The sequence below is a fragment of the Fibrobacter sp. UWH1 genome, assembly GCF_002210365.1.
GTDB lineage: Bacteria > Fibrobacterota > Fibrobacteria > Fibrobacterales > Fibrobacteraceae > Fibrobacter.
The window spans coordinates 1-57,671 of sequence record NZ_MWQG01000021.1; the positions used below are offsets into that span (position 1 = coordinate 1).

Here is a 57,671-nt window from a genome sequence, read left to right on the forward strand (position 1 = left end):
GATCCTCGATCGGGGTCGAGGATGACATGTGAGAGGAACCGTTTTCACCAGATGCGCTGGTGGAGTTGGAGTCGTCGCCGCAGGCGTTAAAGGCGAACAGCGCAAAAGCGACTGCGCTCACCAAACCAATTTTCTTAATCGTTTTCATAAAAAACTCCGAATATATTCCCCATAAATTTAGTTTTTCTAAAACATCGTTCCCCTGAAAATAAATTTTATTAATCAGAATTGCCTAGTTTCCCATACGCCTCACCCTGAGACATATAGAACATCTTGCATCCTGCGTTCGCGTTAGGGATGGTTACCCCGTGAGCCAAAAGCAACTTGTATTAACAAGTTGTGTTGGCGAAAGTGAGGCGAAAGCCGAACGGTCTTTATGGGGCCGAGACTCGCGTAGCGCGGCTCGGTGAGCGAAGCGAATACAGCCCGACCCCGGCGGCGGTTCTGTTGCGCGTGTCCCGGAAGCCGGGGGAACGCCCGAAAACAAGTTTTTAGTTTTGAAAACTGGTGATTCTATTGTTGTTTATTCCAGTTGCTGCTTCAGCATTTCCAGGAAGAGCGCTGCCGGCTTACTGAAGGCGGCGTTCTTTTTATAGACGGCCACCAGGCCCACTTCTCGGGAGGGACGCAGGGGAATAAACTTCAACTCGCTATCTTCTGAAGTGTTGATGATTTTGTCCAAGCACAGGGCGTAGCCCACGCCTTCCTTTACCATGAGGGATGCGTTAAAGAGCAAGTTGTAAGTGGCGATAACATTCAGGGGAATGCGACCCAGCCAGCCGGAAAATTCGTTGCTCCTGAAGGATTGCCTAGAAACAATCAGCGGAATTTTTGTTAGGTCTGCGGGCTTTATAAATTTGCGTTCTGCAAGTTCCGAATCTCTGCGAACGAGGAGCCCCCAGGTGTCCTTGCTTTGCAGGGCCAAGTAATCGTACTTCTGTTTATTTACAGGCTCGATGAGAATGCCGAAATCCAGTAAGCCCTGGTCCAGTTTTTCGGTAACATCTGCGGCGTTTCCGCTGAAAAGATTCAGGCGGACTTGAGGATGTTTTTCGTTAAATTTCTTGAAGACTTTGGCGATGACTCGCATGCCGTCGGTTTCGCCACCGCCTACGAAAATGTCGCCGGTAAGTTCCTGCTGGCTTGCGTCCTTAAATTCGTTGGCGGTGCGTTCTGCAAGGGCTACGATTTCTTCGGCTCTCTTGCGGAAGTGAATGCCGTCTTCGGTAAGGATGGTCTTCTTGTTGGAACGCTCAAATAGCCTTACGCCCAGCTCTTCTTCCAGTTCCTGCATTTGGCGGGAAAGGGTAGGCTGGGTTACGAACAGCACATCGCTTGCCGCCTTGGAAATGCTTTCTTCCTGGGCGACGGCTAAGAAGTATTTGAGGGTTCGAAGTTCCATGGAGTGAAATATAATTTTACTATCCAAATACACAACCCATCAGCAGCACAGAACATACCACAAAAACAAGTACTGTTGCGATACCAAGAATTTTCCACTTGAGGGAAAATTCTTTTTGGTATATGCCCAATCCAACATAGGGAACAAAGCTCAACAACGCAGGCATGATGTAGCGGAAATCGTTGCTGCAGGCGTAGGGATATTTGTAACGCAGGAAACTCAATGCTGCAAAGAACAGGATTCCCTGAATAAAAAGAATCCAATGGTAAACATCTAGTTTTGTATTCCACCAGCCGCGAATCGCAAATACGCTCAAGCCTAGGAATGACACGCTAATGAAGGATGCCAAGGTCTTACCCAATGCGGTTTCTACAAGTTTGAATTCGCCAAACAGGGAAGATTTGAAGGCATAATTGAGAAAGTATTCTCTGCCCAGACCGTTGGCCCATGCGCTGGTATAAGGTTCCGTTAGGAAAGACTTCAGATCGAAATAAAGATAGTTTCCGGCTTCGTTCCCGACTTTCAAACCCGAGTGCAGACTGTTTGCGTTGGAAACTAAGCCTCCTTCGCCCATTGTTTTTTCGAAGGCCAAACCTACAAAAACAAGCAACAGCAAAACCCAGCTTATAATTTCAGTCTTGGATGGAGCAAACTTTTCGGGCAATCGATTTTTGAGATAGCCTGCAACAGCCATCAGTATTACAAGTGCCAAAGAGATAAAGCCTGTGGATTTTGTCCAGATTGCAAGAGCCGCACAAACCACGGCGAAAACAAGGGACGAACCTTTCCTATACCTAATGTAATTGAAGCCCGAAAGCAGACAAAGAACATGCAGTGCAATGAACATCTGGTCGTTCCCGATTCTTGGAGCGACTAAAAGCAAGGTTGGCCACACCGTCCAAAGGGCTGCGGCAACAATCAGGCTTTTGCCATCCACAAGTTTTTTTAATAGGGTAAGACCACAAATCAATACGAGAATTGAAAGCGCCAAACTAAATAGCTGAACGCCAGCACTTGATGCAAATCCTAGCAGGCCACTCACGACAAGCGACGGTGCTGCCACCGTGTAATAAACTGGTGGATGGTAACAGGTCCAACATTCGTCCGCTGCAGGAATCGCAAGGTTATCCGCAATATACTGAATGTACGCCAAATGACCTTCTACATCATTTGCAAATTGAGTGTAGGGCAGGGCGCTGAACATGGCAAATCGCAGGAATACTCCGAACACGATACAGAACAGTAAAAATGAATGCCACTTGCGGCGTTTGCATAAGGATGCAAGAGCTAATCCCACAAGGATTGCAATCACGATTTCCAGGGCGTCCGTAAAGCCTGTCCCCTTAGGAAAAACATTGATTCCTCCGGGTCCGCCGCCATTTTTCAGGGTAAGTTCATAAGTCGTTCTAGGGCCAACGCGGTGGGGCGCGGTAACAGAATCTGCCAGTACAAATCCCTTGCTGTAATTGCATCTGCCAGAATAATCCGACAGGGGAATGTCTGCGCCATTAATCGTTAGCGATTCTGCGCAATCATCGGGGATGATGTTCAGGTCATAGCGAAGATTCAGCGGATTTGAGATGATAAAGCTAACGCGAAAAATTTCGCCCTGCATCATTTTTCTGGAAATCGGCAGCGAAGTTTTTTCAGCGGTTTCACCTTGGTGAAGAATCACATTCTCCACACGGATTTGCCCGTATTGCAAAAATGCGAAACACGCAAGAACGCCGACGATGCAACGAAATTCAAAATTTCCAAGAATTTTCTTAAGCACTTTTTTCATTTCTTTTTGCCTTCGTGGTATTCTTCTTCAGTATTGACATTCCAAAGATCCGATTTGTCAACGGAGCCTTCGCGAATACACTTTACGGTTTCCATGGCGGTAAGCATACTGTGATCCATGTTGTTGTATTTGTGCATGCCGTTACGGCCCATCAGGAACAGGTTTTCGATGTTGTCCAGATATTCGCGAATCTTATGGAATTCGCCATAGGTTCCGAAGTAGGCCGGATAAGCCTTCTTGACGCGGAATACAACGGAATCGCGAACAGACTCCGGCTTTGCCACATGAATCCTGTCCAGTTCTGCAATGGCAAATTGGATGAAATCGGCATCGGACATAGTCCACATTTCGTCGCCTTCGTTAACGAAGTATTCCAGGCCAATCCAGACCTTGGATGGATCGCTAACCAGATATGGACTCCAGTTGTTGAACACCTGAATGCGACCCAGCTTTACATCGCTTTCCTGAACATAAATCCAGTTGTCTTTTACGTTTCCTATTTCAAGTTTATCCAGCAGCAAGCCCACTGTCATAAAATCGCGATAGACGAGTCCTTCCGCAACCCGCTTTACTTCGGCGGGAACAGAAGTCTTGGGCTGATCCATGGCGGTCACCAGTTCCTTCACGGGCATGGAGCTTAGGAAATAGTCGCATGGAATTGTCTTGACGCCTTGACCGTTGTCAACGGCGACACTCACCACGCGGTTCTCGACCCGACTTACGCCAATGACCTTTGCGTTCATCACAATTTCACCGCCCATGTCAAGGATTTTCTGGGCGACGGTTTCCCAAAGCTGGCCAGGCCCAAGTTTTGGATATAGGAACTGGCCGATTAAACTTGTTTCGGTATTTTTCTGACGGAATTCATCGGCGCTATCCCTATCAATGGCGTGTCTATTATTTTTGAAAATTTGCTTTACCGCATGAACCACAGTCTTTGTAATGGAAAGCCCTTTAATGCGCTGGCCGCCCCATTCTGGGCTGATTTTATTGCAGGGAACACCCCAGAGCTTTTCGGTGTAGTCCCTGAAAAAGGTTCTGTAAAGTTCAACGCCGAAACGGTTGATCATAAAATCTTCAAGACTCTTTTCGGAACGGGCAGGAAGCAACTGCACCTTAAGATAGCTCAGGCCAATTTTCATCATTCGCCAAAATCCAAGTCCGCGAATGGTATTTCCGTTCAAGGTTACGGGGTAGTCGAAGAGTTTCCGCAGGAACAAGATGCGACTTAGCCGGCTACGGCAAAGCATGACCAAATCATCTTTTTCTGGATGGGGCCCGTCCTTGGATTCCAGGGGAAGAATGTTCAGCCACCAGTCCATAACAGCATCGCTCTTGCTGAAGAATCGATGGCCTCCAATATCCATCCTGTTGCCTTTGTAGCAAGCCGTCCGGGAGATTCCGCCAATTGCATTTTCTGCTTCGAAGATTACAGGCTTTACATTTGTGGTGCGAAGTAATTCCAATGCGGCCGTCAAGCCTGCTGGCCCGGCACCTGCGATGATAGCAATTTTTTGGGATTCATTTTCAGTGGTCATGTCAATCCTTTTTTTCTCGGAACAAGGTCAGCTTTCTCGCTCCAAAGTTCCACATCAAAACAACTGCCGCGGCAATCATCTTGGAAATCATTTCCTGCCCATGGAGCGAGTCCACCAGGAAAACCATCAACAGTTCGTTAAACGCAACACCTGCAAAACCAATCACGGCGAATACGGCAAACTCTGCAGACTTACGCATTTCAAGTCTGCGTTTGCAATCTGAGAAAACCCACCTGACGCTAAGGGTATAGTTGAGTACTAAACCCGCAACCAACCCGATGAAATTCGCAAGCAGATAATGCCATCCTAGAACATACAGGCAAAAAGCGAATAGCCCAAAATCCACTAGAAAGGCAAATCCACCCACTAGTAAGTAACGTGCTAGTTGCGCTAGCACTCCTTTTATTTCAACCATAATGTTATCGTTTAGTTTTTACAGCAGAGAAGACTTGAACCATTCTCCGTAGGCAAAAGCGTCAGGATTTGCAATTTTCTTTAAGCTTTGGTACAAAATAATCTACAGAAGTCTCAGGAACATTTGCCGCACAATGCATCTCAAGAACTGCATCTTCCTCGCAACCGAGACCAATGTACGCAACGCTATGTTCTATAAAGCCTTCGGCCTGTTTGCAAAAGTTAAGGAACGCTTCACGATCTTCTGCACATTTTCCCTTATTGCCGCCATAAACTCCACTAATCGAATAAACGGGTTGAGTTTGTCCCTCGACAAAGCTCCTTAAACTTACTGTTAAATAGCTATCGCCATTTTCAAAGGTCTTGACCTGTTGCAGGGAGGACTCTTCTCGATAGACGTTTACGACACAACCTTTTTGATTTTGGTCCAGTTTTTCATATACCGTTTCTTTGGGCGTTTTAAAAACACGATATGTAGAATTTGTACCCCTGTTCATTTCGACAATAGCAGATGTGTCTATTTTAAATCCTTCAGGAATCAGTCTTTCATTAAACCATTCCCCATAGGAAGCTGCTTTTGCGGAAGGAGAATAACTGCCTTCCTCACATTTCCAGATTTCGCTCTTGAATATCTGATTTTTTCTTGTGGGTTTCATTGAAGTGATTTCGCCATCGCAATCTTCAAACAAGAAATAAACGGGAAAATAGTTCATGCTCTTCATGCACGATCCACCCGGGCTAATGCTAGTAAATTCTATCTCGTTGTCTGCAACGCTACTTAATACATGGCCCGTAGGTTGTGCGCCATCATTTACGAAAGTCGCGTAATACTTGCATTTTTCCCTGCTTTCGTAAGCAACATCCCTCATTAATTTCGACGTCATTGGAAAGCACTTTGCCATATCTGTTTGGGCTATTTCCTTCAAGATAGGTTTGTCTGTTAAATCAAAGGAACTGTTCATGAAATCTATACATTCCATAGATGCAGAACCGTTATAGGCAATCACATGGTTGTCAAAAGTAAGTTCATCAACACTGGAAACATATTGCAAGACATAGCGCTCAAGGGTCTGGTGATAGTTTACCGCAACTGAAGTATCGGTAGGCGTAATTATCGGAGAATCAATACTACTAGACGATGAAGAAGTCGGCTCCTGATACGACGACAAAGATTCAAATCGTCCCGTTGAAGATTGAGCTTTTTTAGATAATTCTGCGCATCGATTAACGGTTGCATTTTCAAAACGAGTGAACAGGATATTTATTGAATCTGCATGTACATTGGAAAGTCGACAAGCGCCATCGAAAGATCCATTCTTGCAGCCATTACTTAAAGTAAAGAATTCATTGCCGGCTTGGCTTTCACATTCACTCTTGAAGACATTGTAGGCGGAATCGCACTTTACTCCCATGTGGCCGCCATTAAGCGTGGATACGACAAACCCTTCCTGAATTAGGAATGTCATTGCTAGACTTGTGCTATCTGCGGTACATTCAGCTCGCGCACCAGAGCCATCTTCTGCTAATGCTAGTTTTCCACCATCAATTCTAGCATAGGCTGATTCTTGCAGACTTGTTCCATAGCTATACCATTCGTTAAGCCGTTCCTCAGAAACGGCATTCTGGTCCTCAATAGAACCGCCAGCAACCTTGTCTGATTCGGAACATGCAAACAAGAATAAAATCAGCAAACAGAATAAGGCAACTTTATCGAATTTCATCTTTTTTTACATCCTTTATTTGCGGAACCAGATTCGCCTTTTAAAATTTTTTCGGTTAGAGGGAACAACTGCAGATTCACTCGATAGACTCGATTGCCACCCTTCTTTGCTGTCGCTATGGAAATAATCCTTTTTCGACAGGCGTCAAGTTCCTCTACGATCTTGGCGTAATCTTCTTCATCGATTCCGATGGTGGCTCCAGAAAAATTTCTTTCGCTTACGGGATATTTTTCAATGGCGTCTTTCGCAAAGTTTGCCATTTCCTTGTGCATGGCGCGAACCTGCGTGGGCATGGCCGCCACAGAGGCCTGAAGCGAACGATCCTCTTGCTCATAGACATCGCTTGCTGTTTTCCTAAGAAATCTTGCGCGGGTCAGAAATGCCAGTGCGTTGCGGACTTCTTCTGCAGAGAACGCACCTCTGCAAGCCTTGGATAAATCCGAAGGTTTTGCCCCGGGCATCATGGGCGCCAACTCACGAAGCACCGGATATTTCCAGGACTCATAAAACGAAATGGACTCGCCTTTCAGTACACGGACTTGGTGAGAACTTACAATGTTGATCATTTCAGCATAGGCGTCATCTTTTTCTGCATCTTTCTTGGCTTGGCCAAATCTGACCAGTTGTTGAAAGTAATCGTATTCTGCCCCGACAAGCCCCATTGCCTTTGCAACGCGTTTTGTCCCTGGGTTGGAAAGTCCGCTTTTACCATCGCAAACGACTTTCAGATAATTTGGTGATGAAAAACCGCTGACTTTTGCAAATTCACGCCAGGAAAAAGCGGAAGTCCTTTTTTTCCACTGGTAATAATCGCTCATGAAAGAACGGTAGTCGTCGTATTCAAATACAGATTTTATCACATCTAAAATATAAACCTCCACGGAATGGTCGTGGAGAAGATTACTACATGAAAATTTTGTTTTTTTGCTGGTTTGTATTATAAAGTGTATAGTATAGCGACTTGCGGCTGAATTTTTGCTGCTATGCTAGAATAAATCCAGCGTGCTGTCCAGGTAAATTTCTTCGCGGACGTTCAGCTGGTATTCTGGCTTGATCATGTAGTAAAGCAAAAATTCCAGGATGAGGGCGCTGCCGAGGCTGCGACCTTCAATTTTGAACTGCGAAAAACCTGCAGGCGCATAAATGTTTTGAATGTCGTCAATGCCGATGAAGCCTGGATTTTTCATGGCGTCGGAAAAACGGTAGCCCTTCTTTGCGCCTGGCGATTTGCAGATGTGATCCTTGCAATCTTCGCCCAAGTTTTTACGGCTCACGTTCTCGTAACAAATTTTGCGGTCTTGGCAACCGAACCAGCAACATTCATTGCACAGAAATTCCACTTTTTGCTTTTGGGCGACGGTGAGCGTGGCGAACTTATCCAATTCCTTGTTTAGTCTAAAATCTGGGACCACATAACGAAATTCGTTGCGATTCAGTTCTTGCTGGAATAACGAAAAATCCGTAATGACCTTTGTTGTGGAAGAGACGAAATAGAATCCCGGATATTTTGACTTTAAATAATTCAATAGTAAGTCGGAATGAACGATGATGCCGTTGCTGTTATTCTCAAACATCCTGCACAGTTCGTTGCAGCGCCTATCCGAAAGATGTTCTTCTCGCAGTAAGGAATTGCTGAAAGTAAGCCTTGCAGAAATCCCATATTCCTTTAAAAGTTTCGCCACCCGTTCCGCAGGCTCGTCGCCAAAGCCAACGCGGCCTCCGCCCCAGATGCAGTCGGCGGGAGCCCCATAAATGGATCCGATTTCACACCAGTCGTAAAACCATTCCCGATGCTTACGGAACAGCGGCAGAAACGCCTTGTACAGATCGTAGAATTCGAATAGCCCGGGAAGGTGGTAAAAAACTTTCATTTGAAATCCTTAATGCACAAAATAGAATATTTGAAATTTATATTTATCAAGGTATGAAAAAGCGCATTTTAAAAGATCATTTTGTTGTTGCCTACGTTGCGGTGATTGCTGTCTGTTGCGTGATCTGTCTTGTTACGACTTTGAAAATTCATTCCTTGCCAGAACTTGGGTATGTAATCAATAATGACTTTTTGAAGTTGCTTGTTCAGTACAAAAATTATGAGATCATCCAGGACGCATCCGCTGTACTTGCCGTCACTTTTGGAATAGCCATTTGCATTTACATCGCCCTCAAATACAAGTTTCCAAGGTTTGAAGAAAATCACAAAAAATGGAATCTGGGTTGTGCGCTCATTGTGTTTCCTGTTATAGGCTTTTTTGCCTCGATTGGCCCTAACCTGGATTTTCCCACAAGGTTAAAGGCGGAGCCTAAACTCCATAAGGAATTCGTCGTCGATAAGTATAAGTCTCATGGATCAAAAAGCGGAACCTCTTACCACTTGCTGTTTAGTAGCGGTTCCTCATTTATGGTGGGTTCAAAAAAATATAACGCCGCTTTTGTCAGGCAGGAATATTATACGGTTTATCAGGGTGATATCTTGATTCAGATTTTTTCGCCTGATACATACCGTTTAGCTGAATAAAACAAGGAAATATGATGAACGGTTTTAAGGATAAAGTTGTTGTTGTGACAGGCGGTGCCCACGGCATCGGAAAGACCATCGTTAGCGAATTTGAAAAGGAAGGAGCCAAGGTGGCCCTCATCGACATTCGCGAAAATGATTCCTTTGTAGGAGACCTTTCCAAGAAGGATGTGCTGGAAAAGTTTGCGGCCTTTGTCATTGAAAAGTATGGTCACGTCGATATTCTGGTGAACAACGCCCTGCCTTTGATGAAAGGCATCGATGAATGTTCCTATGAGGAATTCAGCTACGCCTTGGCTGTGGGTGTGACCGCACCATTTTATCTGGCGAAACTTTTTGCTCCCCACTTTGCGCCGGGCGCTTCCATCATCAACATTTCTTCATCCCGCGATCGCATGAGCCAGCCGCAAACAGAAAGCTATACGGCGGCCAAGGGCGGAATTGCTGCATTGACCCACGCGCTGGCAGTGAGCCTCGTCGGGCGAGGTGTGAGAGTGAATTCCATTTCTCCGGGCTGGATCGATACGGACTTTACTGTTTACGAAGGTCCCGACGCTACGCAACAGCCTGCAGGTCGTGTGGGCAACCCGCTGGACATTTCAAACATGGTGCTTTTCCTGGCCTCCGATAAGGCTGGGTTTATTACAGGTGAGAATATCTGTATCGACGGGGGGATGACCCGCCAAATGGTATATCATAACGACTGCGGTTGGAGATTAGAACAGTAGTTTGTAAAATACTTTTGTTATCTTTTCAAGAGTAAAACTATATTGATATTGGATGAAACAGCTTCAGTTTGCATACGTTAACCCGGAACACCTGGGTGATGTACTTCAGAATATAGCCCGTTTCCGCGGAAACAGGCAGCTGAAGTTGTTGTTTCATATATACTCGGAACAGCCTGGTTTTAGACAGTTGAAGATTGTCTGCAGCGCCATTGTCAAGTTTTTCCCTGATGCCCTTTGTGTGGGTTGTTCGGGTAATGGCAATATTGTGGATGGCGCGTTCTCGGGCGAGTCTGTGACTGTAACTTGCTCTGTGTTTGAAGATCCCGCTACTCGGATCGAGGTTCTTCAGTATGTGCTGAAGGAGGAGTCTGCCGAACCTATTGCGGAAGATCTGGCCCGAGAAGTTGGAAAGCGCCCTTGGGTGTCGGCTGTAGAAATGCTTGCGGCTACTCCCGGATTTTCCTTTACCGGTTTTTGCAATGGCTTGAGTACCATGCGGCCCGAAGTCCAGGTTTTTGGCGGGCTGGCAGGTCAAACTTGTGAAGAAACTCCGGCTTATGTATTTTCCAACGTCTGTGACTTCTCTAACGAGTCCGTCGTCTGCGTTCTGTATGGCGGTGAAAATTTCCATGTGGAGACGGTCAAGGTTTCTGGATGGAAACCCCTGGGTAGACCGTTTACGGTGACTAAGGCTCAGGGGAACGTTCTTCATGAGCTGGATGGCAAGCCTGCCTTTGAAGCTTTCTCCAAATATCTGAATATCCAGAACGACTATTACTTCTTCCAGAACACTCTGGAATTTCCCCTGTTCTATAACGAGGATGGTGAGAACCTGTTGCGTTGCCCTATGGCCTGTTCTGAAAATGGGGCCCTGCTTTTGGCATCGGACATGGGTGTCGGGATCATTACGAAGCTTGCCTATGGCGATCCTCAATCCATTATGGATAGCGTGCGCCTGGGTACGACGAAACTGTCAAAGTTCTGCCCGGATGCCATCTACATGTATTCAGGCATGGGCCGCCGAATGTTCTGGGGTGAAACAGATGTGAACAACGAAACTGTTCCCTTCGATACCATTGCTCCGGCTTCTGGTTTTTATGCGACGGCACAGTTCCTGCGCACAAGAAATTTTGTAAAGCTGCATAACCTGTCCATTGTGGTGGTAGGTATGCGCGAAGGCGAAGCGAATACGTCCAAGATGAAGACTGCCGTGGTGAATGACGATTCACGGGCGGGCAGGGTTTCTGTGATTACCCGCTTGGCGAACTTTACCAACGTGTCTTCTGCCGAACTGGTGGAAATGTACAACATGATGACCAAGAACTCCATTACGGATGCCTTGACCGGTTTGTACAATCGTGGTGAAATCCAGCGCCGCATTGCAGAACGCCATGCAGAAAATCCCGATGCTCCTATGTCGCTGGTGATGATCGATATCGACAACTTCAAGTCGGTGAACGATACCTATGGCCACAAGATTGGTGACATTGTGATTCAGGGCCTTTCTAAGCAGATCCAGATTGCTACCTACGAAAAGGCTCCCGATGCAGATGCCGGCCGTTGGGGCGGTGAGGAATTTATGATCATGCTTCCTGATATGGGTATTAAGGAAGCGGTTGAGTTTGCGGAAACGGTTCGTACTGGATTCGCCCAGGTGATGTTCCCCGAAGTGGGACGCAAGACCATCAGTCTTGGTGCTACAGAAATGAGATGGGGTGATTCCATTGACGCCATTTGTGTGCGTGTGGACGAAGCCCTTTACAAGGCCAAGAATTCAGGTAAGAATAGGGTGGTTACCCTTTAAAGAATTTACTTCGTTGGCGTTGTAAAATTAACAATGGTTTGTTTGAATTGCCCATACCAAGGGCAATTTTTTTTGTATAAAATGAAAACCCCCAGCTATGATGAACGCCGGGCGGTTTAATTTTTTATCCTTCGACTTTGCGCTTATGCGCTTCGCTCAGGATGACGCGGAGAACCTTATTCCTTGACGCTCCAGGTGGTGCCTTCCTTGCTGTCCTTGATCACGATATTCATGGCGGCAAGTTCGTCGCGGATGCGGTCGCTTTCGGCCCAGTTCTTGTTTGCACGGGCTTCCTTGCGGAGGGCGAGAAGTTCTTCCACCTTGGCAACGTCAACGCCGGAGTTTTCGTCCTGCTTCTTCTTGTAGTCCTGACGGGGTTCGTCCAGCTTCAGGCCGAATACCTTGTCCATATCCAGGACAAGAGCTGCCTTTTCGCCGTCGTCGATGTCGGACTTCAGCATGGTATTCATGATACCCAGGGCGCGGGGCATGTTCAAGTCGTCGCCGATAGCGTTCTTGAATTCTTCCTGGAATGCCTTGGCGGCTTCGCTCTTGATTTCGGTTGCCTTACCGATGAGGGCGTCGGTCTTCTTGTGGAGACTCTTGAGGCCTTCCTTAGCGCCTTCCAGAGCTTCCCAGGTGAAGTTCAGATAGTTGCGGTAGTGGCTGCCCACTGCGAAGAAGCGGTAATCCAGCGGATTGAAGCCGCGGTCTACCAAGAGGTCCACGGTAAGGAATTCGCCGCTAGACTTACTCATCTTGCCGAAGGTAGTGGCGGTGGTGCCGTCTTCCAGCTTTTCTTCGCTGGCGGTACGGAGGAATTCACCGTGCATCCAGAAACGGCTGAAAGTTACGCCGTTGGCGCATTCGCTCTGGGCGATTTCGTTGGTGTGGTGCACTCGGATGTGGTCGGTGCCGCCGCAGTGAATGTCCAAGGTGGGGCCGTTGTACTTCATGGCCATAGCGGAGCATTCCACATGCCAGCCCGGGAAGCCTACGCCCCAGGGGGAATCCCATTCCATGGCGCGCTTCTTGTCGGTGGGGCTGAACTTCCAGAGAGCGAAGTCGGTAGCGGCACGCTTTTCGCCCATGTCGATACGGCTGCCCTTGCGGAGGTTTTCAACGTCCAGGCGGGCGAAGTCGGCGTAACGGGGGAACTTGAGGCTATCGAAGTAGATGCCGTCGGAAGTACGGTAGGTAAAGCCCTTTTCTTCCAGAGTCTTCACCAGGTCAATCTGTTCCTGGATGTGCTGAGTAGCAGGGGTCCAGCGGGTAGGTTCCTGGATGTTCAGACGATGCCAGTCGTTCATGAAGGCGTCGGTGTAGAACTTAGCGATGTCCCAAACGGACTTGCCTTCGCGGGCGGCGCCCTTTTCCATCTTGTCGTCTCCGGAGTCGCCATCGCTAGTGAGGTGGCCTACGTCGGTGATGTTCACGATGTGGTTGACCTTGTAACCGTAGTAGTTCAAGGTACGGACCAGGAAGTCTTCGAAAATGTAGGTGCGGAGGTTGCCGATGTGGGCGAAGTGGTACACCGTGGGGCCACAACAGTACATACGCACGGCGGGAACGCCTTCAGGAAGTGTGAAAATCTCTTTCTTGCGTGATGCGGTGTTGTAGAATTGAAGTGCCATTTTAGCCTCCGGTTAAGTTTGGGTGCCGCGGGATGCGGAACCATGGTGCGCCAAAGATAGAAAATTTTCTATTTTTCGTGATACAGAAGTCATTGTCTAACCTTCTTTAAAAAACAACTATGCGTACACTATTTGAAAAAATCAAGTACGAGGTGAAAGACCTCGTTGTTCTCCTGAGAAATATCCCTTCCCTGGCTGTTACATTTTTTGTACTGTCTGTGGTTTGCATGAACCTGCTCGCCAACAAGGAGCTGTTCTCTACGGAGTACCTGGCCCTTGATTGCGGTTTTACCCTGAGCTGGTTCTCCTTCCTCTGCATGGACATGATCTGCAAGCGCTTTGGCCCCAAGGCCGCCATGAAGGTTTCCATGGTGGCGCTGTTTATCAACCTGGTCACTTGCGCCTTGTTCAGTCTGCTTTCACGCACCCCCGGAATGTGGGGCGAATTCTACAGCTACGTGGATTCCAATCCCGAAATGGCGAACGTAGCCAACGCGGCGCTGAATGCCACATTTGGCGGTTCCTGGTATGTGGTGCTGGGTTCTGCTCTTGCCATGTTCACTTCGTCGGGCGTCAACTCCATTGTGAACTACCTGATTGCCAAAAGTACGAAAACCACGGGCTTTAAAAATTTTGCACTCCGTTCCTACATCTCCACCATGGTGGCCCAGTTTGTAGACAACTTCATTTTCGCCATGGTGGTGAGCCATGTGTTCTTCGGTTGGACCATGACCCAGGTGGTCGTCTGTTCCATTACCGGTTCCGTGATGGAGCTGCTTTGCGAAATTCTGATTAGCCCCATTGGCTACAAGATGGTCTGCAGCTGGGAAAAGCATGACGTGGGCCGTGAATACCTGAACATGAAGGCTGCAAAATGAACGTCCTGATTAGCGGTACAAGTTGCGGTATTGGCCGCGCTATTGCGGAACTTTTTCTGCAAAATGGTTGCGCTGTTTTTGGATTGGATATTGGGCCCGCAAGTATCCAGAGCAAACTATATAGACATTACATCGCCGATGTCTCGGACAAGGATTCGCTTCCCGCAATTGATGAACCGATGGATATCGTAATCAGTAACGCTGGCGTCCAGAATTCCGGTAGGGACATCGAAGTGAATCTGAAAGGTTCCATCAACTTTGTAGAAAAGTATGCCTTTCATGCAGGCATCAAGTCGGTACTTCTGGTGGCATCCGCCTCCGCTCACTCCGGTGCCGAATTTCCGGAATACTCCGCTTCTAAGGGCGGACTTCTTTCTTACATGAAAAACGTGGCTTTGCGGGTTGCCAAGTATGGCGCCACCTGCAATAGCATTTCGCCGGGTGGCGTTACCACGGAATTGAACCGCCCTGTCATGGATGATGCAAAACTCTGGAAACAGATCATGGATGTAACGCCCCTAAAGCGCTGGGCGTCTCCCGAAGATATTGCCCAGTGGGTGTACTTCCTTACGGTGGTGAACAAGAACTGCACTGGTCAGGATATTCTCATCGATAACGGCGAGAAGGATCTGAACGCCACCTTCGTGTGGCCGGAATAGATTAGACGGAATATTTTCCGTTTTTTGATGTCGCCTGTCAGGCGACCTAAAGAGCGTTTCCGAAAGGTACATTGTAGGCATAAGGAGGTCTACAATGGACAACATGGAAAGACGTTACCACGAAAATGGGAATGTATGGTTTGAATGCCCTCTGAAAAACGGCTATCGCGATGGAGCCTGCAAGGAATATTATCCCTCTGGTGCACTGCGTAGTACCGCCACCTATCGGGAAGGTTTGCTAGATGGGCCAAGAATCATGACCTTTGAAAATGGCTTGCGGATTTGTCGCCATGTTTTTCGGGATGGTCGTGTGATTGATGGCTTTGTTCCTGTGTTTGGAAGGGACGGCTCTCTTGCGTTTTCTGAATACTGGGAAAAAGGCCGTTGTCGCTGTTATGATCGCAGTAACCGTCTTTATCGAGAATTTGGAATGTTGAACAGAATGGAAATTTGCCTGAAGGTGTAGAGTGCTCCTATCACGAAAATGGTCAGCTTAGTATGCGTTTGTTTTTCGTGAAGGGGATGGTGAAAGATGGACCGGTAAATTATTTTGATGGAGAAGAATGTGAATCAAGGGATGACTTTCTGAATAGAACGTTTGACCTTTTGTCTCATAAGCTGGAATGGATTCTCTGTCTAGCGGTACGTGAATTTATGTTGCGATTGCGCTTGCCTAATGACGGGCCGACTGAGGAACGTGTTCTGGCAAATTTAAAAAAATTAATAGGATAGCTCTTTTGAAAAAGACATTTTTTAATTTGTATAAAAATAGGTCTGCCTTTATTTCTTATATTTTAGAAATAAAGTTGAGGCCTTATATGAAAAAGTTCTTAAGTGTATTTGGTGTCGTAGCGGTGGCAGCTTGCATGACCGCTTGCAATGAACAGAAAATCGCGCAGAATCAAACTGCTGCGGAACCTGACGCAAAGGCGCAGAAAACCGCTGTGATTTATTATTCCCAGACGGGAACCACCAAGAAGGTTGCCGAGGAATTTGTAAAGCAGCTGGGTGCCGATGCCATTGAACTGCAACTTGTAACGCCCTATCCCTCCACTTACGACAGCACCATTGCCGCTGTCCGTGCAGAACGCGAATCTAAGAAGTGGCCTGCCCTCGCTAACGCCAAGCAGGATCTTTCCAAGTACGATACGCTCTATGTGGGCGCTCCCATTATGTTTGGTTTCTTTGCCCCGCCTATGTATACCTTCCTGGATTCTAACGACTTGAGCGGAAAGGTGGTGGTGCCCTTCTGTACTTACGGAAGCGGCGGTCGCCTGGCCAGTGCCAAGGAATTGAAGCAGTTGGAACCCAACGCCAACGTGGTGCTTTCCTACGGCATTTCTAATCGTCGCGCCAACAATCCCGAAGTGAATGTGGCCGAGGAAATTGAAAAGCATATTGCCGCAGTCCGCGCTGGTACCGATGAGAAAAATTTCGTAGGCGCATATGGTGAATCTCGCCAGCCCACGGAAGAAGACTTGGCTGTGTTTGCCGAAGCCACCAAGGATTACGGCTATTTGAAGCTTACTCCCATGAGCGTGTCCACCCAGATTATGGCGGGAACCAACTACATGTTTACCTGCAACATGAAGGCCTTCGGCGAAGAACTTACCGCCATGGTAAAAATCTTCAAGCCCCTGCCCGGCCGTGGAAACGCACAATTGATTAGTGTGGATAAGTAGAAATCTGTTTCTAGGGGGTAGGCCTCTGTGTTGGAGGCTGTATGGTGAATTATCTAATTTCTATTCTAAAAAAGTGAATAAGAAAAACCTCCCGAAAAAAATCGGGAGGTTTTGCAATTTTTGATTTCTTGCGTTGCGCGAGACCTTAAATCTTCAAGCAGTTCTTTTTCCTGTGGTGATATTCCGCCGTGGCGGTGAAGATGACGTCACTGCTGGAGTTCAGTGCGGTTTCCATGGAGTCCTGTACCACGCCCAGGATAAAGCCCACAGCTACGGCCTGCATGGAAATGTCGCCGCTGATGCCTAGGATAGAGCAGGTCATGGGAATGAGGAATAGGGAGCCGCCTGCGATACCGGAAGTTCCGCAAGCGCCAATGGCACTCATAACGCAGAGAATGCAGGCGGTGGGAAGGTCCACATGGATGCCCAGGGTGTTTGCTACGGCCAGAGTCATGACGGCGATAGTCACGGCGGCACCGCACATGTTGATGGTGCAGCCCAGAGGAATGGAAACAGAGTAGAAGTCCTTTTCAAGACCCAGGCGTTCGCAAAGTGCCATGTTCACCGGAACGTTGGCTGCAGAACTACGGGTGAAGAAAGCGGTAATGCCGCTATCGCGAAGGCAGCGGAATACCAGGGGGTAGGGATTTTTACGGAGTGTGATGAAAATGATGATGGGATTCAGGACAAGGGCGACTACCAGCATGCAGCCCACCAGTAAGGCCAAGAGCTTTCCGTAGTCGGCGAAGATGCTCATTCCGTTTTCGGCAACGGAGGAGAATACCAAACCTAGAATGCCGAAAGGTGCCATCTGGATAATCCAGCGGATGACTTGGGATATGGCGGCGGAAGCGTCGGTGATGACGGTGACGGTATGGTCTACAGGAAGTTTCTTAAGAGCCAAGCCGAATACGATAGACCAGAAGAGGATTCCGATGTAATTTGCACCGGCCAGGGCTGCGATGGGATTCTGGACGCAGTTCTTTACCAGGTTCGTCAGAACTTCGCCAATGCCGCTAGGGGCGGCACCTTCTGCAGCAGAGACGGACAATTTCATGGTGACTGGGAATAGTTCGCTTCCTGCGACAGCCAAGGCGGCTGCGCCAATGGAACTGATGACGTAAAGAAGAATCACCTTGCGGAATCTGCTGCCGATTCCTTCTCCGGCTCCTGCAATGGAACTTGCCACCAGGGCGAACACCAGGATGGGTGCGGCACCTTTCAGGGCGCCTACAAATAGGGTGCCGAGAATGCCGATGGCGCTGAGCTGCGGAGCGAATAATCCGAGGACAGCGCCAAGAATTAGTCCGATGATAATACGAATGATGAGGCTAAGCTCAATCCATTTCCTTGCAATACGTTTCATAAGAGTTCCTTTTTTATCAAGTGGAAATATAGTTATGAATCACACCGAATGAGGTTCGAGGTATGAGATATGAGATATCTCCTTTATTCTTTAAGCTTTACACTATTCACTATTCACTCTCCTCAATCCTCTAGGTAGCGAAGCTACCGACCTCGGGCCTCATAGGGTGGCGAATGCCGACCGACCTGTTCGCTAATTATTAACTTTGTCGCATGCTTTTTGAAGAGATTATCAACGAACATTATGATCCCCGTGAGTATCCCGCCTTGGCTTTCCTTGCGGACCAGTGGGTTTGTGAACGCCCCTTTGAAGGCCTCAAGGTTCTTGTGGCAACTCCCATTTACAGGAATACTCTCCTGGAATACCGAACCCTGATTGCTGGCGGGGCTCAGGTCTATGTGGGACATGCGGTATCAGGCGATACCCAGATGCCTTGTGATGAATCGGTTATCGAACTTCTGACCGAATCTGGGGTCCCTGTTGTTACGGATGATGATATTAAATGCGGTAAGGTGGCTGATGACTTTGACCTGATTCTTGATTGTGCGGGTCAGTTCGCTTCTTGCCATCCGAAGCTGGGTTTTGTGGAATTGACTCGCAGCGGTGTGCAGTTCTTTGAAAAGTCTGAATTCCCCGTGTATGTGGCTGATAGTGGAATCGTGAAGCGCATTGAAACCATTCTGGGAACAGGCGATGGTTGCTTTAGAGGTTTGGAGCAACTTGGCTATAATGATTTCGAAAATAAGAAGCTGGTTGTTTTTGGAAGCGGCAAGGTTGGTTGCGGCATCGCCCTGCAGGGAGTTCGTCGCGGAATGCAGGTGACAACTGTTACCGACACAAACCGCAGAAGTTCTTCGTCTGATTTTTGCCATGTGCTGGAACGCAACGATGTAACTATCGTGGATTGCTTTAACGATGGTGCTGTAAAGGCTGCTGTTGAAGAAGCTGACTTCCTGGTGACCGCTACTGGCGTAAAGGGCGCTCTGTCTATCTCGGCGACGACAGTCATCATGAACCGCCCGGAATTGGTGGTGGCAAACATGGGCGTCGAAGATGAGTTCGGTGAATTCGTTCCCGAAAGCCGTGTGCTGAACCACAAGGCTCCCTTGAACTTCATGTTAGATGAACCTACCCATCTCAAGTACATCGATACGAGTCTTGCTTTGCACGCCGCACTTGGAGAACGTCTTGTTCAGGAATACAGGGCCTCGGGTAAGGCTCCCTTTGTGGGACCTGCGGATCCGCCGGACGATATTGAACAGCGTCTATTGATGACCACGATCCAGAATGGTGTCATCGGTTCTGAAGTCTGCGACATGATGAGATAGGCTGTTTATAAAAACATTTTTTCAAAAGGTTTGCAGTCCTTTTTTTGACTTTCATATATATTTGGTTCTATGATGAATAAATTTGCTTTCGTTTCTGTTGTTTCCCTGTCTATGGCCTTGACTGTTGGTGCCTTTGCCGAAGATATTATTGCCAAGACTTCCAATGGCTCTACCGTTATCCTGCACGACAATGGCCGTTGGGAATATTATCAGAACAATGCACAGATTCGTGATGTGCGCCCGACCGCCATTCCGGAGGATGTGAAGTATCAGATTTCTGTGGATTACGAAAGTGTAGACAAGTTAAAGAAAGATGTCCGCATGGCTATGGAAGCGGACTTTGCCACTGAAGAAGAAATCAAGGATAGTCTGCGTAAGGTTCCCAAGGGTGGTATCGTCTATTTCCAGGTTCCCAAGGAACAGATCAAGAAGGGTATGGTCCGCGACTTGACATTCTACATTTACGACAAGGGCAAGAATCCCATCTTTACACAGTCTGCCAGCGATGATGCCGCCACTCCCAGCGAAAGCAGCAAGATTATGAACTTGATGGTGGCTCCTCTTTATGCTCGCCCCAAGGCAAACGTGTTGAAGGCCAAGGCTGTTTGCGGTCGCGAAACCATTGAATTTGAAATTCCTGTAAAGTAGACTCATGAAGTTTGCTGTTGTGGATTTGGAGACCACCGGCGGTACGCCGGAAAATGGTCGCATTACAGAAATCGGGATTGTTCTGCTGGATGATTTCGAGGTGGTGAAGACGTACCAGGTCTTGCTGGATCCGGGAATGCCCATACAGCCTTTTGTGCAGAACTTAACCGGAATTACCGACGAGATGGTTCAGGGGCAGCCGCAGTTTGCTTCTGTTGCCGAGGAAGTTGCCGAACTTTTGCAGGGCCGCATTTTCGTGGCGCACAATGTTCAGTTCGACTGCCGTTTTTTGCGGGCTGAATTGCGTCGTTGTTGCGTCAAGATTGATCCGCCCAGGCTTTGCACTGTAAAGTTGACCCGTCGATATTTTCCGGGGCAGGGGAGTTACAGCCTGCACAACCTGATCATGAGTTTGAATCTTCCGGACTTTAATCACCACCGGGCGCTGGCAGATGCCATGGCTGCTGCGGAATTGCTGAAGCTGTGCCTGCAGAAAGCAGGTCCTGAAAAAATCCGGAAGGAAGTGAAGAACATTACCAAGGCTGAAGCAGAAGTGATGTTCTAATTTTTTGATAACCGCGTCGCGCTTACTTTAGAATGCCGGCGCGGTATTTCATTTTAAGAATACGGGCGCAGGACTCTTCGATTCTCTGTTTGTACTTGGCGTTCTGATTGGACATGGCCGTAAGGATTTTTACCATTTCCACTGCTTTCTGGGGATAGGTAATCATGAACATGTCGTTGCCTGCAGTGAGGGCTGTCTGCACAAGTTTCTTGAAATCCTTAGAGGGGTAGTTTTTGCTGGTGACTCGTTCGGTCCCACTGATCCAGGCGCGGAGTGAAACGCCCCACAGGTCGTCGGTGAGGATGACTGTTTCTGGTGACATGCGACGGGCCAGCGAAATAATCTTGGGCTCGAAAACGGCAGGGCGGTTTGACACGCGGACAAAGCGGACGCTGCTCATCATGGTGATGGGAATGTCTGCGGCGAGGGCGTTGAAAAATGCGACGTTTTTCTTGATTGACTTTTTGGGAGTGGTGCTGATGGCGATCTGGTGGTCGCTATTTGTCCAGGAATCATAACCGGGAAAATGCTTGGAAACGCAGACGATGCCGCTCTGGGCCATGCCCTTTACGAAGGCGCGGACCTTGTAGGCATTGGTGGTGTCTTCGCCCCAGCTGCGGTCCGATTCTTCCATGAAGGAACGCTTGCCTCGGCTGTCTTTTGCCGGGTCCAGGACGGGAGCCAGATTCATGTTGATTCCCGCTTCCTTCAGCACGTTTCCGATTTGCTGAGCCAGTTGCTGGATAGAGTCCGCCTCCATTTTTCTCATGGCCTTAGCGCTGGGAGTTCTTGCCCACTGGGGCGAGATGCTGGAGATGCGGTTTACTCGTCCGCCTTCCTGGTCTACGGCGACGACGGGGGGGATTGCGAGGCTGTCGTTGATGGTGCTGATGACATCCTTGAATTTTTCCAGATCCTTAAGGTGACTGCGCATTACAAGGATACCGCCGAATTCATTATTGATCATGAAGCTGGCGGGGGTCATATAGACCATGACCATCTGGGCGGCCTTTTGCTTGATGCTCATGGAATTCCATAGGGGCATCAAGGCGTCGGGAAGGTCGTAGGGGTTTGGGACCGCTGCGGTGTCCTGGATGGACTCTGTTGCGGTGGCTGCGGTTGCAGTGGGCTCTGCGGCAGATTCAGGGGCTGATTCTGCGGAGACGGCGCCTGCGGAGGTGGTGCCTGCTGTGGATTCTGCGTCGGTTCCGGTACTTGCGACGGACTCGTTGACGGTAACGGAATCTGCGGCGGCCTTGGCGGCCATGGCAGAAAGGTCCTGCAGGACAATATCCTGGGACGTGTCCGGGGAAACCTGCATGACGGCACTGTCTAGGGCAGACGGCACCGGCTGTGCGAAAACGGCACAGAATGCGCTTGATACAATAAAGACTGCTGTTCTAAATTTCAAAATCCATACACCTCTCGACTTGCTCGTTACCCTTTAAGGTAAGGAACTTGCCGATCCATTACGGAACATAATCTTCATCGGAGCTCTTGCTTGCGGAGGCCTTCTTGGCGCCCCAACGGCGAGGCTTGAATTCTCTGGGCGGGAAGTCAAACTTTAACTTGCCTTTCTTGTCGATGTAGAGGAAAGCGTCAAAGGTGCGGTGTGTCTTGTTGCTGCGGAAACCCTTGATCAGTTCGGTCTTCACTTCGGTTCCGGAGAGCATCTTCTGGATCTGTTCCAGGGGAATTTCCTTGCCGAGAAGAATCTTGGGCAGCTGCAGGCCGCTAGGTTCCTTCTTTACATAGCTATCGCTGACGTAACCGGTCATGGTTTCGTACACAGCGGAGTTGTCCAGCGGAGAGTTGCCTACCTGCTGGCCCAATTCAATTTCGGATCCTTCCTTGTTATCATCGAAGACGAACTCGATTTTGTTCTGGTCGTTGATGATAACTACGGCAGAAAATTCTACGCCCTTCTTGCTGCGGAATCCGGTAAGGGGACCAATCTTGTGGTTGGTCAGGAGTTCCACGATTTCTTCGTTGGAAAGTCTCTTGCCGCCGATCATCTTGCGGATGACGATTCCATCTTCGGTGGTGTATCGGCTGACGGTCTCGAAAACCTTCTTGCCGTTCACCGGGCTGAAACTTGCTTCGCCTGTAGTGCTTTCTTCCTTGAAGCCCTTGATGTTCTTCACCATGGTGCGGGTCATTTCTACAATGCCGTTCATGAAGTTCTCTCGGGTTTCCTTGCCCTTCTCGATCTGCTCCATCTTATATTCCCACTCACCAGTTAGCTCTGGACTTGTGAGGGCCTCAATATCCATAGCCTTTAATACCTTGATCAGGTCGAAGGCCTTGGCCGTAGCGATCATGTCCTTGCCGTCGCGGACCACGTACTTGTCGGTGACTAGCTTTTCGATAATGGCTGCGCGGGTGGCAGGAGTGCCAAGACCCCGTTCCTTCATGGCGTCGCGGAGTTCTTCGTCTTCCACCAGTTTACCGGCACTTTCCATCATGGAGAGGAGGGTACTTTCGGTGTAGTGGGCAGGAGGCTTGGTAAAGTCTTCCTTGGCTTCGATTTCAACGGTCTTGGCCTTGTCGCCCTTCAGCTGCGGGATGTTGGCTTCGTCGTCTGCATCCTTGCCGTACACGGCCTTGAAACCGGGTTCCACCAGGATCTTGCCTTCGGTAATGAAGGTCTCGTTTTCGACGGTGGTCACGCGGGTGGTGTTCAGGTATTTTGCAGGCGGGTAGAAGACAGCGATAAAACGCTGACAGATCATGTTGAACACTTTCTGTTCCGCTTCGCTCAGGTCTGTGGGCATGATGCCTGTGGGGATAATGGCAAAGTGGTCCGAGATCTTCTTGTTGTCGAAAACCTTGGGTGTCTTTACGACCCAGTTGTTGTTGAGGGCGGTCTGTGCGAAAGTGGACAGGGAACCTGTAATTTTTCCGAGGGTAGCCTTGACGGGACCTACGTAGTCTTCGGGCAAGTGCTTGCTGTCGGTACGGGGGTAGGTGGTTGCCTTGTGGCGTTCATAGAGGGCCTGGGCGATTGAAAGGGTTGTCTTGGCGCTAAAGCCGAAACGGTTGTTGGCTTCGCGCTGGAGGGTAGTCAGGTCGTACAGGGGGCCGCACTTCTGGAAACTGGGTGCGGTGGTCTCTTCGATAGTACCAGTCTTGCCCTTGCACTTGGAAAGGATTTCCTGGACCTTGGCTTCGTCAAAAATCTGTTTCTGCTTGCTGTCGCCGTTGGGGGTAAACCACTTGCCCTGATAGTTGTTGCCGCTGTTGTCGAAGTTGGCCTCGATGGTCCAGAACTTCTTGGGGACGAACTGGTGGCGTTCTTCTTCGCGGTTCACGATGATGGCGAGGGTGGGGGTCTGCACACGGCCGCAGGGGGTAATCTGGAAACCGCCCATGGAACTGTTGTAGGCGGTAAGACCGCGGCTGCCGTTCATGCCGATGAGCCAGTCGGCTTCGCTACGGCAGATGGCGGCGGCCTTCAGGTTTTCCATGTCGGCGCCGTCGCGCATGTTGTCAAAGGCTTCCTGGATGGCGGCGGGGGTCATACTCTGCATCCACAGGCGCTTGATGGTCTTGCCTGTGAACTTGCCCTTCAGCACGTAGTCCAGGATGTAGAAGAATATCAATTCACCTTCGCGGCCAGCATCGCAAGCGTTTACGAGGGTGGTTACGTCCTTGCGCTTGATCAGCTTGCTCAGGATGGAAAGCTGGCTCTTGGTGGTGGGGTTGGCAGAAAGGGGGAACTTCTCCGGCAACATGGGGAGGGTGCTCATTTCCCACTTCTTGTAACGCTCGTCGATTTCCTTGGGGTCGGCGATTTCAACCAAATGGCCGATGGCGTGACTGACGATGGTGGTGTCACTTTCGTAGACGCCGTTTCCCTTGGTGAAGTTTTTCTGGCCTAGGACCTTGACCAAGTCCAGGGCGACGCTGGGCTTTTCTGCAATAATGAGAGTCTTCCCTTCGACGGGGACTGCAGATTTCTTTGCTTTTGTGGCGGGCTTAGCTGCCTTTGCAGTTTTTGTAGCCTTTGCCGCAGTAGTATCAGTTGCCTTTGCTGTTGCCATAGATTACTTCCATTTGAAGCGTCCGAAGAGGCCGAAGAGTACGGCCAGAACGGTGAAGGGGGCGTGGATGAACTCCACCGGGATACACCATTTGATCAAGTGTTCCTGCCTAAAGATTCTTAGCCCCCGGAGTATTAAAATCAGGTCACCTGCGCACTTGACGACGAATGTTATCGCTGTGGCCAGGAAAATTGTAAAGCTGAACGGTGAAAGGGCCGCCCCGATGCATTCCATCAGCAGGAACAGGAACACCATGCTCAGTACGAAAACGATTTTCGGTGTGTAATATATGGTCTTGGAGGCCCAGCGTTTGCGCTGTTCCCAAAGTTCCTTCAGGGTTTCCTTGCCGTTAGTCGTAACGAAGGTGGCTTCGTTGATACAGTAGCGCATGGCCCAGGGGCGGTCGGCTGCCAGTTTCTGCATCAGCAGGTCGTCGTCGCCGCTCTGGATCTTGATGACGTTTTCGAAGCCCTTGACGCTCTTGAAAAAACTCTTGCGGTAGGCCAGGTTGTTACCGGTACTGGTCAGGGGCAGGTGCATGGCCAAGCCTGCGGTTCCTGCCACTCTATATATAAGAGTCTCTACGGCCTGCATACAGATTAGAACGCTAGACTTACCCTTGACCGTGGGAATGTAGGAGTGACCTGCTACCAGTTCAATGCCGGGTTCGAATTCGGCGACGATGCCTGTGACCCAGGTGGGCTTTACGATGCAGTCGGCGTCGGTCAGGCAGAGAATTTCGCCGTTGCAGGCCTCGATCATCAGGCTCAGGGCGTGCTTCTTGGGGCTGACTCCCTCGGGAATGTCCTTGATGGTCAGGACATGGAACCTGTCGGGGTATTTGTCGACGTACTCGGCCAGGATTTTGGGAGTCCTGTCTGTGCTGCGGTCATCGGCGACCCAGACTTCCCAAAAACCGCGGTAATCCTGCTTCATGACCGATTCAAGAGTTTCGCGGATCCCTTCTTCTTCGTTTCGGGCCGCAATGAGGATGCTTACCTTTGGAGCGGGTTCCACATCGGAGTCGCCCTTACGCACAGAACCCAGCGCGCGGAAAAAGCGCACTTCGAGCCATGCGTAAAAAAGGCAGAACACTGCCAGGAGTGAAACCACTGTGTATGTAAGCACTGTAAAAAGCATTTCCGCGCAAAATGTAGTTCAAGAAAAAAGTTTTTTGATTCTTACAACGTCAAATGGTAGGCGAAAAAGCGTTTTTTGAGGGAATTTGGTTCGTTTAACCCCGAAATTAGAATCCTGTAGCCAGCCTTTCGGTAAGACGGGTAAAGCGGCGGGCGTTACGGATGGTACGTATGGCCTGGTGTAGGGAACCGGGTGCCGAGAGAATCCACACATGGCCCTTGGCACGGGTAATGGCCGTGTAGATCAGGTTCCGCTGGAGCATAACGTAATGGCTGGAATCCAGTACCACGATGACTGCCGGGTATTCGCTGCCCTGGCTCTTGTGGATGGTGCAGGCGTAGGCTAGGGTCAGTTCTTCCAACTCGTCGTCTTCGTAGTCTACGGTCTTGTCGTCGTAGAAAACGGTAATCTTCTTGTTGACCGCGTCCACGCGCCAGATTGTACCGACGTCGCCGTTAAAGACGTTCTTTTCGTAGTTGTTCTTCACCTGCATGACGCGATCGCCCTGGCTCCATTCGACGCCCATCATCTTGTGGCGGGGAACATTGGGGTTCAGCAAACCTTGCAGGAAGGGGTTCAACTCGAAAATACCAAGGGGACCCTTGCGCATAGGTACCAGGACCTGCATCTGCTCGGTGAGATTGATGTCCAGTTTGCTCTTGATGCCGGTGGAGATTAACTGCTCCAGATGGGCCTTGCATTCTTCGGGAGTCTCGAAGGGGACAAAGTGAAAGTTGGGGCCGTCAAGGGGAGTGGGGGTGATTCCCTGGTTAATCTTGCTTGCCTTTTCGGCGATGTCGTTGTCGCTGGCCTGACGGAAAATGTGCTGCAGACGGATATGGGGGAAGCCGGGGCTGCTGAGTAAATCGTTCAATACGTTGCCAGGTCCGACACTTGGCAACTGGTCGGCGTCGCCAACAATGACGATGCGGGCCTTCATGGGGATTGCGTCTAACAGAGAGGCGGCAAGCCAGGTATCCACCATACTGAATTCGTCAATGACCAGCAGGTTACAATCCAGCTGGTTCAAACCGTTTTTCGAGAATTTCTTGGAAACCGGATCCATTTCCAGAAGGCGGTGGATGGTGCTTGCCTTTTCGCCACAGCATTCGCCCATGCGCTTGGCGGCACGGCCCGTGGGGGCGGCAAGCAGGATGTTGTCGCCCAGCTTTCTGGCCAGATGGAGGATGCCCTTTAGAATGGTGGTCTTACCGGTGCCGGGTCCGCCCGTGATGATGAACATCCTGTGGCTCAGGGCCTGGATAATGGCGTCGCGCTGAATGGGGTCAAAAGAAAATTTCTGTGCCCTTTCCCAGTCCCGTAATTCCCTGTTGGCGAATTCTTCGCCGATGGCTTCGTAGGCGGTATTGCATAAACGGAATTTGATGTTGTCTGCAATTCGCTGCTCGGCGTTAAATAGGAGGGGGTGGAAACAGTCGTCGTTTATACGTCTGATTCTTTCGTTGCCGCAGAGGATGTCGAACTGGTCAATAAGACGGTTTACGGAATCCTCATCGTAAATGTCAATTCGCAGATTTTTGATGGCGCGGCTCAGCAACTGTTCCCTAGGGAGGAATACGTGGCCGTCTCCCATGGAGGCATCCTGCAGGGTGTACAGCAAGGCTTCCTGCATACGGGTGGGACTGTCCTTGGGGAGCCCCAGCTTCATGGCGATTTCGTCAGCCTTTAAAAAGCCGATGCCGAAAACTTCCTCGCAGAGCATGTAGGGATTGTCGCGGATCTTGGGGACAGTCCCCTGGCCGAATCGGGTCCAGAGTTTTTTGGCGATGCTTCCTACGATGCCGTGGCTGTACAGGAACATCATGGTTTCGCGGCTGTGGCGTGCCTCTTGCCAGCGGGCCAGGAAAAGTTCCACCTTGGCCTTGGGCAGACCTTTAATTTTTACGCTGCGAAAACGGTCTGGATCGTTGTCTAAAACGTCGAAAGTTTCTTCGCCAAAAACATCATAGATGTTCTGCGCGGTCTTGGGACCGATACCCTGGCAAAGTCCGCTACCCAGGTAGGCCACCACGTCGCTGTCGTCGGCCATGGCGATGAGTTCAAAGGATGTACACTTGAACTGTGTGCCGAACTTGGGGTGACGTCCCCATTCTCCTTCGAACTTTATATTCTCGCCTACGTTCAGTTCCGGGAGGGTTCCCGTGACCACTACCACCTTCTTGGATTCCGCCTCATTAAGGCGCAAAACGGTAAAGCCATTCTGCGGACTGTGGAATGTGATGGATTTAATGGTCCCCTGGATTTGCATAGTTTAAAGTTTAAAGTTTAAAGGTTAAAGTTTAAAGTTTCTCTTTCCGCTTAAACCTTTCCGCTTTAAGCTCGCTGCTCATAGCTCATGGCTCTTTACTTAGGTTTGCTTACTTTTGTTTTCTGCGCAACTGCGGATTGAAGTTATTCTTCTTGTCCAGTTCGTGGTCCCACTTGTCGGGGTCGAATTCGTTCCTCCTGGAAAGTTCCTTGCCGCGACGGACCAGCCAAACGCCCAGGGCGATGGCTACGAATACGGCCATGACTCTTGCGGTGTTATAGTCCAGACCGAAACCTACGGGAGCTCCCTTCAAGTTGGTGGGGCTGACCCAGAGGATATAATCTGCGGTAATGAAAGTCATGAACATGCAGGGCAGAAGTGCAATCCAGAAATTCTTTTTCTTGCAGCGAAGGTAGACCACGGTAACGCAGAGGCTGCAGACGGCCATGAGCTGGTTACTCCAACTGAAGTAGTTCCACAGGATGTTGAAACCTTCCTTGTCCAGATTGCTCCAGAAGATAATGGCAAGGCAGATGGCGAACATGGGAACGGTCAAGAACAAACGGTTCTTGGCGGAAGTCTGATCAATGTGCAGAAGTTCTGCAATGGTCAGACGGAGGCTGCGGAGGCTCGTGTCGCCACTGGTAATGGCAAGTACAATCACGCCAACCACGACCAGTACAGAAATGGGGGCGAAGGGCAGCACGGTAGAAACCAGGGTGCTCAAGACCTTGACGCCGCTGGCGCCAGTAATCAGTTCCGGATGGAGGTGATAGATGAACATACCGCCGGCAGCCCAGATCATACCGATGAGACCTTCCAGAATCATCATACCGTAGAATGTCTGACGGCCGGTCTTTTCGGTAAATTCGGTACGTGCCACCAGAGGACTCTGGGTACTATGGAATCCGCTGATGATGCCGCAGGCGATGGTTACGAACAGCATGGGCAAGATGGGCTGGTGAGCCGGATGTTGCGTAAAGTTGCTGCCGAAGTCGTTGAAGTTGATTTCGTCAAGTACGTTCAGGTTGGGGGCGATGCCCACGAGAATGGCGAGAGAGGCTAAAATCAGCAAACCGCCGAACACCGGGTAGATACGCCCGATAATCTTGTCGATGGGGAAGAATGTGCTGAGGAAGTAGTAAACGAAAATGCAGGCCACCGCAATCCAGAACAGGGTGGGGGATACGGCGTTACCGACGAGGATGGGGGTGTTGATCAGCTGGGCGGGGGTGTTGGTGAATACGGCGCCCACCAAAATCAGGGCTACGGAAATCAAGGTCATTACCACCTTGGAAGGACCCTTGCCCATGAACTTGCGGGAAAGGGCCGGCACGTTGTAACCGTTGTTGCGCATGCTGACCATACCGCTAAAGTAATCGTGTACGGCTCCGCCCAGCACGTTTCCCAGAGGCAGCAAGATGAAGACGATGGCGCCGAACTTGATGCCCAGAATCACGCCAATCACAGGACCGATACCGGCAATGTTCAAAAGCTGGATCAGCATATTCTTCCAGTGGGGGAGAACCAGACGGTCCACACCATCGGGATTTTCGGTGGCGGGAGTCTTGCGGTCGTCGGGGCCGAACACGTGTTCTACGAACTTGCCGTAAGTGAAGTAGCCGCCAATAAGGATAGCAACGCCAATTAGGAAAGTAATCATCTTGTGCCTTTTTGTTTTATTTGATTAATCGTCGTAAGACGGGGAGTCGAAATCGTCGTTGGAATTATCTGCGACAGGTTCTTCGTTGGAAATCTGTTCTGCAGAGTCATTCATTTCATTGTAGGAATCCTGAGCTTCTTCCTGGACTGATTCAACCTTGGATTCTTCCTTTTCGTTCACGGCGCCGCGAACGTAACCCTTTTCCTTTGCGATTTCGTCGGGGGTCTTGTCGTGACCCAACTGCTGACGGAAGTAAAGTACGTTGGTTGTGTAGCTGGACTTGCCGGCGTAATCGAATCCGAGAACCGGGTGGAAGGAACTACCGAACTGGAAGGCCACGGCCAGGCCGAACTTGAAACCGTTATTGCCGTCTACAGAAATGTTGGGGTTAATAACGTTGGTTTCGATTTCAGCGCCGGTGAAGGGATCTGTTCCGGCAACCTGGTACATGTGGCCAGAAGACTTCATGGTGGCGCTCTGGTAACCCAAGGTCATCATCACTTCGATAAAGTTGATGGGCTTATAGCCAATGACAACGTCAAACGTGGTGGCGGAAACATCCAGATCGAGAGAGCCCTTGTATTCGTCGGGGCGGTAGCCGATGCCGCTGGTGCTGTAGCCGAAGACAAAGCTTACGTCAAGGCCCTGGGCTGCGGGAGGCAACATATACTGGAACAGGTGACCGAAACTATACTGCAGACCGAAACCGAAAAGATTGAACTTGGTCAGGTTGCTGATGCTGGGCAGGAACATACCGCGCAGGATAACGCGTGCGTGGTAGAAACTACCTGCAACTTGCAGATAGGGGTAAGTGAAAACTCCCAGACCGTTCAAGGTCTCGTTACCGTAAACTAGGCCGGTGTTTTCCTGGGGATTGCCGTGTTCGCCGAAAATGGTGGGGACATCGAAGGCCATGGGAGTTCCGTAGATGTCAAAGGTTTCGGAGAATTTTCTGTCATCATCTCCGATAGGGACGATGGAGAAGGGCATGCCCACTTCAAATGTCAGACTCTGGGGAACGTTTGCGCTTACATACCAGTTGCTGTTCAGCACATTGCCCAGATTGTCGATAATGGGCTTTACATAGCCGGGGCGGTTGTTGTAATACTCGTTGAGTACGCCCTTGTCTTCGAAGGCGGCCATGGATTCGTAGGTGGAGGCCCAGCCCTTGGCGTCCATGGCAAATGTGTTGGCGGTTGCTGCGAGGCAGCTGAAAGCGAAAGCGATTCTAGAGATTGTTTTCATGGTCGCCAAAGATAGAAATTGACGACCTTTTTTGCACGGCCTCTAAATGTAAAAGTCCGAGGTTGATGTATTGTCTAGAAGGTATACTGCAGACTGACAGAGGCCAGCACGAAGGTCTGCCACAGGTACGGATCCAGATCGCAATTGTCGGTTCTTCCGCTGTATGCGTTCTTGAACCAGTTTTCGTAAACCTTGATTGCCGGAACCATGGAAAGCTGGTCTGTAAAGTAGTAATGGAGGTTGGCGATAAAGCCTACTGCAGAACCCATCAGTTCAGAACTCTGGATGCCTCCATCCTGGAAGTAGACAGAATTTTTAGTGTTGATGCTTGTGTAGGAGTAACCGCCGCCGAGGCCGATCTGGAAATAGTCGGGCCAGAATAAGTTGTATGTAAATTCAAAGCCGAGACGCCAAATGCGGGAATCTGCCGTGTAGGATTCATCGGAAAAACCGGCTAAGGTCTGGTTGGATGTCCAATACTGGAAATTCAGGGCTAGGGTGAACTGGGCGATGTTGGCACCGATGGTAAGGTCGGGTGTTGCCAGAAAATCCAGGGCGGGCTGGTGAATGAGACCTTTTTTGCCTGCGGTATCTGTGATTGCAGTCGACCTTTCGTTAAAGTCGCCCTTAGATGCAATAATGCCGAAACCTACTTCTGCAAAGTAGGACTTGGGCCAGTATCCCTCGTCGGCAGCTGCCTGAGAAAACAGCATACCGAGCACGGCAATCAGAACAAAAAGAAACTTCTTCATCAATTTCCTCAAAAAGCGATGGGCTGTGAGAGGTGAGCAATGAGTTAAAGTTTGGCACCTCGCATAACTCTACCCCAGTAAACAGTCTACAGTCTACTGTCTACTTCCAACTTCCAACTATTTCGCTGCGTAGTAGAACATGGCGTCGATACACTTCTTGGCGGCGACGCGGGTGGCTTCGTCCAGTTCCACATGCTGGGCTGCTTCCGGATGACGGAGGGTTTCCAGGATGTTTTCCAGGGAGTTGGACTTCATGTACTTACACATGCTGCAGCTGCCGATAAAGCGCTTGTTGGGGAACTCGTACTGCATACGGGCATTGAGACCGCATTCGGTAAGGAGCAGGAACGGGGTGCCTTCGGGCTGGTCCTTGATGTAGGTGACCATCTGACCGGTGCTGCCCACGTAATCGCTGAGAAGTGCTACGCCCGGATGGCATTCGGGGTGGCTCACCACCTTCAGGCCCGGATTCTGGCTACGGAAGAAGTTGATCAGTTCGGAATCGTAGGTTTCGTGCACGTAGCAGCAACCGCTGTGGAGCACGATTTCCTTCTTGATGTTGCGCTTCTTCATTTCTTCGATCAGGTTCTGGCCCATGAGTCCATCGGGTACGAACACAATCTTGTCGTTTTCGAGGCTGCTTACGATCTTCATCACGTTGGAACTGGTGACGCAAACGTCGCAGTTTGCCTTTACGTCGGCGGTGGTGTTGATGTAGCAGACGAAGGTGTGGTCCGGATACTTTTCGCGGAGGGCGCGGACTTCGGCTCCGGTAATGGAGTCGGCCAGGCTACAGCCGGTAAGGGGTCCGGGAATCAAGACGTCCTTGGTGGGGTTCAGAATCTTTGCGGTTTCACCCATGAAACGGACTGCGGAGAAGACGATGGTCTTTGCTTCCACCTTGGTGGCGTCCTGGCTCAGCTTGAAACTGTCGCCGTCGTAGTCGGCAACACCCAGGATGATTTCCGGGGCAACGTAACTGTGGGCGAGAATGACGGCGTCACGTTCCTTCTTCAGTTCGTTGATTTCGTTGATGATGGGAAGCATCTGTTCCACTTTTTCCATGGAATAGGTGCAAAGGACAGCGCCAGGCTGGATACTCTTAAGACGGTTGTAAAGTTCTTCTGCGGTCATGGCCTAAATATAAAAAAATTAGACGGACCCCATCAGCGTCCCCACCCCAGAACCGCGAGACATTGGATACCAGATATAGGATATGAGATATCAGATACGAGATACGAATTATCATAATCGCGCCGATGGCGCCTTGCGTCGCCCTGTGGGCGCTCAGGGTCTCATGCATTCATGGGATTCTGAAACGAGTTCAGAATGACAGTCCGCTCAGCATACTTCTTTTGTGTCTCATAATTCCTCTTCACTCTTCACTCTTCACTGTTCACTCTTCACTCTAGTCTTTCTCCTCCCTTGGCATGGGTTTTGCGTATAGGGGACGTCCAATTGGAAAAGAAATGAAAAGATTTCAAATAGTGTAAAGAATAGGGTGTAAATTATGTTTTTTAACCGTACTGAATTTACAAAAACTGTAAAAGACGAAGGGCATGCCGCATACTTGATGAAAAACGGCGTGAAATTCGATTATGGTTCCTTAGTTGACGAACGTGACGGTGAAATCTACAGTACGGTAAAAATCGGAAACCAAATCTGGATGGCGGAAAACCTTCGTTATGTGAGTAAGGGCGGTGCCGCCGACGACGATGTGGGAAGTTACGCCTACGGCGAGGTGGAAAAAAATGTGGGCAAGTTCGGTAGACTTTATACCTGGGCCGCCGCCATGAATTTAAGCCCCCGCTATAACGAAGACGAATTGGGCGCTGAAGGGGAATCGCTGATTACGTCGGGCAGGTTCCGCGGAATCGCACCCGAAGGTTGGCACATCCCTTCTGAAGAAGAATGGCATGAACTGTGCGAATTTTGCAGAAGCTTGCAGGACGGTCTGCCGGGAACCATGCTAAAGTCTTCCGAGTACTGGGAAGAATGCTACGGCTCCGTGGTGGGCAAGGATAGCGTAGGTTTTGCTTCCATACCTTCTGGCGGCCGCTATAGCATGGGTTACTTTTATGACTTGAACAAGTCTGCCTATTACTGGACTTCCACCAGCATGGGAAATGAATATGCTAGATATCGCAGCATTTCATTTCGTGGCGGAAAGATCGGTGCCGATTATACCTACAAGACCGACGCCTTTGCTATCCGCTGCGTGAAAGACTGCTAGGCGCCGGCGCGATGTTTTAGACTTCCCCGATGCGGACCATGTTCAGGAGGGGCATGCCTGCCTCACGGCATTCCTTTAGATCAATCTTGAAGTCAATACTCCAGTCATTGAAATCTTCTTCGTCCTGAAGCATCTGCTGGACGTGCATGATTTCGCCTTCGTAGGTAATGATGGTGTGGTGTACGGAACGTCCTTCCACATCCAGGCGGAACTTGTGGTGTTCTGCAATGTAGGCTGCCATGATTTCCATCAGACGGTTTTCGGTCCAGGGTTTGCCTTCGCCATCCACTAGCATTTGGCCTTCTGCAAGGTCGTCTGCCAACATATCCAATACGTCGCCAAAAGCCTGCTTCTGCAATGCACTCATGAGCTGGAAAATGCGCTGGCGGACCATGTTGATAAAGCGCTTCTTGTCGTAGGTAATGTCTGCGGCCACCTTGTCGGCACCGAAGGCGGTTTCCATTTCGGTGGCGCCTGCATCGTCCATACGTTTCTGGTAGTCTTCGGGGTGGGCCATCTTTTCCCATTCTTCCAACAGGCTGCTGTCCGTTCTGCGGATCATATCGCCCAGGAATTCTTCCATGTCGTGGAGTTCCTCGTTCTTGTAGCTGTCGGGAACGGTCTGGGCCAACACCTTGTAAACCCCGTTCAGGTGTCGGAGCAAGATGGCTTCCATGCGCTGCAAACCATACTGCTTGATGTAACCGCTGAAGGTGCTGAAGTTTTCGAACATCTCGCGGACAATAGACTTGGGTTCCACATTTACGTCTACCCAGGGGTGGGTTTCGGCAAAGTTATTGTAGGTGTCGTAAATGAAATCCCGCAACGGCTTGGGGTATTCCACCTTTTCCAATTCTTCCATGCGCTGGTTGAATTCCATGCCCTGGGCCTTCAGTTCTTCCATGCGGGCGTTCTTGGCCTTGTTCATCTGGATGCGGAGAATGGCTTCGGGATTTTCAACGATGCTTTCGCATAAAGTAATGACGTCCAGTGCGTATTCGGGGCTTTCACGATCCAGCTTGGGCAAGGTATCCAGTAGATAAAGTGAAAGGGGCTGGTTCATGGAAAAGTCATCTTGCAGATCCATGTTCACGCGAAGTTTGCTGTAGCCCGGTGCCACTTGCGGGGCAAATTCGATAATATGGCCTTCTACCAGACCACGGAAAAGCTGGAAGGCGCGCTTGCTCAACTGCTTTTTGCTGGCGGCCGTTTCGTGACAGTCCTTGATCAGGTTGCGCATGGCCTTGCAACCGTCGGTGGGACGGCTGAGAATGTTCAAGAGCATGCCATGGCTGACGTGGAAACTGGAGGTCAGCGGTTCCGGCTGGGCCTGGATCAAACGTTCGTAGGTGTTCTTGTCGAAGGGAACGTAGCCGTGTTCGGGCGGTTTCTTCTTCTGGAATTTCTTGCCGGTCTGTTTTGTCTTGGCTTCCAGTTTCAGATTTTCGATGACGTGTTCCGGGGCCTGGGCCACAACGTAACCGATGTCGTCAAAACCCTTGCGGCCTGCGCGGCCTGCAATCTGGTGGAAGTCTCTAGCGGTTAGAATAGCGGTCTTGTCGCCGCTATATTTGCAAAGCTGGGTGAACAGCACGGAACGAATGGGAACGTTCACGCCTACGCCAAGAGTGTCTGTTCCGCAGATGACCTTCAGCAGACCTTTTTGGGCCAGTTTTTCACACAGGATGCGGTACTTGGGAAGTAGACCCGCATGGTGGATGCCAATGCCCTGCTTCAGCCAACGTTTTACTTCGGGGCCGTAAGGACTGCTGAAACGCATTTCCTTGATGGCCTCGTTAATGGCCACCTTTTCTTCCTTGGTGCAAAGGTCCAGACTCATGAAGTTCTGGGCGTTGGTAGCGGCTGCGGCCTGGGTAAAGTGAACCACGTAAACAGGGCCCTTCCCTTCGTTGATCAGTCGCTGAACTGTGTTGGAAATTTCGGTTTCGGAGTAGGTAAAATCCAGGGGTACGGGGCGCTGGGTGGAGCGAACGGTGACGGATTCCTTGCCCGTATGCTTGGTCATTTCCTTTTCGAAAAATTCTGTGGCGCCTACGGTGGCGCTCATGAGCAAAAAGCGGGTGTTGGGCATGGTTAAAAGAGGAACCTGCCAGGCGACACCGCGTTCCTTGTCGGAATAGTAATGGAATTCGTCCATGACCACGTCAGAAATGGTGGACTGTTCCCCTTCGCAGAGGGCCATGTTGGCAAGAATTTCTGCAGTACAGCAAATGATGGGAGCGTCGCGGTTTACGGTGGCGTCGCCTGTAGAAAGTCCAACGTTCTCGGGGCCGAACTCCTTGCAGAGTGCCATCCACTTTTCGTTGACCAGGGCCTTGATGGGGCAGGTGTAGACGCTGCGTCGGCCGTGGGCCAGACTGTCAAAATGGAGCGCCAGGGCTACCATGGATTTTCCTGAACCCGTAGGCGTATTTAGAATAACGTTTTTCCCGTCTAAAAGTTCAAGGATTGCCTCTTCCTGGGCGGGGTACAGCGTAGTACCCTTGGCATCAGCCCAGGCCAGAAAGTTTTCCAGCAGGGCTTCAGATGATACATCGGAATCGGCTTTAGTCAAGTAGTCTTTTAAAGAAACGGGGGCTTTTTCAGTCATAAAAGTAAAGATAGTTTTTTGAGGGAACGTCTGATTTTTTAAATTTGAGTTCATTGGTGTGAATTTAAACTCGTTCTAGATAAGGGTCTTTATGGCATCGAAAAAGAAAGAAGAAACCGACTTGACTGAATTGCTTAAGGATGTTGCCAAAAATTGGTATATCATGCTGCCTTGCTTAGTGGTTGCTGGCATTGTAGGTGTCTTTGTCTCCTTGTGGATTAGGCCTGTTTACCAGGTAGATGCTCTTCTTCAGATTGAATCGAAAAACAGCAAGAACTCTATGGGTATGATGGGTGGACTTGGAGCCCTTTTCTCCAACGCTTCTCCTGCCGAAACAGAAATTGAGTTGATTCGTAGCCGTCAGGTGATGGGTGCCGCTGTCGAAAAGATGCGCCTGCAGTACGAGGCTGAACCCTTGAATTTCCTGGACCGTCTTCTTCATAGGGAAGGCAGACTTGACCTTGCGCAGATTGAAGTCCCCTGGGATAGCGTCCCCAAGACTGACAAGATTAAGGAATGGGAAGTGGAAATCAAGGACAGTACTGGTCGTTTTGACCTGTATGACCACCTTGATAAAGTTGTTCTGTCGGGTGAACCTGGCCATACCTACAAGTTTCCCTATGCCGGTGATTCTGCCGCATTTGGCATTATCAGCTGCGATGTTCGCCCGGGTCAGCGTTTTGTCGTCCGTAAGCGTAAGCGTCTCGATGCCATCAGTTCGTTCCGTAGCGCCTTTGACGTAAAGGAAAAGGGTAAAAAGACTGGAATCCTGGAATTTACCTATCAGGATATCTATCCGGATCGTGGCATGGCCGTATTGAATGAGGTAGCCTCTTCTTATTTACGTCAGAATGTGGAAGAACGTAATGCTGAAGCCCAGAAGACGTTGGAATTCCTGGAAAAGCAGCTGCCTGATGTGAAGGCCCAGATGGATTCCTCTCTCATGAACTTGAACGCCTATCGTAACCGCGTGGGTTCTGTAGACGTGAATGCAGAAACTCAGTTGGTGCTTCAGCGCCGCATGAAGTTGCAACAGGACATTCTTGCCTTGCAACAGCGTAAGCAGGAAGCGATTCGACTTTTCCATTCTGAACATCCTACTGTAAAGACTCTGGAAGATCAGGAAGATGCCTTGAAGCGTGAACTGGCAGGAACCGCCAGCCAGGTAAAGAAACTTCCCACCACTCAGCAGGAAGTGCTAAAACTGACTAACGAAGTGGAACAGAGCAAGATTCTCTACACCACCATGCTGAACAATATCCAGCAGCTGCGTCTTGTTTCTGCCGGTGAAGTGGGCTCCGTGCGTATTGTGGACTTTGCTGAAAAGGCTCTCAGACCCACTAAGCCCAAGCCCAAGCTGATTGTTGCTGTCGCCCTGTTCCTTGGCTTCCTGTTTGGTACCTTGATTATTTCTCTGAAGACCAAGTTCAGCAGCGGTGTAAAGAGCGCTAGCTTTATCGAAAAGGAAACTGGTTTTACGGTTTATGCAAAGGTGCCCAAGGGCAATCCCCAGGGAACCAAGGGCACAAGACCGCTGGCCGTGGTGGAACCCGACGACGTGGCCGTGGAATCCCTCCGTGCTCTCCGTTCTTCCCTGGAATTCTCTATGATGGACGATAATGGTTCTGTCATTGGTGTTAGCGGCCTGATTCCCGGCGTAGGCAAGAGCTTTATTTCTGTGAACTTGGCAGCCTTGTTTGCAGGTCTGGGCAAGAAGGTCTTGCTCATTGATGCGGATCTCCGTAAGGGTCGCCTCCATAAGGAATTCGGAATCAAGCGCGGCAACGGTCTTTCCCAGGTGCTGCTCCGTGAAGTCCAGGTGGAAGAAGTTATTCACCCCACCGAAGTGGAAAACATGTTTGTGATCCCCTGCGGCAATGTCCCTGCCAACCCGGCTGAACTTCTTGGCTCCAGGCATTATTCCGATTTGATTGAACGATTTAAGTCTGAGTATGATCTGGTGATTGTGGATACTCCGCCGATCATGCTGGTGACGGATGCTGCCCTGGCTTGCCGCCTGGCTGCCCAGATCGTTATGGTCATCGAATACAATAGGCATTCTATTGAAGCCATTCAGGAAGGTATGAGCCAGATCCTCAAGGGCAACAGTACTGCTCATGCTTCTATTGTCATTAACAAGTATGAACATAGCCGCACCGAAGGTTACGGCTACAAGTACGGGAAATACTAATGAAAGGTATTGTGCTCGCCGGTGGTTCCGGTACTAGACTTTATCCCTTGACTATGGTGACTTCGAAACAGCTGTTGCCTGTTTACGACAAGCCCATGATCTATTACCCGCTGTCTACTTTGATGTTGGCGGGAATCCGTGATATTTTGATTATTTCCACTCCGACGGACCTTCCCAATTTTGAACGTCTGTTGGGTGATGGTTCCTCGATGGGTCTCAACCTTAGCTATAAGGTTCAGCCCAGCCCTGATGGCCTAGCCCAGGCTTTTATTCTGGGTGAGGAATTTATTGGAAATGATTGCTGCGCCATGGTTCTCGGCGACAATATTTTCTACGGCAACGGCTTTAGTCCCCTTCTGAAGGCTGCCGTCAAGAACGCCGAACAGAACGGTCGCGCCAGTGTGTTCGGTTACTATGTGGATGATCCCGAACGTTTCGGTGTTGTGGAATTTGACGAAGCCGGAAAGGTGATTTCTGTAGAAGAAAAGCCCAAGGAACCCAAGAGCAATTATGCCATTACCGGCTTGTATTTCTATGACAACCGCGTGGTCGAATATGCCAAGTCCCAGAAACCCAGCGCTCGCGGAGAACTGGAAATTACGGACCTGAACAAGACCTACCTGGATCAGGGTGACTTGGATGTGAAGTTGCTGGGTCGCGGTTTTGCCTGGCTGGATACCGGTACCATGGACAGCCTGATCGAGGCTGGAGACTTTGTTCGTATGGTGGAAAATCGCCAGGGCATCCAGATCAGCGCCATAGAAGAAATTGCCTACATCAATAGCTGGATCAGCAAGGACAAGTTGCTGGAATCTGCTGCCAAATATGGTAAGAGCCCCTATGGCCAGCACCTGCGTAAAGTCGCCGAAGGAAAGATTAGATATTAGGTAATCATATGGGAAAGTTCAATTTTATAAAGACCAGTATTGAAGGCGTAACTATCGTTGAACCCACCGTCTATGGTGATCATCGCGGTTACTTCATGGAGACCTATAACAAGGCCGAATTTGATGAAGCCGGTCTTGATATGGTTTTTGTTCAGGATAATGAATCCCGCTCCAAGAAGGGTGTCCTTCGCGGCCTTCATTTCCAGAAAAAGAATCCCCAGGGCAAGCTTGTCCGCGTGTTGGAAGGTGAAGTTTATGACGTGGCTGTGGACCTGCGCAAGGGCAGCCCCACTTTCGGCAAGTACGAAGGTGTGGTGCTTTCTGCCGAAAACAAGCGCCAGTTCTACATTCCCGAAGGCTTTGCTCACGGTTTTGTGGTTTTGAGTGAAACTGCAACCTTTGTGTACAAATGTACACGCCTTTATGATCCCAAGGATGAAGGCGGTCTGTTCTGGAATGACCCGGCCATCGGAATCGAGTGGCCTGTGGGAAATGGTTTTGAACCGCTTCTCAGCGAAAAGGACACCAAGAACCCTCTGTTGAAGGATCTTGGCTTCGCTTTTGAATTGTAATCGGCCTAATTTTTTTATTATTAACCTGATGAAAAATATTCTTGTTGTATGTACCGGCAATATTTGCCGTAGCCCCACGGGCGAATACCTTCTCAAGAAGGAACTCGGCCCCGATTATAATGTGATGAGTGCTGGTCTGGGTGCCCTGGTGGATCACCCTGCTCACGAAATCAGCCAGAAGATTGCCCTGGAACATGGTGTAGATATGAGTGCCCATCGTGCACGTCAGATCAACCTGGATATTGTAAAGTGGGCCGACTTGATTCTAACTATGGAAAACGGTCAGAAGATGGATATTCTTGCCCGCTATCCCTTTATGGAAGGCAAGGTTTTCCGTTATGGCGAAAACATGAGGGTCGACGTACCTGACCCCTATCGCCGTCCGGAAAATGCATTTGTTCTTGCATGGAATTACATCTCCAAGCTGACTCCCTACTGGGTCGAAAAAATTAAACAGAGTGAGGGCCAGGCCTAGGCCTGGTGTGAGGAATTTATGAAGAAGATTTGTTTGGGACTTTGCGGTGTTGCTGCTGCCCTCTTGTCTGGATGCGCCGCTGGTCCCCAGATGCAGATGGCTCTGCCTGGCGATTCTGCCGAGTATAATGGTTATACCGTTCGTGTTCACTACATTGATCAGGGCGATCTGGGCAAGGCAAACGTTGCCGCCGCCTCTGCTGAAGAAGAATCTGCCGCAGGCAATCTCAAGGATTTGATGGTGGATTCCCTGCCTCAGCTGGAATACCATATTGGACCTCTGGATATGGTCCAGATCGTGGTTTGGGAACATCCGGAACTGACTTCTCCTATGGGTCAGTACCAGCCTGCCGGTCAGAAGGTCACTACCGATGGTAAGCTGTTCTACCCCTATGCCGGTGAATTGAATGTCGCTGGCTTGACTGCACAGGAACTTCGTTTAGAAATTACAAAGCGCCTCTCCGATAAGATTTTGAACGATCCCCAGGTGGACGTGCGTGTGACGGGTTACAATGGTCGCAAGGCTTTTGTTTCTGGCGCCGTGAACAAGCCCGGTGCTGTAGGCTTTGATGAAAAGCCCATGACTTTGCCCGACGCTATTTCCCTTGTGGGTGGATTTGATGAATATGCCGATCCTTCCGCCATGCAGTTCCGCCGCGATGGCAAGGTTTATAGTATCAACTATCTTGATGCTTTCCAGAACAATCTAGCTCTTGAAAAGATTCTGCTCCGCCCCGGTGACCAGATCTTTGTTCCCGCTCTGAAGGAAACTCAGAAGAGCAACAAGGTTTACGTTCTTGGCGAAGTTGGCCGTGTAGGAACCGTAGATGTGAACAATGGCAAGCTGAGCCTTGTAGAAGCTTTGGCTTCTTCCGGTGGTCTGAATGCCTTGAATGCGGATTCCCGTTCCGTGTATGTGATTCGCAATTCCAATGAGACGACAATCGATGTCTATCTGCTGAATGCCAAGAATGCCATGGCCCTTGCTATGGCAGAACGCTTCAACCTGTCTTCTCATGACGTGGTCTATGTGGACGCTTCTGGCCTTGCAACCTGGAACCGTATCATTTCTTTGATTGCTCCGACCGGTGCTCTGCTTAACAATGCTGCAAGTACTGGACGTAATATCCAGTTGATGTCCAGCGGTCAGTGGGGACGGTAATAATTCTCTAAGTTTAATTTATAGGGTGTAACTCAATGATCAACCTTATCCTTTGTGGTGGTAACGGCACTCGCCTCTGGCCCGTAAGCCGTTCCCTGATGCCGAAACAGTTTGCTCCGCTCTTTGACGGACAGTCCCTCTTCCGCAAGACCGTGGTGACCAACTCCGCAGTCTGCGAAGCCCAGTTCATCGTTTCCAACGCCGACCAGTTCTTCCTGGCTAAGGACCAGCTGGAAGCCGAAGGCAAGAAGGGCGGCAAGTTCCTGCTGGAACCGGTGGGCCGTAATACCGCCCCTGCCATCGCCCTGGCCTGCTTGACCCTGGATCCCGAAGAAATCGTCCTGGTTTCTCCGTCCGACCATGTGATCCGCAAGAAGGATGAATACAAGGCTGTTTTGCTCCGCGCCCAGGAACTTGCCAAGGAAGGCAACCTGGTCACTTTCGGTATCACTCCCACCAGCCCCGAAACTGGCTACGGCTACATCGAAGCCGATGGCGAAAACGTAAAGCGTTTTGTAGAAAAGCCGGACCGTGCCACTGCCGAAAAGTATTTGCTGGCAGGTAACTTCTACTGGAATTCCGGTATCTTCTGCTTCAAGGCAAAGACCTTCCTCGACGAACTCCAGAAGCATTCTCCGGATATTTTGGCCGCTTCCAAGAAGGCTCTGGCCAATACCGCCATTGAAGAAAAGGAACCCATCCGCGTTTCTATGGATGACATGATGGCCATTCCTTCCAATTCCATCGACTACGCTGTCATGGAAAAGTCCGACAAGGTGAAGGTGGTTCCCAGCGATATCGGCTGGAGCGATCTCGGTTCCTTCGACAGCCTCTATGGCGAATATCCCCACGACGAAAATGGTAACAACGTAAACCCCCGCCACATTGCAGTGGGTTCCAAGAACTCCCTGGTCATGGGTTCCCAGCGTGCCATCGCAACCATCGACCTTGACAAGATGCTCATCGTGGATACACCCGACGCACTTCTCGTTGCTCCTCTCAGCAGCAGCCAGAAGGTAAAGCAGGTGGTGGAAGAACTGAAAGTCCGCGGCTCTGACCTGATCAGCGTGCCTCAGACGGTGAACCGCCCCTGGGGTACCTACTCCGTGCTGGAATCCTCCGAACGCTACAAGATGAAGCGTATCGTGGTGAAGCCGGGCAAGCGCCTCTCCCTGCAGAAGCATTTGCACCGTTCTGAACACTGGGTCGTAGTCAGCGGTACCGCAACCGTCACCGTGGGCGACAAGGTGTTCTACGTCCGTCCCAACGAATCTACTTACATTCCTGTTGGCGAAGTACACCGCCTGCAGAACGAAGGCAAGCTTCCGCTGGTCATCGTCGAAATCCAGGTGGGCGAATACACCGGCGAAGACGATATCATCCGCGTCGAAGATGACTTCCATCGTGTAAAGTAACATAGCTGTTTGTTTAGCAATAATGGGCCGCGAAAGATTTTCTTTCGTGGCCCTTTTTTTATGGATAAGTTTTTATATTTGCTCCACCTTAAATTAAATATGGAGGAAACATGAAAAAACTAATCGTTCTTGCTTTCGTTGCTTTTGCCGCCGTGCAGAGCTTTGCTGTGGGTCTCGGTCTCCGAGATGCTTTTATCGTTGGTTCCCTGATGGGTGATGCCGATGGTAACATCGGTACCGGTGATGCTTTCACTTTCGAAATGCTCTTCCCGGTTAACGAAAATTTCGGCATTCATACCGGTGCAGGTATTGAATACGCCATATATGACTTTGATGTGGATGATTATGATAACTACCATAGATACATCATGTATGTTGACATGAGTATCCCCGTACTGGCCCGTCTGAATTTTACTCCGGGTTTCTTCATGGATCTGGGTGTTAACCTGGGCCTTAACCTGACTACCTTGAGCTGGGTTGAATATGGAAGTAGGTCTACCGATGCAGAATCCATAGATGAGGCCAGTGGATTTAACGTAGACTTCGCTGCAGGCTTGGGCTATGTGTTCAAGTTCGGTCTGGGCATTGATGGCCGTATTACCTACGGTTTGACCAATGTTTTTGATTTGGATAATGTGGATTCAAACCGTTTCGGTATCCAAATCGGTCTTAGCTACTGGTTTAAGCAGCGCTAATTGTTGGACGTCTTAAACGAGATCGCAAACTATTAAAGAAAGGCGGACCTTGCAAGGTCCGCCTCTCTTGTTCGTAATTTTGTACGTAAAAAAGACCTCGCCAAAGGCGAGGCCCTGTAAAGCTTTTGGCTCGGACTAGAACTGGTCCAGGAAACGCTGGTCGTTGCCGGTGAGCAAGCCGATTTCCGGGATAGCGTGGCGGAGCATGGCGATACGGTCTAGACCGAAGCCGAATGCAAAGCCGGTGTACTTTTCACCGTCGATACCGCAGTTCTTGAACACGTTGGGGTCCACGGAGCCGCAGCCACCGATTTCCATCCAACCGGTGCCCTTGCAACGACGGCAGCCTTCGCCGCCGCAGAATACGCAGCTCACGTCCATTTCAGCGGAAGGTTCCGTGAAGGGGAAGAAGCTGGGGCGGAAACGGGTCTTGACGCCTTCACCGAAGAGCTTGTTCATGAACACCTGGAGGACGCCCTTCAGGTCTGCAAAGGAAATGTTTTCGTCTACCACCAGACCTTCGCACTGCTGGAACATGGGGGCGTGGGTAGCATCGTTATCGACGCGGAACACGTGGCCCGGAGCGATCATGCGGAAAGGCGGCTTGTGGGTTTCCATGTAATGAATCTGGGTGCCGCTGGTGTGGGTACGGAGCATCACCTTGTCGTCCACGTAGAAGGTGTCCTGCATGTCGCGGGACGGGTGGTCGGGAGGAGTGTTCAATGCTTCGAAGTTGTACCAGTCGGTTTCGATGTCGCGGCCGAAGTCCACTTCAAAGCCCATCTGGCTGAAGAAGTCGATGATTTCTTCGCGGACGTCGTACAGCGGGTGGGTCGAGCCAGACGGAATGCCTGCGCCGGGGAGGGATACGTCGACGCTGCCGCTGGAAAGTTTCTTCTGGAGGGCGGCTTCGTTGGCGGTAGCAATGGCCTTTTCGATTTCTTCGGAGACGGCCACCTTAAGTTCGTTGACGAGCTTGCCGAAAGCCGGCTTTTCTTCTGCGGAAAGGGAACCCATCTGCTTCATCAGGTCGGTTACCATGCCCTTCTTGCCAAGGTACTTCACGCGGAGGTTGTTAACGGCTTCTTGATTAGTGAGGTCAGTTTGAGCAAGTTCTGCGTCAAATGCCTGTTTTACGTTATTAATAGCTTCACTCATAGTGGGGCATAAGATAGAAATTTTTTGAGGTTCTTCTTGCAAGAGGCGATTAACAATGAACGATTAACAGTTATGAATTATGAGATATGAATTAGTAAGTTTGGCGCCTCTGGCGCGATTATAATATCTCAAGGGAGCCGCAGGCTCCGCCCTCATACCTCGCGCCTCATACCTCGCGCCTCATACCCGTCCTCTTACCGTTCGCTGCCTAGGATATGCATAATCACGGGGCGGTTCTTGCCGTTCTCGGTCTTGTGGATGGTCAGCTTGCCGGTGGAGTCGTAGCTGAACTGGTCGCCAATGCGTTCGCCGTTCACGTAGGTGAGACTGTCCTTGAGGATGCCGCTGGGGTACCAGTTGCGCCAGATGCCGTTGCGCTGCGATCCCTTGCTAAAGTGGTATTTCCAGAAGCCTTCACTGGCCATTTTGCCGCCCATGCTATCGGGGTAGAAACTGCGTGTCGCAAGGAGGATCTGACCTGCAGATTTTGCCGTGCTGTCAAAATCCCAGTACTCTTCGTAAAGCAACTTGTGGTCAGGCTTTATGTAGCGAATCGAGGCCTTGTATTGACCAACGTTTTGACTGAAGGCGTCTTTCTGGCTTAAGGTACTGCTGTCCAGAACTCCATACCCATATTGGACGAAGGAAGTTTCCGCGCAGAACAAATTGGTTGTTCCTTCGCAGAATCCGTAAGCATAACCTTCGGAACCATCATGGTTGATGTTCTTGAAAATGGTTTCTCTCAACAGTTTGTCCTGTTCATCGAACCATGATGTTTTGGACCTTACCATTCCGCAATCGCTTTCTTGATATTCGATTTTCTTTATGACGGATCCGTTTGCCCTATAGAAAGTTTGAGGGAACATTGTGCCTTCACATCCGTCGATGACGCCTTCTTCCCGAATTTTTGCAGTGTTGCAACTGGCTCCGGTGGAATCGGGCTCGTCAAAGGATTCGTAGTAACGCTTGTATTTTCCAACCTTCATTCCCTGGCGGCAATCGTAATATTCAAGAATCTTGCAACTCTTGGCAAACTTCTTGAAATGACCTTTTTCGTTTGATTCAAAACAGGAATTTTCTTCAACCAAGGTTCGGTTTTCGTCCCACTTTTTCCAGACGCCAACGGAATCTCCCTTTTCGTTGTAGTGCTCCTCGAAGGCCTTTTCACCATTAAAGTGCCAGCCTTCCCAGTCGCCTACAGGGTGGTCTTCCTTGTAGTAACGGATGGCTTCCTTCTTCTTGTTGAAATGTCCGCCGTAATAGCTGATCCATTTTCCGTGGCGTAAGCCCTTCTTGTATTCCCCTTCGAGAACCAGGTCACCGTAGCCTGTCCAGCGCTTGAATTCACCGTCGGGCTCGTTATCCTTGTAGGGAATTTCGTATTCCTTGATTCCGTCGGAGTACCATTCGTTGCGCTTTAGAATTTCGCCATTGGGGTAAACCCAGATGGAAGTTTTCTTGGCGCCATTGGCATGGGTGGCCAGAATGGTTTCTTCGGCTCGTTCGATTGTGCAACTGCAGAGTGCCCCGCAGACGGCAAAGGTTGCAGAAAAGCGGGAAATGACCCGAAAAACAGCTGTAAATCGAAAAGCTCTCATACGAACTAAAGTAGAAAAAGGTAATTTCGTGTTGTGTTAGATATTAAGAATAAACAGCTTGCCGATACCTTCAATACGCGGGTCCGTACGCCTTGGGTCTGGCTTGTCCTGGCCATTACGGTTGGGCTTACGGCGCTGTTCTATTTTTCCCAGAAGCCGCAACTGGTTATCTACTCCCGTCATCTGAAATCTCTGACGGATTACCAGCTGCAGGAAGCTTTTACCATGCGCGGTATGGAACGTGTCCGCATCGGCTTTGGAGCGGATTCTGTTTTTGTGCAGGCCCAGACCATGAACCTGCGGGAAATGGCCGTTTCCTTTTCAAGGGAAATGGATAACATTCGCGGTCTTGGTGTAAAGGTCCCGTCCTACGAGTCCGTGTCCCGCTTTGAAAAGGAAGTGTTGAGCAAGGTGGCGGGAATGCGCCGCTATACGACCGGTCGAATGGCCTGGAATCATCAGCTGGAAGGGGTGCGGTCCCAGGTTATGGAATTGGAGGGCTCCCTTCATCAAAAGATGGTGATGTCCCTGGATTCCATGCGTGCCGGATACCTGGTGGGCTTGGGATCTCTAAGTGAAGATGAAATTGCCCGCTTGCCCCAGAACTTGAAGACGGACTTTATCAAGCTGTCTCGTGAAAACGAGGAACTTGCCCTGGCCTGGAGCCGTTTCGACAATTCCATGGCGGCTATGTATTGTGAAGACATGATCCAGTTCTTCCAGTCCCAGAATATGGATGAGCTTTCCCTGAAATCCAGGATTCCCATGGCCTTCTATTTCTTGAGTCTGGTGCTTTTGCTTTCTACATTTTTCTTTATCTTCCGTTCTAAAAATATTGACTAGTGGGTTTTATGTTCTGTTTCTATACCTCCCGTAAACCGGCCTATTTGCATTTCGCCTTCCTGCTGCTGTTCTTGGCGGGCTGGCTGCTTTCCTATATGATGCCTGCCCTCAAGGGATTTACGGAAGAAGACAAGCTTTTCTATGGTACGGTGACCCACGCCTCGATTCCAAGCATCTTTGGCGGAACGGACATTCCCTTTTTTGACAAGACCAACTTCCAGATTAACGGTGACGACAATGTGAATTTCGTGCTGTATGCTTCCAAGGACATGATGGATGATATGGCTGAATGGTACAGTTTTGCCGCCATGGATGCTGGGGATATTCCGTTGCAGATTACGGCTGTACGAGTAAAAAGCAATTTGTTTGTAGTACACTCCATTTCGTCTATGGATGGGGAACTGAGCTTTGATGAACTGGTGATGGATTACCAGGTCTATTATGCCTTTATCGGTTGCGGCATTGTGGGGGCGATGGCCCTGGCTGCGCTGGTGCTCTTGATCATGTGGCTTGTTAAAAAGCGGGCATAGCCAATGAAATTTTTTAAGTCCGTCTGGGCGCTGTTTCTTGTGGTGGGCCTTGCGGCTTCGTGCTGGGGATCCTCCGCCGAAGATACCTTGAACGTGGTCGCCTATGGCTCAGCTTCGGGCATGTCTGCTCCTAAAAAGGGATTGGTGGGCGTCTGGAATTTAAAGTCTAACGGACAAAACAAGGGCAATGATCACCGTTCTGTCGCCGTGTGGTTCCACGGCGGTATGACTAGCGGCAATTGTGAAAAGGGGTTGGTTGCAGGCGGCGATATGGCGGAGCTGCTTCCCGGTTTTATCGTAATGAGTGCGTCTGCCTGTAAGCAGGACCATTGGGTAACTCCCGTGGCTGTTGGTTGGGTGGATGCGGCCCTGGATTCCATTGCGGGGCGTCGTGGTTACCCTATCGATAACATCTACCTGGTGGGAATTTCAGACGGGGCGCTGGGTGTAATGGCTTATTCCCTGTGGGGCCGTCGACAGGTGAAATCCAGACTGCTGATCAGTTCCTATGGGGCCGCCTTTGGCGATGCCGCAGAAATTGCCCGGGAACGTCGTCTGCAAACCGGACGTTGGCGTTTTATTCAGGGCGGTTCCGACCGGCTGTATCCTGCCGATGTGACAGTTCCCTGGATTACCCGCTTTTGCAATTCCCTGGACCAGGGAGCGGAGGCAAATTCCTCTCTTCAGTGCGATATGAAGTTCGATCCGGCCGGTGAACATGACTGGAGTTACTGGAAAAGTCATCAAAAAGACTGGATTTTGGAAATTTTTAATGAAAAATGAATAAAATTTGCCCTTTACCCTTGACAAATCGCAAATAATTTTCAAAATTTGGGCACACGAACATGCGGATGTGGCGGAACTGGTAGACGCGCTAGATTCAGGTTCTAGTAATCGCAAGGTTGTGGAGGTTCAAGTCCTCTCATCCGCACTGAAAAAGACCTCTCGAAAGAGAGGTCTTTTTTTTATGCTTGGAGATGGAGATGCCTCGCGGAGGTAATGAAAAAAGGCGGTGGAAAAGGGCGTATGAACCGATTTTCCACTGCCTTTTTGTTTGTTCGTTCGCAAAATTGGGGGCCAGAGGTGGGGTAAGGCTGTGTTTTTCTGCATTTTTACCCCTGTTTGAGGTAAAATTTGTCTTGTTTTGAGAGTTTGTTTGATACAAATTAAAAGAAAGGCGGTGGAAATGGAGTGGAATTTCTCTTTTCCACTGCCTTTTTGCCCCCTGTCCTTTCGGACGAGCTATTTCTTGATGCTGAGAATGACGGCTACCATCATGATGATGCAGCCAAGGCCCTCGCGAAGGGTCAGCTGTTCTCCCAGCACGGCCCAGCCTCCCAGAACCGCAAACACCGATTCCAGGCTCATGAGCAACGAGGCGATGGTGGGCTTGATTTTATTCTGGGCCACAATCTGCAAGGTAAAGGCCACACCGCTAGAAAGTACGGCGGCATAAAGCAGCGGAATCCAGGCGGATCCGTGGGAGTAAATTTCTACGGCACGGACCATGCCCGCAGCCGAACATTCCATATCCACTAGGAACATGGGGGCGGCACTAAGGACGCTGGCCACTAGACACTGTATGGCGGAAAGGCGGACGTTATCTACGTCGGGGCCGTACTTGTCTACGAATAGGATCTGGATGGCGAAAGATAGCGCGCACAGCAACAGCACCCCATCAGAAACTTCGACTGTGAAGCCGTCCTTGATGCAGAGCATGTAGAGGCCCACCAATGTGATGCCTACGCAAATCCAGGACTTTAAGTTGATTTTTTTCCCGATGAATACGCTTAAGACCGGCACGAGGATAATGTAGCAGGTGGTCAGGAATCCGGATTTTCCGGCGGAAGTCCCTAGGTACAGTCCCAGCTGTTGGAAGTTGGTTCCGAAGGTTAGGGCGATGCCACAGAGAATGCCTGCCTTCCAGAGTTTCTTGCGCTGGGCAGGAGTGGCGGGACGCCGAGGGCTTTTGCCAGTGGCATCAAGGGTCTTGGCTAGGCCGAAAAGCAGTGCGGCGGCAATGAGATTGCGGGTGCAGGTGAAAACGAAGGGGCCTGCAGAATTGCCTTCTGCCTGGGCCACAAAGGTCGTTCCCCAGATGAAGGCCGCCAGAATAAGCAGAAAACTATATCCGATGTTAGCCATAGCGATAAAAAAGATAGAAAAAAAGGTCGTTGGATCCATTTTTACGGAGGACTCAAAAAATTTTTTTATCTTTGCGATATCATTAGGAGGTTTTATGACTATCTTGAAGAATGCTCTTTATGTTGGCTGTGTGGCCGGCGTTTGCAGTGCCCTCACTTTTGGCCTTGTGGCTTGCGGCGATAGCGGTAACGGTAGTGCGAGCGAAGAACAGGAAGAAATCCTTTCTTCTTCCAGCGCCAAGATTGACAACGAAACTGATGACGATCTGGAATCCAGCAGTTCCGTGCGCGCGAGTTCCTCTTCCGAAGAGGTTGATTTTGAAGAATTCAATCCGGCCATTTCCTACAGTGACTTTAAGGACAGCCGCGATAATAAACGTTACAAGACCGTGACTATCGGTAATCAGCTCTGGATGGCGGAAAACCTGAACTACAAGTCCTCCAATTCTTTCTGCTATGATGACAAGACAGACAACTGTGAAGATTACGGCGCCCTGTATTACTGGGGCGATGCCCAGGATGTCTGCCCCGATGGGTGGCATTTGCCTTCTAAGGATGAATGGCAGGAATTGTTTGACGCTGTGGGAAGTGACCCCGGCAAGAAGTTGAAGGCAACCTTTAGCTGGGATGATGACGGTAACGGAACCGACAAGTATGGTTTCCGCGTGTTGGCTTCCGGCTACAAGAAGGGTAACGAGTTTTTGGAGCAGGATGATTACGCCTCCTTCTGGAGTTCCGATGAATTTGACCTGAAAAACGCTATCAGCTGGCGCTTTACCAGCACCGATGGCGGTGTCAGGAAGAATACCCTGGAAAAGTCCATCTACCGTTCCGTGCGTTGTGTCAATGACAGGTCTGTCAATTCCAAGTACGATGTAGAAGTGATGACATCCTCTGATCTTTCTAAGTATGCCTGCTCCGAAAAGACCAAGGGTCAGACTGCCTACATCAAGGACGTGGAGCAGGAATTGATCTGCGCTTACGATTATGACCTGGAAGACTACATGTGGATGGACGAAGAAGATATTACTCCGCCTAGCTCTTCTTCCAGCGATGATGACGACGATGATGACGACGATGATGACGGCAATCTTTCCAGCTCCAGCACTCTGCCTTCTAGCTCCAGCGTAACTCCTGCCAGCTCTAGTGGCGATTCCGGAAGCTATGATCTCATGCTGGATGAGGTTGACGACTTGGGAGTGTATGCTTGCGATGAAGATATGGAGGGTACTACCGCCTACATAGCAGATCTTGATGTAGTGGTGGTCTGCACCTATGACGAAGACCTGGAATACTACGACTGGTTTGATTACAGCGCTCCGTAAGCCGTAGGGAATTCTGACTGTTTAAAAAAAGCCCCGGGACCTTCCCGGGGCTTTTTGTGGTGTGGTTTTACGATACCTTTAAGTTAGCTTCTTGACCGTCTGCGGTAACCCCTTGATCCAACAAATCCTTTGCAATTTTTGCAAAGGGCATTTTTTAACGGGGGCAAAAAATCAGGAGGCGAATCTATCTTATAGATGGGAAATTATATAGAATTAAGAAGGGCCTATGCTGAATATCGACGAAATTGGTGATTACAGGGATCTGCTGAAGAATTACTATGCCCAGCGCAAGCTGGAGTTGCCCCTGTATTCCTATAAGATGATGGGGCAGAAACTTGGCCTTGAAACCAGTCAGATGTTCCGCGTACTGAACAAGGAACTTCACTTGCCCAATCGCAGCATCCCCCTGGTCAAGGACCTGCTGGATCTGAAGGGCCGAAGTGGCGAACTTTTTGAAATCCTGGTGGCGGCTTCCAAGACGAAATCCCCCGCCAAGAAGGATAAGCTTTATAAGATGGCGCTGTCCCTGAAGGACGTCAAGATGCGCCAACTCAATACCAACGAGCTTCTGTTTTTAGGCAAGTGGTGGATTCCGGTGGTGCGAACCCTGATCGAGATGAACAACGGCTCGGCGGTGGTGTCCCAGCTGGTGAAGCAGATTACGCCTGTGGTTTCCAAGGAACAGGTGGAAGAAGCCATCCGCGTCTTGAAGGAACTGAAACTGATTACGCCCCTGGCGTCGGAACGGTTTGCGGTGGGGCAGGCTAACTTTACCTCGTCGGGTACCGCCAAGGTGACTGCCATTCGCAGCTACCAGAACCAGTTGCTGGCTCTGGCTCAGAATGCCCTGGCTACCATCGAACCTGACCGGCGAAATATGTCGTCGCTGCTGGTGGGCGTAGATGAAGATTGCTTTAACGACCTGAAGGAAATGACCTTGGAATTCCGCCGCCAGGTGCAGAAACGCGTAGAAGAGGTGCAGAAGCCTACCAAGGTGATGCAGTTCATGTTCTCGCTGTTCCCGGTGGCCGACATGGACGCGGTGGCGGGCAAGGCCGCTGTCAAGAATGGAGGTGTGGCGGGCAAGACCGCTGCCACCAAAGGGGTAAAAAAATGAGGTGTGGTATGGTTAAGATGTTTAAGTGCATTGTTGCCGGGCTTGTGGGCGGCTGGCTTGTGGCCTGCTCCACGGATAGCGAGGTGGCAGGTGTCAGTACTGTCGAAACAGAAAACGCCTATGTGGTCCAGGTGGTGGACGAAGGTGGCGCCCCTGTGGCCAACGCCACTGCAGTCTTGAGGGCTGCGAACTATCTGCCTGCCTTGGAAGTCTTGAAGAAGGAAACTGCCGTCAGGATCTTTACCTCGGATTCCGTCGGCATTGTCCGCGTCGATACATTGTTTGCAGATTCCATGACCCTCGAGGTGATGGATGAAGGCCGTGGCGCATTTGCCCTGCTCCTGGCCAATCAGATCAAGATGGGGGATTCCTCTGAAATTGCCGTTAGCCCCCTGAGTGTCATGTCGGGTAGGATCGACTTGCCCGAAGGCAGCGATGGCGTCTGGATCCAGGTTTACGGTACCGATCGGAAGGTCAAGACCGATAGCGAAGGCTTCTATAAGATTGAGGGCCTTGCTCCTGCAGATTACCGCGTTCGAATCGTCGCCGGCGATTCTATTGTCGAGGACCTGGTGACTGTTCCTCTGGCGGCTCCTGAAAGTTCGTCTAGTGGTCAGATTGCCGAAAGTTCCTCCAGCGATGAGTCGGAATCCTCATCCGACGAGGAACCGGGTTCCTCCGCGCCCCTGGGATACCTAAATGTCCTGGATTTCGAAAACGGATTGAAGTCTAACGTCCTGTTTGCCGGAGATTCTAGCGAACTTTATTTGAAGCCTACGGACACCACGGTGGTCATGTCTCCTGTTGAAGATAGCGCCGCCCTGGCCGTTGTAGATGCCGGTGCAGGTCGCGAGGGCAAGGCATTCCACTGGACAACTTCTGGAATGCAGGGACATTGGTCTTTCATGGGCCTGTGGATTTGCTCCAGTTCCGATCCTTGTGACTTCAGCGGCATTGATTCCGTGGAATACTTCGTTCGTGGCATGGGCTCCTATTCCTTCAATCTTGAAGCCATTGTTGACGGAACTTCTGGCAAGGCAGTGTTCCTGGACACCCTTGGTGGTGCGGATGAATGGGAGCGTGTGGTGGTGAAACCTTCCGACTTTATGGTGGGCGACAGCACCTATGGAAACATGGGCTGGGATTACGTTAGTAAGCAGGCTACGAACATCGCAGTTTCCGCATATTTTGATACGGAAATCTGGATTGATGACATCAAATTTTATGGAGTTAATGAAAAGGACTTAAGGTAAGGACTGTTCTGAACGCGCCGGAGTGCGGAACAGCTAAAGTGAATTTGGTGGTTAGAAAGGCAGGCTCTCGCGGGAGCCAGCCTTTTGTACTCTAACGGAAACGAAAAAAGGCCCCCAGAGGGAGCCTTTTTAAAAAGTCTACGCTGTTCAATTACTTGTTGAACGGGGGCATGACCTGCCACAGCACGGCCTTGTGGGCGTGGAGGCGGTTTTCGGCTTCTTCGTAGCTCATGTTCAGGTCCAGGTTGTCCATCACTTCGTCGGTGATTTCGTCGCCGCGGTGAGCGGGCAGGCAGTGGGAAACCTTCACGTGAGACGGAGCGTACTTCAAAAGGTCTGCGTCGATGCGGAACGGCAGGAAGTGATTCTGCTTGGATTCCTTCTGGCCTTCCTGACCCATGGAGACCCATACGTCGCTATAAAGGATGTCGGCGTCCTTGACAGCTTCCTTGGGATCGTTGAATACGCGGTACTGGCAGCCGTGGCGCTTGAAGTCAGCCTGGGCTTCTTCGATCACGTGAGCCGGCTGTTCAAAACCCTTGGGGCAAGCCAAAGTAAAGTTCATGCCCACCTTGGAGCAGAGGGCGAGGAAAGAGTTAGCAACGTTGTTGCCGTCGCCGATGAAGGCCACAGTCTTGCCCTTCATGCCACCGAGATTTTCTTCGATCATCTGGGCGAAAGCGATAGCCTGGCAGGGGTGGTAGTCGTCGGTCAGGGCGTTCACAACGGGAATGGAACCGTATTCAGCCAGCTGTTCCACCAGGTCCTGCTTGAAGCAGCGGACAACGAGAGCGTTTACCCAGCGGGAAAGGCAGCGGGCCACATCCTTGATGGATTCGCGCTTGCCAAGACCGATGGAGTCCGGGGAGAGCAGCACGGCGTGGCCACCCAGCTGGTTCATGCCCACCTGGAAAGTAGTGATGGTTCGCAGAGACGGCTTTTCGAAGAACATACCGATGTTCTGGCCGTGGAGACGGTCGGAGACCTGGCCTGCATGGACTTCCTTCTTGAGGCGGGAAGCGATGGCTACGGTTTCGAGAATTCTTTCTTCGCTCCAGTCGGCGAGGCGGAGGAAGTGCTTGCTGCGATCGATCATTTTCTATTCCTTATTTTGGTGAGCTCAGGAACTGCTCGGTTAAAAAAACGAAAAAACGAAAAACGGAGCTTAACACTCCGTCTTTCTATATCCTTTACAGGAAAATCACAAAAGATGCTAACGGATATTAGCGAAGTTTCTTCTTGTGACGGTCACGACGACGGCGCTTCTTACGCTTGTGGGTCGCAATCTTCCTGCGCTTTCTTTTCTTTCCGCAAGGCATATTGTATCTCCGTTAAAGGTTAAACTTAAAATTGTGCCCCCAAATAGAGCAAATTTCGGGGTGTTTGTCAAGGGGTTTTGGAATTTTTGGGAAAAATCGGGTTAAAGTAAGCTGTTTTTATACTTCTTCCACCACAAATTCCATGGCCTTGCGGATTAATTCCGCGGGTCCGCCGTAATTTTTGGCTCTGGGAGCGCCTTCGCTAAGCATCTGGCGGAACTTTCTGGCCCCAGGGAGGCCTGCGAAAAGGCCGTAGATGTGCTTCACCAGGATGGTGGCGGGGCAGCCTTCGGCGAACTGCTTTTCTACATAAGGTAGGTAGGCTTCAAGGACGGCCTTGCGGGACTTGGCGGCGGGAGCGGTATCTCCGAAAACACGTTCGTCGGCGTCGTGCAGGAACCAGGGATTTTCGTAAGGTTCGCGGCCCACCATGACGCCATCCAGCGCCACACCCGTACCAGCAGAAGTGGGGTCGCCGTTTAAGTGGGCAAGCACCTGGTCCATGCTGCGGATGCCGCCGTTGATGGCAATATTCAGCTGGGGCATTTCTGCCTTCAACTTATGAACAAACTCATAATGCAGGGGAGGAACCTCGCGGTTCTCCTTGGGACTTAAACCTTTCAGCCAGGCCTTGCGGGCGTGAATAATAAAGTACTTGCAGCCTGCATCAGCGACGGTGCCGACGAAATCGCGGAAAAATTCCCAACTGTCGAATTCATCTACGCCGATGCGGCACTTGATGGAAACGGGAATGCTCACAGCGTCCTGCATGGCCTTGAAGCAGTCGGCCACCAGGTTCTTGTCCTTCATGAGGCAGGCGCCAAAACTTCCGCTCTGGACGCGATCCGAGGGGCAGCCGCAATTTAGGTTCACTTCCTGGAAACCTGCGGCTTCCACCATCTTGCTGCATTTGGCCAAATCGGCGGGATTGCTTCCGCCCAGCTGCAGCACGGCGGGGTATTCGAATTCCTCATGTCCCAAAAACATCTCGGGCTTGGCGTGGAGCAGGGCGTGAGTCACCACCATTTCGCTGTACAGCAGCACGTGCTTTGAAATCAAACGCAAGAAATAACGTTCGTGGCGGTCGGTGCAATCCAGCATCGGGGCGATAGACAATCTGCGGTTGAAATCAATATTCATAAAATCAAATGTAGAAAAAATGTAGATTTGGAATGGTTAGAAGGTCTGATTATGAAAAGTCTAAATTTGATTCTGATTGTGTGCTCCGCTGTGCTTTTGGGCTGTTCCAGCTCATCAAAGGTTGGTTCGATTAGTGATAATTCAGAAAAACTTTCGGAAGCAGAGCCCATAGATGAAAGAGATCTGAAAGCCTACCAGTCTGCAGTTCAGCATGGTGATGAGAGGACTTTCCGGTACGAGTACGGTTCTCAGGTGACTTTTTTCGAAGCCAGCAGATACTGTTACAGCTATGGAGAAGATGCTCTGAAGTTTATGACGAATGATTCAAAAAACGTCATCTCCATACCGGTAGAAAAAATCCAGATTTGTGAAGGCGGAACGGAAATTTGGACTCCCAAAAGTAATGGAAAGGTTTTCCTTGATCATTTGTCCGGAGGCGCGCAAAAGGGCTTTTATTTTGGGGGAGAATTCTTCTTTGAGGCCGCCAAGGCGACGATGGGCTCCAATCCTGTTGTAGGCTCCTTGATGTTTGCCATGTTGCCCATTGGTTTTGCTGTTGGAGCCTCTGTTGGTACAGTTGTTGGTGGAACCGCAGGCCTGGTTGGCATGGGGATTAATTACGCTGACGGAATTAGAGTCTGTCGTGGCGATCTCACTGAAAAAGAAAAGACGGAATTCCTAGAATCCCATCTTTGCTTTAAACATTAATCTAAAAAATATTAAACTAGATGAACATGATCGTGTTCAGCTTGGCGCGGTACTTCCAAGTCAGTTCGTGCTTGGGTCCCAGAACGCCGAATAGCGTGAGCATAGCCTTCTTTGCTGCGCTGTCGTTCCATTCCGGGGCTTCTACGTACAAATTAAGGAATGCCTGGAGGGCGCTTTCAAAATTTTCGGCGGCGGCCATGCAGCAGGCTTCGTGATAAACGATGGCTTCCTTGCCCTGAACATCCTTCTTGGCGGCTTCCGCATGGAAATCCAGAAGTTCCAGCAGGGACTTGGCTTCCTTATACTGGTCGTCGGCTTCGTTGAACTTCTTCAGAATTTCCTTTGCCTTTTCGGTATCGCCCATGCCGAGACTGGCCTTGGCCCACAGGAGCAAAAGCTTCTTGTCGTCGGGAGTCTTCTGCAAGGCTTCGTTGAGCATGGGCAGGGCGACCTCGTAGTTCTTGCTGGCGATGGCGATTTCGAGGGCTTCCATAAAGCGGGATTCGTCGCTGGTGTAGA

50 protein-coding genes and 1 tRNA gene (1 of these 51 running past the window's edge) are annotated in these 57,671 nt (G+C 50.2%); 27 read left to right on the forward strand and 24 right to left on the reverse strand.

All coding sequences use genetic code 11. The annotated features are described in order from the left end of the window. Positions 1-523 precede the first annotated feature (523 nt). From B7992_RS10310 to B7992_RS10340, 7 genes are all read right to left on the reverse strand, one after another. Positions 524-1,429 (reverse strand): LysR family transcriptional regulator, encoded by a 906-nt coding sequence (locus B7992_RS10310; protein ID WP_217897598.1) that lies wholly within the window; start codon positions 1,427-1,429, stop codon positions 524-526. Beyond that, entirely contained in the window at positions 1,422-3,185 is a 1,764-nt protein-coding gene (locus B7992_RS10315) for a glycosyltransferase family 39 protein (protein ID WP_088666232.1), read from the reverse strand. Before B7992_RS10315 ends, B7992_RS10310 begins: the two co-directional genes overlap by 8 nt. Further along, positions 3,182-4,723, reverse strand: a complete 1,542-nt coding sequence (locus B7992_RS10320) for an NAD(P)/FAD-dependent oxidoreductase (protein ID WP_088666233.1) — start codon at positions 4,721-4,723, stop codon at positions 3,182-3,184. Before B7992_RS10320 ends, B7992_RS10315 begins: the two co-directional genes overlap by 4 nt. 1 nt (position 4,724) lies before the next feature. Next, the gene (locus tag B7992_RS10325; RefSeq protein WP_088666234.1) at positions 4,725-5,138 is read right to left on the reverse strand and encodes a GtrA family protein; all 414 of its coding nucleotides are present in this window, start codon (positions 5,136-5,138) and stop codon (positions 4,725-4,727) included. A gap of 61 nt (positions 5,139-5,199) precedes the next feature. After that, a complete protein-coding gene (locus tag B7992_RS10330) occupies positions 5,200-6,858 on the reverse strand; it encodes a hypothetical protein (protein ID WP_088666235.1) in 1,659 nt (552 codons plus the stop codon). After that, positions 6,855-7,718, reverse strand: a complete 864-nt coding sequence (locus B7992_RS10335) for a TIGR02147 family protein (RefSeq protein ID WP_254917680.1) — start codon at positions 7,716-7,718, stop codon at positions 6,855-6,857. The genes B7992_RS10330 and B7992_RS10335 overlap by 4 nt, the downstream gene beginning before the upstream one ends. 126 nt (positions 7,719-7,844) lie before the next feature. Further along, positions 7,845-8,729: a hypothetical protein gene (locus tag B7992_RS10340; protein ID WP_088666236.1), complete on the reverse strand. Its 885-nt coding sequence runs from the start codon at positions 8,727-8,729 to the stop codon at positions 7,845-7,847. A gap of 53 nt (positions 8,730-8,782) precedes the next feature. On the opposite strand from B7992_RS10340, the gene B7992_RS10345 reads away from it, so the two are divergent. The 3 genes from B7992_RS10345 to B7992_RS10355 are packed head-to-tail and all read left to right on the forward strand — an operon-like array spanning position 8,783 to position 11,905. Continuing rightward, complete coding sequence (locus B7992_RS10345; RefSeq protein WP_088666237.1) at positions 8,783-9,373, forward strand: hypothetical protein; 591 nt, start codon at positions 8,783-8,785, stop codon at positions 9,371-9,373. A 14-nt stretch (positions 9,374-9,387) separates the two neighbouring features. Beyond that, positions 9,388-10,101, forward strand: a complete 714-nt coding sequence (locus tag B7992_RS10350; protein WP_088666257.1) for an SDR family NAD(P)-dependent oxidoreductase — start codon at positions 9,388-9,390, stop codon at positions 10,099-10,101. Positions 10,102-10,153: 52 nt separating this feature from the next. Beyond that, on the forward strand, positions 10,154-11,905 hold the full coding sequence (locus tag B7992_RS10355) for a diguanylate cyclase (protein ID WP_073233390.1): 1,752 nt from the start codon (positions 10,154-10,156) through the stop codon (positions 11,903-11,905). A 176-nt stretch (positions 11,906-12,081) separates the two neighbouring features. Here the strand turns inward: B7992_RS10355 and cysS are convergent, their stop codons facing one another. Next, positions 12,082-13,539: a cysteine--tRNA ligase gene (gene cysS, locus B7992_RS10360; RefSeq protein WP_088666238.1), complete on the reverse strand. Its 1,458-nt coding sequence runs from the start codon at positions 13,537-13,539 to the stop codon at positions 12,082-12,084. Between the two features lie 119 nt (positions 13,540-13,658). On the opposite strand from cysS, the gene B7992_RS10365 reads away from it, so the two are divergent. The 5 genes from B7992_RS10365 to B7992_RS10385 all read left to right on the forward strand — a co-directional run bounded on the left by B7992_RS10365 (position 13,659) and on the right by B7992_RS10385 (position 16,758). Beyond that, entirely contained in the window at positions 13,659-14,417 is a 759-nt protein-coding gene (locus B7992_RS10365; RefSeq protein WP_088666239.1) for a VUT family protein, read from the forward strand. Then, positions 14,414-15,076, forward strand: a complete 663-nt coding sequence (locus tag B7992_RS10370) for an SDR family NAD(P)-dependent oxidoreductase (RefSeq protein ID WP_073155353.1) — start codon at positions 14,414-14,416, stop codon at positions 15,074-15,076. The genes B7992_RS10365 and B7992_RS10370 overlap by 4 nt, the downstream gene beginning before the upstream one ends. Before the next feature lie 94 nt (positions 15,077-15,170). Continuing rightward, a complete protein-coding gene (locus B7992_RS10375) occupies positions 15,171-15,542 on the forward strand; it encodes a toxin-antitoxin system YwqK family antitoxin (protein WP_088666240.1) in 372 nt (123 codons plus the stop codon). Beyond that, positions 15,527-15,808 (forward strand): hypothetical protein, encoded by a 282-nt coding sequence (locus B7992_RS10380; protein ID WP_101478655.1) that lies wholly within the window; start codon positions 15,527-15,529, stop codon positions 15,806-15,808. Before B7992_RS10375 ends, B7992_RS10380 begins: the two co-directional genes overlap by 16 nt. An 86-nt stretch (positions 15,809-15,894) precedes the next feature. Then, positions 15,895-16,758, forward strand: a complete 864-nt coding sequence (locus B7992_RS10385) for a flavodoxin (protein ID WP_073233398.1) — start codon at positions 15,895-15,897, stop codon at positions 16,756-16,758. Between the two features lie 145 nt (positions 16,759-16,903). Here the strand turns inward: B7992_RS10385 and sstT are convergent, their stop codons facing one another. Beyond that, a complete protein-coding gene (sstT, locus tag B7992_RS10390) occupies positions 16,904-18,124 on the reverse strand; it encodes a serine/threonine transporter SstT (RefSeq protein ID WP_073233400.1) in 1,221 nt (406 codons plus the stop codon). Between the two features lie 212 nt (positions 18,125-18,336). On the opposite strand from sstT, the gene B7992_RS10395 reads away from it, so the two are divergent. From B7992_RS10395 to B7992_RS10405, 3 genes are all read left to right on the forward strand, one after another. Then, positions 18,337-19,452, forward strand: a complete 1,116-nt coding sequence (locus tag B7992_RS10395) for an adenosylhomocysteinase (RefSeq protein WP_088666241.1) — start codon at positions 18,337-18,339, stop codon at positions 19,450-19,452. 69 nt (positions 19,453-19,521) lie between these two features. Then, positions 19,522-20,100 (forward strand): hypothetical protein, encoded by a 579-nt coding sequence (locus B7992_RS10400; RefSeq protein WP_073155372.1) that lies wholly within the window; start codon positions 19,522-19,524, stop codon positions 20,098-20,100. A 4-nt stretch (positions 20,101-20,104) separates the two neighbouring features. Next, positions 20,105-20,665: a PolC-type DNA polymerase III gene (locus B7992_RS10405; protein WP_088666242.1), complete on the forward strand. Its 561-nt coding sequence runs from the start codon at positions 20,105-20,107 to the stop codon at positions 20,663-20,665. A 22-nt stretch (positions 20,666-20,687) separates the two neighbouring features. Here B7992_RS10405 and B7992_RS10410 read toward each other — a convergent pair whose 3' ends face one another. From B7992_RS10410 to nadA, 8 genes are all read right to left on the reverse strand, one after another. Beyond that, positions 20,688-22,076 (reverse strand): glycoside hydrolase family 3 protein, encoded by a 1,389-nt coding sequence (locus B7992_RS10410; protein WP_176421917.1) that lies wholly within the window; start codon positions 22,074-22,076, stop codon positions 20,688-20,690. 58 nt (positions 22,077-22,134) lie between these two features. Continuing rightward, a complete protein-coding gene (locus B7992_RS10415; RefSeq protein ID WP_073155380.1) occupies positions 22,135-24,708 on the reverse strand; it encodes a DNA topoisomerase III in 2,574 nt (857 codons plus the stop codon). A gap of 3 nt (positions 24,709-24,711) precedes the next feature. After that, entirely contained in the window at positions 24,712-25,848 is a 1,137-nt protein-coding gene (locus B7992_RS10420) for a glycosyltransferase (RefSeq protein ID WP_073155383.1), read from the reverse strand. Between the two features lie 106 nt (positions 25,849-25,954). After that, a complete protein-coding gene (locus B7992_RS10425; protein ID WP_088666244.1) occupies positions 25,955-28,117 on the reverse strand; it encodes an ATP-dependent RecD-like DNA helicase in 2,163 nt (720 codons plus the stop codon). A gap of 109 nt (positions 28,118-28,226) precedes the next feature. Next, positions 28,227-29,780, reverse strand: coding sequence for a carbon starvation protein A (locus tag B7992_RS10430; protein ID WP_073155388.1), 1,554 nt, complete (start codon positions 29,778-29,780; stop codon positions 28,227-28,229). A gap of 24 nt (positions 29,781-29,804) precedes the next feature. Beyond that, positions 29,805-31,025: a DUF6588 family protein gene (locus B7992_RS10435; RefSeq protein ID WP_073155391.1), complete on the reverse strand. Its 1,221-nt coding sequence runs from the start codon at positions 31,023-31,025 to the stop codon at positions 29,805-29,807. Between the two features lie 74 nt (positions 31,026-31,099). Then, positions 31,100-31,777, reverse strand: a complete 678-nt coding sequence (locus B7992_RS10440; protein ID WP_088666245.1) for a hypothetical protein — start codon at positions 31,775-31,777, stop codon at positions 31,100-31,102. A 117-nt stretch (positions 31,778-31,894) separates the two neighbouring features. Next, the gene (gene nadA, locus B7992_RS10445) at positions 31,895-32,911 is read right to left on the reverse strand and encodes a quinolinate synthase NadA (RefSeq protein ID WP_073233418.1); all 1,017 of its coding nucleotides are present in this window, start codon (positions 32,909-32,911) and stop codon (positions 31,895-31,897) included. 376 nt (positions 32,912-33,287) lie between these two features. Here nadA and B7992_RS10450 point away from each other — a divergent pair, with 376 nt between their 5' ends. Then, positions 33,288-34,010 (forward strand): FISUMP domain-containing protein, encoded by a 723-nt coding sequence (locus B7992_RS10450; RefSeq protein WP_088666246.1) that lies wholly within the window; start codon positions 33,288-33,290, stop codon positions 34,008-34,010. A gap of 16 nt (positions 34,011-34,026) precedes the next feature. Here the strand turns inward: B7992_RS10450 and B7992_RS10455 are convergent, their stop codons facing one another. Then, on the reverse strand, positions 34,027-36,621 hold the full coding sequence (locus B7992_RS10455) for an RNA helicase (RefSeq protein WP_073283256.1): 2,595 nt from the start codon (positions 36,619-36,621) through the stop codon (positions 34,027-34,029). A 91-nt stretch (positions 36,622-36,712) separates the two neighbouring features. On the opposite strand from B7992_RS10455, the gene B7992_RS10460 reads away from it, so the two are divergent. From B7992_RS10460 to B7992_RS10490, 7 genes are all read left to right on the forward strand, one after another. Then, entirely contained in the window at positions 36,713-38,812 is a 2,100-nt protein-coding gene (locus B7992_RS10460) for a polysaccharide biosynthesis tyrosine autokinase (protein ID WP_088666247.1), read from the forward strand. Next, positions 38,812-39,699, forward strand: a complete 888-nt coding sequence (rfbA, locus tag B7992_RS10465) for a glucose-1-phosphate thymidylyltransferase RfbA (protein WP_088666248.1) — start codon at positions 38,812-38,814, stop codon at positions 39,697-39,699. The genes B7992_RS10460 and rfbA overlap by 1 nt, the downstream gene beginning before the upstream one ends. Before the next feature lie 8 nt (positions 39,700-39,707). Further along, positions 39,708-40,271 (forward strand): dTDP-4-dehydrorhamnose 3,5-epimerase, encoded by a 564-nt coding sequence (gene rfbC, locus B7992_RS10470; RefSeq protein WP_073155408.1) that lies wholly within the window; start codon positions 39,708-39,710, stop codon positions 40,269-40,271. 28 nt (positions 40,272-40,299) lie between these two features. Further along, entirely contained in the window at positions 40,300-40,746 is a 447-nt protein-coding gene (locus tag B7992_RS10475; RefSeq protein ID WP_073155412.1) for a low molecular weight protein-tyrosine-phosphatase, read from the forward strand. A gap of 18 nt (positions 40,747-40,764) precedes the next feature. Continuing rightward, positions 40,765-41,907 carry a polysaccharide biosynthesis/export family protein gene (locus B7992_RS10480; protein ID WP_073155414.1) on the forward strand — a complete coding sequence of 381 codons (1,143 nt, stop codon included), beginning with the start codon at positions 40,765-40,767 and terminating at the stop codon, positions 41,905-41,907. Between the two features lie 35 nt (positions 41,908-41,942). Continuing rightward, positions 41,943-43,322 carry a mannose-1-phosphate guanylyltransferase/mannose-6-phosphate isomerase gene (locus B7992_RS10485; protein WP_073155417.1) on the forward strand — a complete coding sequence of 460 codons (1,380 nt, stop codon included), beginning with the start codon at positions 41,943-41,945 and terminating at the stop codon, positions 43,320-43,322. Between the two features lie 110 nt (positions 43,323-43,432). Beyond that, positions 43,433-44,017 carry an outer membrane beta-barrel protein gene (locus tag B7992_RS10490; protein WP_073233427.1) on the forward strand — a complete coding sequence of 195 codons (585 nt, stop codon included), beginning with the start codon at positions 43,433-43,435 and terminating at the stop codon, positions 44,015-44,017. Between the two features lie 135 nt (positions 44,018-44,152). On the opposite strand, the gene pheS is transcribed toward B7992_RS10490, so the two are convergent. Beyond that, complete coding sequence (pheS, locus tag B7992_RS10495) at positions 44,153-45,175, reverse strand: phenylalanine--tRNA ligase subunit alpha (RefSeq protein ID WP_073233429.1); 1,023 nt, start codon at positions 45,173-45,175, stop codon at positions 44,153-44,155. A 194-nt stretch (positions 45,176-45,369) separates the two neighbouring features. Next, positions 45,370-46,773, reverse strand: a complete 1,404-nt coding sequence (locus B7992_RS10500) for a toxin-antitoxin system YwqK family antitoxin (protein WP_141100443.1) — start codon at positions 46,771-46,773, stop codon at positions 45,370-45,372. Positions 46,774-46,806: 33 nt separating this feature from the next. Here B7992_RS10500 and B7992_RS10505 point away from each other — a divergent pair, with 33 nt between their 5' ends. The 4 genes from B7992_RS10505 (at position 46,807) to B7992_RS10520 (ending at position 49,077) form a co-directional block, all read left to right on the forward strand. Next, entirely contained in the window at positions 46,807-47,616 is an 810-nt protein-coding gene (locus B7992_RS10505) for a hypothetical protein (protein ID WP_083537946.1), read from the forward strand. 8 nt (positions 47,617-47,624) lie between these two features. Next, positions 47,625-48,146 carry a hypothetical protein gene (locus tag B7992_RS10510; protein ID WP_141100444.1) on the forward strand — a complete coding sequence of 174 codons (522 nt, stop codon included), beginning with the start codon at positions 47,625-47,627 and terminating at the stop codon, positions 48,144-48,146. Positions 48,147-48,149: 3 nt separating this feature from the next. Further along, positions 48,150-48,929 (forward strand): hypothetical protein, encoded by a 780-nt coding sequence (locus tag B7992_RS10515; RefSeq protein WP_073155428.1) that lies wholly within the window; start codon positions 48,150-48,152, stop codon positions 48,927-48,929. A gap of 64 nt (positions 48,930-48,993) precedes the next feature. Continuing rightward, positions 48,994-49,077, forward strand: a tRNA-Leu gene (locus tag B7992_RS10520). Positions 49,078-49,388: 311 nt separating this feature from the next. Here B7992_RS10520 and B7992_RS10525 read toward each other — a convergent pair. Beyond that, positions 49,389-50,291: a DMT family transporter gene (locus B7992_RS10525; protein ID WP_088666250.1), complete on the reverse strand. Its 903-nt coding sequence runs from the start codon at positions 50,289-50,291 to the stop codon at positions 49,389-49,391. Positions 50,292-50,385: 94 nt separating this feature from the next. On the opposite strand from B7992_RS10525, the gene B7992_RS10530 reads away from it, so the two are divergent. From B7992_RS10530 to B7992_RS10540, 3 genes are all read left to right on the forward strand, one after another. After that, the gene (locus B7992_RS10530; RefSeq protein ID WP_176421918.1) at positions 50,386-51,615 is read left to right on the forward strand and encodes a fibrobacter succinogenes major paralogous domain-containing protein; all 1,230 of its coding nucleotides are present in this window, start codon (positions 50,386-50,388) and stop codon (positions 51,613-51,615) included. 226 nt (positions 51,616-51,841) lie between these two features. Continuing rightward, entirely contained in the window at positions 51,842-52,732 is an 891-nt protein-coding gene (locus B7992_RS10535; protein ID WP_088666252.1) for a DUF4423 domain-containing protein, read from the forward strand. Positions 52,733-52,740: 8 nt separating this feature from the next. Then, entirely contained in the window at positions 52,741-53,985 is a 1,245-nt protein-coding gene (locus tag B7992_RS10540; RefSeq protein WP_073283242.1) for a carboxypeptidase-like regulatory domain-containing protein, read from the forward strand. Between the two features lie 151 nt (positions 53,986-54,136). Here B7992_RS10540 and argF read toward each other — a convergent pair whose 3' ends face one another. Further along, entirely contained in the window at positions 54,137-55,081 is a 945-nt protein-coding gene (gene argF / locus B7992_RS10545) for an ornithine carbamoyltransferase (protein WP_073155439.1), read from the reverse strand. Between the two features lie 340 nt (positions 55,082-55,421). After that, the gene (gene dusA / locus B7992_RS10550) at positions 55,422-56,444 is read right to left on the reverse strand and encodes a tRNA dihydrouridine(20/20a) synthase DusA (protein ID WP_088666253.1); all 1,023 of its coding nucleotides are present in this window, start codon (positions 56,442-56,444) and stop codon (positions 55,422-55,424) included. Between the two features lie 51 nt (positions 56,445-56,495). Here dusA and B7992_RS10555 point away from each other — a divergent pair, with 51 nt between their 5' ends. Then, entirely contained in the window at positions 56,496-57,152 is a 657-nt protein-coding gene (locus B7992_RS10555; protein ID WP_141100445.1) for a hypothetical protein, read from the forward strand. Positions 57,153-57,168: 16 nt separating this feature from the next. On the opposite strand, the gene B7992_RS10560 is transcribed toward B7992_RS10555, so the two are convergent. Next, positions 57,169-57,671, reverse strand: the 3' portion of a protein-coding gene (locus B7992_RS10560) for a tetratricopeptide repeat protein (protein ID WP_073283234.1). It continues 322 nt past the right edge of the window; the window shows 503 of its 825 coding nt (coding positions 323-825); its start codon lies beyond the right edge, outside the window — the gene reads right to left on this strand; it ends in the stop codon at positions 57,169-57,171.

What these genes read in the sequence shown, in the direction of transcription:
- B7992_RS10415 (WP_073155380.1), bottom strand. Translation starts at nt 24,708, where the DNA reads ATGGCAACAGCAAAGGCAACTGATACTACTGCGGCAAAGGCTACAAAA.
- B7992_RS10475 (WP_073155412.1), top strand. Translation starts at nt 40,300, where the DNA reads ATGAAAAATATTCTTGTTGTATGTACCGGCAATATTTGCCGTAGCCCC.
- B7992_RS10345 (WP_088666237.1), top strand. Translation starts at nt 8,783, where the DNA reads ATGAAAAAGCGCATTTTAAAAGATCATTTTGTTGTTGCCTACGTTGCG.
- B7992_RS10325 (WP_088666234.1), bottom strand. Translation starts at nt 5,138, where the DNA reads ATGGTTGAAATAAAAGGAGTGCTAGCGCAACTAGCACGTTACTTACTA.
- B7992_RS10320 (WP_088666233.1), bottom strand. Translation starts at nt 4,723, where the DNA reads ATGACCACTGAAAATGAATCCCAAAAAATTGCTATCATCGCAGGTGCC.
- B7992_RS10395 (WP_088666241.1), top strand. Translation starts at nt 18,337, where the DNA reads ATGCTTTTTGAAGAGATTATCAACGAACATTATGATCCCCGTGAGTAT.
- B7992_RS10315 (WP_088666232.1), bottom strand. Translation starts at nt 3,185, where the DNA reads ATGAAAAAAGTGCTTAAGAAAATTCTTGGAAATTTTGAATTTCGTTGC.
- B7992_RS10460 (WP_088666247.1), top strand. Translation starts at nt 36,713, where the DNA reads ATGGCATCGAAAAAGAAAGAAGAAACCGACTTGACTGAATTGCTTAAG.
- B7992_RS10500 (WP_141100443.1), bottom strand. Translation starts at nt 46,773, where the DNA reads ATGAGAGCTTTTCGATTTACAGCTGTTTTTCGGGTCATTTCCCGCTTT.
- nadA (WP_073233418.1), bottom strand. Translation starts at nt 32,911, where the DNA reads ATGACCGCAGAAGAACTTTACAACCGTCTTAAGAGTATCCAGCCTGGC.
- B7992_RS10405 (WP_088666242.1), top strand. Translation starts at nt 20,105, where the DNA reads ATGAAGTTTGCTGTTGTGGATTTGGAGACCACCGGCGGTACGCCGGAA.
- B7992_RS10355 (WP_073233390.1), top strand. Translation starts at nt 10,154, where the DNA reads ATGAAACAGCTTCAGTTTGCATACGTTAACCCGGAACACCTGGGTGAT.
- B7992_RS10430 (WP_073155388.1), bottom strand. Translation starts at nt 29,780, where the DNA reads ATGATTACTTTCCTAATTGGCGTTGCTATCCTTATTGGCGGCTACTTC.
- rfbA (WP_088666248.1), top strand. Translation starts at nt 38,812, where the DNA reads ATGAAAGGTATTGTGCTCGCCGGTGGTTCCGGTACTAGACTTTATCCC.
- B7992_RS10535 (WP_088666252.1), top strand. Translation starts at nt 51,842, where the DNA reads ATGCTGAATATCGACGAAATTGGTGATTACAGGGATCTGCTGAAGAAT.
- B7992_RS10375 (WP_088666240.1), top strand. Translation starts at nt 15,171, where the DNA reads ATGGACAACATGGAAAGACGTTACCACGAAAATGGGAATGTATGGTTT.
- B7992_RS10435 (WP_073155391.1), bottom strand. Translation starts at nt 31,025, where the DNA reads ATGAAAACAATCTCTAGAATCGCTTTCGCTTTCAGCTGCCTCGCAGCA.
- B7992_RS10450 (WP_088666246.1), top strand. Translation starts at nt 33,288, where the DNA reads ATGTTTTTTAACCGTACTGAATTTACAAAAACTGTAAAAGACGAAGGG.
- B7992_RS10370 (WP_073155353.1), top strand. Translation starts at nt 14,414, where the DNA reads ATGAACGTCCTGATTAGCGGTACAAGTTGCGGTATTGGCCGCGCTATT.
- B7992_RS10540 (WP_073283242.1), top strand. Translation starts at nt 52,741, where the DNA reads ATGGTTAAGATGTTTAAGTGCATTGTTGCCGGGCTTGTGGGCGGCTGG.
- pheS (WP_073233429.1), bottom strand. Translation starts at nt 45,175, where the DNA reads ATGAGTGAAGCTATTAATAACGTAAAACAGGCATTTGACGCAGAACTT.
- B7992_RS10555 (WP_141100445.1), top strand. Translation starts at nt 56,496, where the DNA reads ATGAAAAGTCTAAATTTGATTCTGATTGTGTGCTCCGCTGTGCTTTTG.
- B7992_RS10515 (WP_073155428.1), top strand. Translation starts at nt 48,150, where the DNA reads ATGAAATTTTTTAAGTCCGTCTGGGCGCTGTTTCTTGTGGTGGGCCTT.
- B7992_RS10420 (WP_073155383.1), bottom strand. Translation starts at nt 25,848, where the DNA reads ATGCTTTTTACAGTGCTTACATACACAGTGGTTTCACTCCTGGCAGTG.
- B7992_RS10330 (WP_088666235.1), bottom strand. Translation starts at nt 6,858, where the DNA reads ATGAAATTCGATAAAGTTGCCTTATTCTGTTTGCTGATTTTATTCTTG.
- sstT (WP_073233400.1), bottom strand. Translation starts at nt 18,124, where the DNA reads ATGAAACGTATTGCAAGGAAATGGATTGAGCTTAGCCTCATCATTCGT.
- B7992_RS10455 (WP_073283256.1), bottom strand. Translation starts at nt 36,621, where the DNA reads ATGACTGAAAAAGCCCCCGTTTCTTTAAAAGACTACTTGACTAAAGCC.
- dusA (WP_088666253.1), bottom strand. Translation starts at nt 56,444, where the DNA reads ATGAATATTGATTTCAACCGCAGATTGTCTATCGCCCCGATGCTGGAT.
- B7992_RS10350 (WP_088666257.1), top strand. Translation starts at nt 9,388, where the DNA reads ATGAACGGTTTTAAGGATAAAGTTGTTGTTGTGACAGGCGGTGCCCAC.
- B7992_RS10425 (WP_088666244.1), bottom strand. Translation starts at nt 28,117, where the DNA reads ATGCAAATCCAGGGGACCATTAAATCCATCACATTCCACAGTCCGCAG.
- B7992_RS10530 (WP_176421918.1), top strand. Translation starts at nt 50,386, where the DNA reads ATGACTATCTTGAAGAATGCTCTTTATGTTGGCTGTGTGGCCGGCGTT.
- rfbC (WP_073155408.1), top strand. Translation starts at nt 39,708, where the DNA reads ATGGGAAAGTTCAATTTTATAAAGACCAGTATTGAAGGCGTAACTATC.
- B7992_RS10385 (WP_073233398.1), top strand. Translation starts at nt 15,895, where the DNA reads ATGAAAAAGTTCTTAAGTGTATTTGGTGTCGTAGCGGTGGCAGCTTGC.
- B7992_RS10400 (WP_073155372.1), top strand. Translation starts at nt 19,522, where the DNA reads ATGATGAATAAATTTGCTTTCGTTTCTGTTGTTTCCCTGTCTATGGCC.
- B7992_RS10490 (WP_073233427.1), top strand. Translation starts at nt 43,433, where the DNA reads ATGAAAAAACTAATCGTTCTTGCTTTCGTTGCTTTTGCCGCCGTGCAG.
- cysS (WP_088666238.1), bottom strand. Translation starts at nt 13,539, where the DNA reads ATGGCACTTCAATTCTACAACACCGCATCACGCAAGAAAGAGATTTTC.
- argF (WP_073155439.1), bottom strand. Translation starts at nt 55,081, where the DNA reads ATGATCGATCGCAGCAAGCACTTCCTCCGCCTCGCCGACTGGAGCGAA.
- B7992_RS10510 (WP_141100444.1), top strand. Translation starts at nt 47,625, where the DNA reads ATGTTCTGTTTCTATACCTCCCGTAAACCGGCCTATTTGCATTTCGCC.
- B7992_RS10365 (WP_088666239.1), top strand. Translation starts at nt 13,659, where the DNA reads ATGCGTACACTATTTGAAAAAATCAAGTACGAGGTGAAAGACCTCGTT.
- B7992_RS10340 (WP_088666236.1), bottom strand. Translation starts at nt 8,729, where the DNA reads ATGAAAGTTTTTTACCACCTTCCCGGGCTATTCGAATTCTACGATCTG.
- B7992_RS10485 (WP_073155417.1), top strand. Translation starts at nt 41,943, where the DNA reads ATGATCAACCTTATCCTTTGTGGTGGTAACGGCACTCGCCTCTGGCCC.
- B7992_RS10440 (WP_088666245.1), bottom strand. Translation starts at nt 31,777, where the DNA reads ATGAAGAAGTTTCTTTTTGTTCTGATTGCCGTGCTCGGTATGCTGTTT.
- B7992_RS10480 (WP_073155414.1), top strand. Translation starts at nt 40,765, where the DNA reads ATGAAGAAGATTTGTTTGGGACTTTGCGGTGTTGCTGCTGCCCTCTTG.
- B7992_RS10525 (WP_088666250.1), bottom strand. Translation starts at nt 50,291, where the DNA reads ATGGCTAACATCGGATATAGTTTTCTGCTTATTCTGGCGGCCTTCATC.